This window comes from Agrobacterium sp. A3-95, from assembly GCF_053521785.1.
Genome location: NZ_JBNWDR010000003.1, coordinates 452904 through 508569 on the forward strand (window position 1 = coordinate 452904; position 55666 = coordinate 508569).

The window sequence follows — 55666 nt, forward strand, 5'->3', positions numbered from 1 at the left end:
GGCCACAGGCGGTGTGGCAAGGGCGGAGCCGGTGGAGAGAAGCGACAGAGCGGCGGCAAAAATGATGCTGCGCGACCGAAAAGTGGGCATGGGAATTTCCTCGATAGGTTGTTAGCCCGCTTTACCCACATGTTTGCGACAAAAAAACGGGTCCAGCGATCTGCCGGTGCAGAAGAACGCCGATTTTTCGAATGTGTTGCTTCTTGGCCGTATTATTTGGCCGAAGCGATCCATTTCCGCCAGTTTTTCTCACTTCCGGCGAAGACATTGATGTCGGTTGGGCCGTTGACGCCGGGCACGACGCCGGTGGCCGTATATTGCCAGAAGGCCCACTGCCGGTCTTCGTAAATCTTGGCGGGATGCGCGGCGACGGAGCGCACCCAGAAATGGTAATTCTTGAACTGGCCAACGAGGTTGTCGCGGTGGAAGTCGACCGAGGTGTAGATGATCGGGCGCTTGCCGTAATGGGCCTCGAGGCGGTCGAGGAAACGCTGCATCTCGGCGCGGACGATGCCAGGGGCCGGGCGCGTCTTGCAGGTGGGGGAGGAGGGGTTCCATTCCACATCGAGAACCGGTGGCAGGGTGACGGCTTCCTTTGGCACGTTGCTGATGAACCAGTCGGCCTGAGCGTCCGCCGTCGAGCAGAAATAATAGAAATGGTATGGCGCGTGCAGGATATCTGCCGCCGCCGCACTGCGCCAATGGTCGCCGAATTTCGGATCGATGCGGTCTGAGCCTTCGGTGGCCTTGATGAAGACGAAGGAAACGCCGGATTTGCGAACGGTCCGCCAGTCGACGTCGCCATTCCATTTGGACACGTCGATGCCATGCACCTCGTGGCGATGCGGGTTGTTCGTGCCAAAATCCTGCGGGTCGGTATCGGAGAATTTCGGCTTGGAAACAGACGCGGTTTCAAGCAGGTCATAGCTCGTGGACGTACAGCCGCCGATCAACAACATAGCCGACAAAAGTGCCGATAGACGCAGCCGCATTGGAACCCTGATGAATTATTGTTGCCCATCCGCAGCCGCAAAATGGCGCACCGCGTCTCCCGATTTACCCATAACATGGTAAACAAGCCGTTATGGCAAGGGGCAGTGGCCTTTTTTCGGCTGGCAAGTCGCTGGATTCCAAGAGATTTGCGGTCTTTCAGTCCCAGTGGCGTATACTTGTAGGACCGTAGGCTGGCAGCGTCTTGCCCGCATTTGCAGAGGCGAGGCGCCTTAACCCTTGAAGATCAGGCGTCTGCCAGAATACGGCTGACTTTTGGCTGCACTTCGGCGACCGGAAGCGTGATGATGGCCCGCCAGGCGTAACCCCGGGCAATCTCCTCGAATTCGAGATTACCGTCAAAACGGCCTGCCATGTTGGCCAAAACGTAACGGAGATTGGCGCGGGGCGTGACGTGGAAGCGGGTGAGCCATGCCTGCAAAAGTGCGCGGAACCACTTGGGCAATTGTTCCTGCTGGCCGAAATCGACGATGTGCAGCGAGCCGCCGGGCTTGAGAGCTGTCAGTGCCTGTTCAATCGCCTTTTCCCAGTCCGGTATCATCGAAAGCGCATAGGGGATCATGACTCGGTTGAAACCGTCCGGCTGACCGAATTCTGCGGCGCGGAAAGCGGTGGCGTCGGCCACGCGCAGAACGGGGCGTTCCGTCTTTCCGGTAAAATTCTCGGATGCGGTCAGCAGCATTTCGGCGGAGATATCGAGACCGAACAGTCTTGCTTCCGGAAACTTGCGGCTGGCCAGCAGCAGGTTGCGGCCGGTACCGCAGCCGACTTCAAGCAGCGTGCCACCCTTGGGCACGTCGAGGCCGGAAATGGTCCTGTCGCGGCCCAGAAGGTAATATTTGCGGGTAATATCGTAGATATGCCGCTGGTGGCGATACATGCGGTCCATCAGGCTCGCATGCGCCTCATCCGCAAGGCCGACATTCTCGCCGATGGTTTTCATGCCAGAGCCCTCTGATAGATATGGAAGCCGCCATAGATGGCCGAACGGTCCATGGCGTTGAGCTCATTGGAGCGTTTCTCGAGATAGATCCACTGGTTGCGGATATCGGCCGAGAGACGGCCTTCGATCACGCTCTTTTCGGCAGCGGTGCGGAAGATGACGCGGGCGCCGGGAGCGGCGGTGCGGCTGATCTGCGACCACAATTCGTTGAGCTGCACGTCCGTCATCCAGTCCTGCGCATCGAGCAGAATGTAGCGATCGACGCCGTTTGCCGGCTTTTTGGAAAGCAGCTCGGTATAGGTGGCGTGGTGCACGGCAACGCGGGCGGTGTTGTCGCGGATCGTCTCGTAATATTCCCGCTTGAGATAAGCGGGCAGGGCACCCTCATGCGGCTCGGGATAACGGCGCGCGAAGGCCTGCCAGGCGAAATAATTGTCGCTGAGCGGAAAGTTGCAGGCAAGCTTTTCAAGCCGCTCCTTGAGGACGGAGGCGACGGTGCCGTCGCTGGAAAGGCTTGCCAGCTCGTCATATTGGCGGGGTGGAATGCCAAGGCCGAACAGCGAACTTTTTCGCTTCGTCAGCCAGCGCACCACCGGCTTGTCGAACAGCGGTGCGACCTTGCTGTCGAAGAACCGACGCTGTTCGTCCAGCGTGCGGCTATTGGCCATTTCGGTCAGCTTGACGCCGTGCAGGCGCGCCATAAGGTGGCCGGCGCCGATGAAACGGCCGAGCAGACCGGTGCGGTATATGTTCCTGTCGAATACCGAGATGCGGCGACGGCCGGATAGGGTGCGTTTCGACCAGTAGGCCTTGGTCGTGTCGTCGAGATGGTCGGCGATGAATCGGTCGTAGCCGTGACTATTGCTGCGCGTATTGGCGCGGCCGAACTGGCGAACCACATCCTGATGGGCCGGGAGATGGCGGAAGGCGGCAAGCTTCAGTTTGTTGAGGGCGATGTGATGCGGGTTGAGATCCACCACATCGATGCTGGCAGGGTTGCGGGAGAGGTAGGCCAGCATGTTGCAGCCGCCCGAGCCGATGGTGACGATGCGGTGGCCTTCAGCAAGCTCCATCGCTTCCATATCGATTTCCGGGTCTTCCCAGATTTGCGGATAAACCAGACCGGAAAAGAGAACCCCGAAGAACCGTTCGGAAAAACCGCTTTTCGAGAGCGCCTTGTGCTGGAGCAATGCGGACTTCAGTTTCGTATTCTTGCTGAAGCCGGTCTTGGGTGCCGCACTCGTCATATGTTCACCTCTCAATAGATTGAGAGGCGTCTACAGTCACGACGCTACAGTTTGATGACAGGGGTTGTGGGCCGACGTAACGAATCGAAAAGGCGGTGTGAAACCACTCGGGTCTCAAGCTTTGATTTGGATGCGACGTCATCCTCGGGCTTGTACCGAGGATCCAGCCACATATCGTAAAATCAAAAGCTTGCAGATCCCAGGGACAAGCCCGAGGATGACAAAAGTGACGTGCTCGACGTTTTTAAGAAAAGCCGCTTTGCCGCATTGCATTCCCGGTGCTGCTCAAAGGCTTACTTGCGCAGAACGTGCAGCATGCCCTTGCGCTTGGCATCGTAATAATAACCGCGTGCATAAAGCCTGACAGCATTGTCCCGGTTGTTGTCGGCAACAAGCCAGGCGCCGCTCAGATATTTGACGGCATATTTGAGGTTGGTTTCGGCATCGAACAGGCCAGAGGCGGGGCCATCAAAGCCCATGGAGCGGGCCGTGGCGTGCTTGATCTGCATCAGGCCGAAGTGGCCGCCATTATAGGCGCCGGGATTGTATCTGCTTTCACGCTGCACCACGCGATGCACCAAATCTTCAGGCACATTATACATGACAGCGTATTTCGAAATAAGCCCGCTCAGCTTTTCACGTCCGGCTGGCGCGGATTTGTACGGCGCCGTCATCGTTTCGTTCTGCCGGATAGCGGCAAGGGCGGCGTTGGTCGGACCGGCCGCATAGGCCAGAACCGTGCTGTCCGGCTTGGGCAGGGGAATGACTTTCCGTTCCGCGGTCAGTTCGGTACCGATCGACGGCGTTCCGGGCGGCGGCGGTGCGGGCGGGAAGCTGCCCTTGACGGCAACCACCTGCGGCAGGTCGGCGGCAGAGTTGTGGGCCGCCGGTTTCGCGGCGGCACTTGCGGTTTCGATCGCTGCGGCTGCCGGCGTTGCGGCGTGCGGTGCAAGAGCCGCAGCCGTCGTCGGCGCGGCTGTCGTTACCGTTGCCTGCGCGACCTCTGTCTGTTGTTGCTGCGGCTGCATCTGGGTTGGGCTCGCCACTGCCGCTGCAATTTCGGCTGCCGGCGGCAGCGCCACGCGGCCACCCTTGACGGCGGCGACGGTTGGAAGCGATTCGGGCTGGGAAGAGGCTGTCACGTCAGTGGCATGTGCTGCCGGTGCGGCGGTATCAGCCGGGGTACCAGCCGTTTCCGACTGTGCGGAGGCTTGTGCCGGTGCGGTCTGGTTGACTGCGGCTATTTTCGGGCCGTTCGGCCCTTCCTTTGCGGCATATTCTACGCTGGTGCATCCGGCCAAAGCCAGTGCAAGGCCCACCGTGGAAGACAGAAGAAGTGCGCTTCTTCCGCGGAATTTTGCCGAATTTCGCATGTTGCCGCCTTCGTTATGCCTGTCTGTCGATACCCCCGCGTCGAGCGAAGCAGGCAGTGTCCCATCGAGCCTTCATTAACCTATTGTAAGGATAGCGGCAAGCCGGGACGTGGCGTCGCGGTTTTTCAGGCGGCGATGCGGCGGTATCCGGCGCTGACGGCACGGCCAGAAATGAAGTGAGTGCGGTATTTCGGCCGGATTTTTTTGTTGCCGGACATGCGGCGCACCAGTGCCAGCGTGGAGCCGGCGAAGAGTGCCTGCGCTGCCAGAATGCCAAGTGCCAGCAACAGGATTGCGGCCTGCGCTACGGCCAGCGTTTCGACCGCATTGCCGGAGGTGGAAACGAATTGCGGCAACAGTGCCAGGAAGAACATGAAATAGCGCGGACGCAACGCTGCAATGGCGTAGCAATCACGGAAAATGCCGCTGGATGATTTGCCGGGCAGATTGTCATTGTCTGCATTGGCTGCCTGGGCGGCGGGGGTGGCAAAGTTCCATAACAGGAAAAGAATCAGCCAGCCGATACCAGTCCACTGAACGATTTCCACAAAGGCATGCGGCAGATAGGCAAGGCCAGCCGCTGGAATCGCAGATATCGTCATGGCTGTGACGATGCCAAGCGCGCCGCCAGTGACAGAGGCAAACACCGTTTTTCTGCCGCGGATAGCGGCATAGGAGGCGACAGAGAATACAAGGGGAGAGGGAAGTGCGAACACAACGGCACATGCTGCACAAAAAACCAGCCACGCCTGTCCAGACATTCTCTTCCTCCTTGCCCTCCCTGTCGCCGCTTTCTCCAGCCTATCGTAAAATTAGGCCGCTGTGAACGGTTGACCGACGTGTTCCATCACTTCGGTAAACCATTTTGCAGACAGGTCGAAATGCTTTCCGCCCTTGATACGCGGAAACTCGATGGTCCGCAATTTACCCTTTTGGTCTTCGTCGTGGCCGGTGACGCCCGAGACCTTGTTCAGCGCGCTTTCGACGGCAAGATCGACCATGCCCTGGATGAGGCGCAGATCATCGCCATTGGCGGGAGCGGAGCGGGCGAAGTAACCGGATTTCTGGACCATGGAGCGTTCGGCGCCGATGAGGCCGGCGAATTGCTTCTGGAACCAGCCGCCGACATTGATGGTGTCGATCTTCACATGGCCGAAGGCATCGCGCTTGACGGCCTCACCGGCGGCTTCGCGTTCGGCAACGATGGAATCGAGCCCCGCACCTTCGGAAACGAACAACGTGACGTAGCCGTGTTTGTCCATGATCGCCTTCAGCCGTTCGGCTTCCGCTTCGATGTCGAACGCCATTTCCGGCAGGTAGATGCCGTCTATGTTCTTCATCTGCGTGTTCATCATCAGTCCTTCGACATATTCATTGCCGTTGGTCTTCTGGATGTAGGCGCGGGCGGTCGCAGCCGTCAGCCAGCCGCAATGGCGGCCCATGACTTCGTGGATGACAAAGGTCTTCGGCGCAGCACTCTGCTCGTTGCTGACATTGTCGAAGAAGGAAGCGCCCACTTCGGCCGCGGTCCATGCGCCGAGCGACTGCCTGATCGGAACCACGTCGTTATCCACGGTCTTCGGCAGCCCGACGACGGTCAGATCGTACCCATTGGCGCCGAGATAGGCGGCAAGGTCGGCGGCCGTCGTGTTGGTGTCGTCGCCGCCGATGGTGTGGAGAATGGTGATGCCGTCGGCAGCCAGCCGTTCGGCGGCAACGCGCAGCGGATTTTCACCCTCTTTCACCAGCCCGCGCTTGGCGCAATCGGCAGCGTTGGTGAGCTTTACGCGGCTGTTGCCGATCGGCGATCCGCCATAACGGTGCAGCAGATGCGCCTTTTCGCGCATGTCCTTGTTGATCTCGATCCGGTCGCCCAGAAGCACGCCCTGATAGCCGGAACGATAGGCCACAATGTCAATATCAGGCGCGACGTCGCTATAACGCTCGATCAGGCCGCCAACGGCTGAAGAGAGACAGGGAGCAAGGCCACCCGCGGTCAGCATTGCGACTTTCTGTTTGGCCATTGTGGCTCTCCTTTGCTTGGATAGAAAGATATGTCTGGCAAATGGATGCGACAGCCACGTGTAGGTGTAAAGTGAATTTATCACGAAAAATGCCGATTTCTCGCGGTTTTTCAGCAGCTTGGGCAACGAAGCCGAATATAATCGTTTCAATCGCCTCCAACCTTGCACCAGGCTTCGCCGTCTGTGGAAAACCGTTGCTCTCCCGTTTGCCGCCCCCTTGCTCCTGAAGAAAAACTGTCGCAAAAATGAATAAAAGTTAATGCCGCAGCGGCGCCGCGCATATTGCATTCACGGCGATATGCCGTCATGCTTGGCGTCATGATGTTCGATTTCGCCTGTTTGCATATTTCATCCCTGTGGGAACGGCTGCTCGGCGCGATCGGTGACGCGGCAGGCAGCACGCTCGGTCGCGTGGTGGAGGCGATCCGCACCCTTTTCGAGGGAGATCCGGAGACCCGCCGCAAGGTTTCTTTTTCCGTGGCCATTATCGCGCTGTCGGCAAAGATGGCAAAGGCCGATGGTGTCGTGAACGATGCCGAAGTGCGCGCCTTCCGGCAGATTTTCGATTTTCCTGAAGAAGAGGCCAGAAACGTTGCCCGCCTTTATAATCTCGCACGCCAGGACGTTGCGGGATACGAGGCCTATGCCGAGCGTCTTGCCGGTCTTTGCGGCTCCGGCCATGACAATTGCGAGATGCTGGAAAGCGTCATCGATGGCCTGTTCCACATCGCCAAGGCAGACGGCTTGATCCACGAGCGGGAACTGGCGTTCCTCGGCCGTATCGCGGAAATCTTCCATATTACCGAAGATCATTTCGAAACGATCATGGCACGGCACGTCCATATGGATGGGCGCGATCCCTATCGTGTGCTTGGCGTTTCGCCCTCGGACGACTTTCTGGATATCCGCAAGCGTTACCGTTCACTGGTTGCCGAGCACCACCCGGACAAGCTCATCGCGCGCGGTGTGCCGATGGAATTGCACGCTGCCGCGAATGAGCGTATGGCGGCTCTCAATGCCGCCTATGAGGCCATCGAGAAAGAACGCCGCGTCGCATGAGTGAATTTCTGCCGGATTTCAACCCGGATTTCGGGGGCGCAACCATTGTGCCTTCTCCCAACCATGGCGAAAGACAGGGCGTGGCAGGCCCGGATATCATTCTCCTGCACTATACCGGCATGACGACAGCCGATGGCGCCCTTTCGTGGCTCTGCAATCCCGAAAGCCAGGTATCCAGCCACTATTTCGTTTTTGAAGACGGGCGTGTCATGCAGCTTGTTGCGGAAACTCGCCGCGCCTGGCATGCGGGCAAAAGCAGCTGGGCGGGGGAGGCGGACATCAATTCCCGCTCCATCGGGATTGAAATCGCCAATCAGGGCCATCCGGGCGGCCTGCCGGAATTTCCGGAAAAACAGGTGGCTGCCGTCATCGAATTGTGTCGCGATTGCGGCCAGCGGTGGTCTATCGCCCCTGAAAGGGTGCTTGCGCATTCCGATGTGGCGCCGATCCGCAAGGTTGATCCGGGTGAAAAATTCCCATGGGACATCCTGTCGCGGCACGGTGTCGGTCATTGGGTGGAGCCTGCGCCGATCCGCGGCGGACGTTTTTTTCAGCGCGGCGATCACGGCCAGCCGGTGGAAGCGCTCCAGTCCATGCTATCCATTTACGGATATGGCGTTGAAATAACAGGCGCATATTGCGAAAAAACAGAAGGTGCCGTGGCCGCCTTTCAGCGGCATTTCCGCCCGGCGCTGGTGGATGGTATCGCGGATTTTTCCACGATCGACACGCTGCATCGGCTGATTGCCAGCCTTCCGAAATTTTCGGCCGTTTGAACGCCGTTTCTGGAAAAGCCTTCCCCGTTTCCCGGTCGCGCAAGTCGATTTTTTTGTTGTGCCACAGTTAATCCGCATTGAGGAAGTCTAAGAGCCGCAGTGGACGCGGTGCTGTTCTTCAGGGGAGCTTGCCGTCAATATCAATCAAGGAGACTGGACGGTAGAAGGTCGTAATCGACTTTCCGCGCGCTGGACGTTTTTATCGTTTCATTGTTCCGGTTATCCGATCTGGAGACTATTTCAACAGATGAACAGAGTTTTTGTTGCTGTCGCAGCGGGCGTTGCTATGCTCGTTTCGCAGGCGGGGATTGCTTTTGCCAAAGACGAGGACGTCAAGACCAAAACCGTGACGCTGGGGACCTTCTTCCGTACGCCCGGTTATCCCGTTCCCGAAAAGAGCCTGCCTTCGTCGCTCAAGAACGACTATTCCGATCTGATCGTCAAATATGCCAAGCGTTACGGCGTCCCCACCAATCTGGCCCATGCCGTCGTTTCTGTAGAAAGCAAGTTCAACCCTAGGGCTCGCGGCAGCGCAGGCGAGGTCGGGCTGATGCAGATCAAGCCGGCAACGGCGCGCATGATGGGCTTTCGCGGCACGACCAAAGCCCTCTTCGACCCCGAGACCAATATTCGCTGGGGCATGCAATATCTGGCAACCGCACACCAGCTTGGCGGCGGTGAGGTTTGCAGCACGATCCTGCGTTACAATGCCGGCCACGGCGCCACCCGCATGAACCCGGTGTCCAAGCGTTATTGCGGCAAGGTCCAGGCGCTTCTGGCCAGCTGAGGTCTTTTGCTCAAGCGTGTCGTGATGTTTCAGATTGGCCATAAGCTTTAGGTCCTTGTTTTAACGCATCTCGTTATTGCAAAACCGCTGCACGCTCTTGCGCGGCATGTTTCGGACGTCACGAAAATCGATTCCGGTTTATGCGTTCATGCTGTAGTCAGGAGCAAACCTGATGCGGAGCATGACATGCCGGATTTCAAATATATCGTGGTCGGTGCCGGAATGATGGGTGCGGCGGCAGCGAGACACCTTTCGGCGCAAACGGATGGCGTGGCGCTGATCGGGCCGGATGAACCCGCCGATCGCAAGACCCATAACGGTGTGTTTTCAAGTCACTATGACGAGGCGCGCATCACCCGTGGTTTCGATGGCGATCCCGTATGGGCGGAGCTGGCGCAACGCTCCATCCGGCGCTATGCCGAGATCGAAGCAAAAAGCGGCATCCGTTTCTTCACCGAAGCGGGCTGCCTGTTTACGGGAAACGGTAAGGGGCTTGCCGGAGACTACGTTTCGCGAGCCTTGGTCTCGACCGACCGTCTCGGTCTAGGCGTGGAAACGATTGGCAGCGATGCGCTGGCTGGCCGGTTCCCGATGTTTTCCCTGCCGTCGGATCACGACGGTTACTTCGAGGCGCACAATGCCGGCCACGTCAATCCGCGTGCGCTTGTGAGGGCGCAATGCAAGATTGCTGCTGCGCAGGGCGCGCGACTGATCCGCGAGACGGCGGCGCATGTTCGCGATACCTCCCAAGGTGTGGAAGTTTCCACCAGGGAAGGGGCCGTACACACGGCCGAAAAGGTCATAGTGGCGGCTGGCGGTTTCACCAACATGGCTGATCTTCTGCCTTCCCCGGTCGATATGGCGGCAACGGGCCGCACCATCGTGTTTTTCGAACTGGACGAAGCAAGGCAAGCCCTCTTCGGCTCCATGCCCTCGACCATCGTGCTGGCGGAGACCGAGGACGATATCGTCTATATTCTGCCCCCTGTGCGTTACCCCGACGGCAAGGTCTATCTGAAGATCGGCGGTGAGAGCGAAAAGGGCAGGCTGGAAACGCTGGCCGAAGCAGTCGGCTGGTTTCATTCCGACGGCACGCCGGGCGAAGTGGAATTCCTGACGAAACGGGCGCTATCGCTCATGCCGGAACTTGCGGGCTGCCCCGTGACCTCTGGTTCCTGCGTCGCATCCATTACTCGTAGCGGTTATCCATATATAGGCTATACGCAATCTTCCAATATCGCGGTTCTGACCGGTGGCAATTTCGTTTCCGCCAAGTCTTCCGACGAAATCGGGCGGCTAAGCGCGGTGCTGCTTCTGCATGGCCAGCTGACCGAGAGTGATTTTGCCGCCGAAATGTCGCCGGTTTTTATCTGACATTCAGCAGCGAAGTGGCTACAAAATCGCAGCTGTACTAGAGCGGGTTGAGGCGAAGAGGGCGGCATGTCGGGACATTTCAAATATATCGTTGTCGGTCGTGGCATGATGGGTGCTGCCGCCGCCCGCCATCTGGCGGAAACCACCGAAGGTGTGGCCCTGATCGGCCCCGGTGAACCTGCCGACATCAAGTCACATCCGGGTGTTTTCGCCAGCCATTATGATGAGGCGCGCATTACCCGCACCATTGATGGCGATGCGGACTGGGCGCTACTCGCCAACCGCTCGATCGCGCGCTACACCGACATCGCGGCAAGGAGCGGCGTGGAATTTTACGCTCCCGTCGGCTGTCTGATGGTTGGGCCTGAACGCGGTGGCGACAATCCCTTTGTCGACAACGTCTGTGAGGCAGCGGCGCGTCTGCGGGTTTCCACGGAAATGCTTGACGACGCAGGTCTGAAAAGCGCCTTTCCCTATTTCTCCTTCGAGCCGGGCTGCGAGGGCGTGTTCGAAAAGGACAATGCCGGTTACGTCAATCCGCGCGCGCTGGTGAAGGCGCAGAGCGTTCTGGCAGACAAAGCCGGCGTTACGCTCATCGACGATATAGTCGTCTCGACGCGGGAAGAGGCTGGCCGTGCACGCGTCGAGACGGCCTCGGGCGCGGTTTATACGGCAGACCGGGTGCTGGTCGCTGCGGGTGGCTTCTCGATCACGAAGGATTTGTTGCCGCAGCCCGTCGCTCTCAATGTCTATGCGCGCACCGTCGCCTTCTTCGAGGTAGACGAGGCGGAGCTGGGACAATATGCGGGCATGCCGTCGCTGATTTACGAGCCGCGCGACACGACGAAACATATCTATCTCCTGCCGCCCGTCCGTTATCCCGATGGCAGGTTCTATCTGAAAATCGGCGGCGATCCCGATGATAAGAAGCTCGATAGCGATCCCGAAATACGCGCATGGTTCCGTTCCGGCGGGCGCGAAAGCGTTCGCGACCATCTCTCCGCCATCGTCGGGACCTTGGTGCCATCCATCGACCGGTCGCGCATTTCCATGGCCGCCTGCGTGGTGTCCAAAACGCCGGGCGGTTATCCGGCCATCGGCTTTACGACGTCACCGCGCATTGCGGTTCTGACTGGCGGCAACGGTACGGCGGCCAAGAGTTCCGACGAGATCGGGCGGTTAGGCGCCCTGTTGCTGCGGGATGGAAAAATTGGCAACGACGCCTATGCAACGGATTTCAAGCCTGCATTTCTTTGATCTTCCGTTACGCTTTTCGGTGGCTTTCGCCAAAGAACATGGGTATTGACGCCATGCCAGTTGGCTGGGCAGCCGCGCTTTACCAATGTCGAAAGACGGTAAGGTGAGGAAAGTCCGGGCTCCACGGAAATACGGTGCCGGATAACGTCCGGCGGGGGCGACCCCAGGGAAAGTGCCACAGAGAGCAAACCGCCATGCCTGGCATGGTAAGGGTGAAAGGGTGGGGTAAGAGCCCACCGCGCCGCTGGTGACAGTGGTGGCAAGGTAAACCCCACCGGGAGCAAGACCGAATAGGGATGACACGGGGCGCGGGCGAAAGCCTTCGTCTACAGCCGGTTTCCGGGCCCGTCATCCGGGTGGGTTGCGAGAGGCGGCATGCAAATGCCGTCCCAGATGAATGGCTGCCACGTTCCGGGTCAAACCGGGGCCATACAGAACCCGGCTTACAGGCCAACTGGCGAATTTCTTTTCCATTCCGCAGGCGAGCGCCGCGGCAGGAAATATCCATTTCATTGTTTTAAAATAGAAAAACGGTGGTTTTACCGTGCCTTCGTGTGCCGTGAAAAAGCATCATGGGGTGCGAAGTAAACCATTCGTTAAACTTAACGGCTTATGAATTTCCGATGCGGAGTCGGTATCGTGCCGGCTTCTCCCATTGACGCCCATAGTGTCCCATGGTATCCCAAATGCACACCACACTGGGTCGTGTTTTTGACCCGCAATCGCTGAAACGAGTGAGGAGCCTGCAACGGGCTGCTGCAGGGCATGTCGCCCTGACGCTTGGCGATGTGTCGTGCGTACCGGTGTTGTCTGTGGGGCGGATGATTCGCTTTGCGGAATGCGGTTTTGGCGAGTTGAGTAATGGACCGCTTTTTATCGAACGTAACGAACAGGATCGACGCCAAGGGGCGCGTTTCGGTTCCGTCTCCGTTTCGTTCGGTGCTGGCACAGCGTGGGATTCAGGAGCTTTATTGTCTTCAGGATTTCGCGTTTCCGGCAATCAGTGTCGGCGGTCCGGATTTGCTGGAGCGCTACGAGCGGCAGATCGCGTCCATGGATGCCTTCTCGCCGGAGGCAAACGCAATGTCGCTGCTGGTACACGGCGGCGGCGTTTTCATGAAGCTCGATCAGGAAGGTCGGTTGATGGTGACGGATTTCGTCCGGGAATTTACCGGCATATCCACGGATGTCACCTTCGTTGGACGAGCGGATCATTTTCAGCTTTGGCAACCGCAGGCGTTTTTGGCGGCGCAGGCGGCAGCAAGAGCGGGGCGCGGTTTTTCGGCTGCACGCCCCGCATAGGACGGGGACACGGAATGGCGGCGAATTCTGGCGGGCGATCTTCTGATGCCGGTGAGGGACCTCAGCGTCACATCCCGGTCCTGCTTCGCGAAGTGATCGCTGCGCTCGAACCCGCATCTGGCAAGGTCATCCTCGACGGCACTTTCGGCGCCGGTGGCTACACCCAGGCAATTCTCGATCAAGGTGCCAATGTCATCGCGCTTGACCGCGATCCGAACGCGATCGCCGGCGGCCAGGCCATGGTTGCTGCAAATGGCGGCAGGCTTACCCTCATTCAATCGCAATTTTCCGATCTGGCAAGGCACGCGCCGGAAGGCGGTCTTGACGGCGTGGTTCTCGATATCGGCGTTTCCTCCATGCAGATAGACGAGGCCGAGCGCGGTTTTTCCTTCCAGAAGAACGGTCCTCTCGACATGCGCATGTCCAGCTCCGGCGTTTCGGCGGCGGATGTCGTCAATCGCGCCAAGGTCGGCGATCTCATCCGCATCTTCGGTTTTCTCGGCGAGGAAAAGCAGCCGGGCCGCATCGCCCGCGCCATCGAGAAGAGAAGGGCGGAAGAGCCATTCCGCACCACGCGTGATCTGGCGGGCCTCATTGAAATCGTTACGCCGCGCAAGGCTAAAGACAAGATCCATCCCGCAACACGGGTGTTTCAGGCGCTGCGCGTTTTCGTCAATGACGAACTCGGCGAATTGGCGCAGGCCCTGTTTGCTGCCGAGCGGGCCTTGAAGCCCGGCGGCCGGCTGGTTGTCGTCACGTTCCATTCGCTCGAAGACCGCATCGTCAAGAAATTCTTCTCCGAACGTTCCGGAAAGGCGGCGGGTTCCCGCCATCTGCCGATGGTGGAGGACAAGCCCGCCATTTTCGAAAATATCGGCAAGCCGATGGTCGCTGCAAGCGACGAGGAGGCGGAGATCAATCCGCGGGCCCGTTCGGCCAAGCTGCGCGCCGGCCTGCGCACGGCGGCACCTGCCCGGGCGGCAGATTTTTCGATTTTCGAACTTCCCGATCTCGCCAGCCTTGAAAAGATGGGAGGCTGATATGCTGCGCACATTCGATGTCGTGTTGATGGGGGTCATGGTCGCTGCGGCGGTGGTGACCTATTCGATCAAGCACAAGACCGATCTCAAGCTGGAACAGGTCCGCAAGCTCGAGACCGAAATCAAGCTCGAAAAAGACACGATTGATCTTTTGCGGGCAGACTGGGCACTGCTGACGCAGCCGAACCGCCTTCATCGTCTCGTGAATGCCTATCAGGACGAGCTTGGCCTTTCGCCGACGCTGCCGACACAATTGGCGCAGCCGCGCGAATTGCCGATGCTGCGCTCGCAATTGCCGCAGCCGCCCGAGCCGGAAGGCATGAGCGTTGCGGATGTCATCGCCGCTGCCGTCAACGGCTCCAAGCCGGGCGCTACGCTTGGCGGAACTGCCAAGAAGAAATCACCGCCCGCCGGCCAGATTGCCGCCAATGGCGCTCCTGTTCCAACACCGCGGGCGCGTGTTTCCCGTCCCACGGCGGCTCCGGCTCCTGCCGTCGCCGCTGTCGCAGGCGATGAAGATGGCGAAATGGATGAAACCATAACTGGATCGGTGGACCGCTGATGTCTTTTCTCTCCCGCGTCATGGTTCTGAAGAGCAAGGCTCACTTTTCCGCCAGCACCACCGGCATTCATACTGACCATGCAGCTTTCGAGGGCGCTCGCAAGAAGAGGGCGGCCCAGGCGAAAAGCCGCGTCGGTCTCATCATTTTCGGCTTCATCGCCTTTTACGGCGTCGTGGGCGGCCGTCTGGTGCAATATGGCCTTGCCGAGCAGGAGACGGTTTCGAGCATTGCCCCTGCCGACCGGCTGATGGCGTCGCGTCCCGATCTTCTTGATCGTAACGGCGAGGTTCTGGCGACTGATATCCGCACTGTCTCGCTGTTTGCAGAGCCGCATCGCATCGTCGATATCGACGAAGCCATCGAGAAGCTGCGCACTGTATTGCCAGATCTCGACCAGCGCGGCACCTATCAGAAGCTTTCCTCCAATTCGCGCTTTCAGTGGCTGCGCCGTCAGTTGACGCCGAAGCAGCAGAGCCAGATCCTGGCGCTCGGCATTCCCGGTGTCGGTTTCCGCCCGGAAAAGCGCCGCTTCTACCCTGGCGGGCCAACAGCTGCCCATGTTGTCGGTCACGTCAATATCGACAATCGCGGTGTTGCCGGAATGGAACGTTACGTCGACAGCCAGGGACTGGCCGATCTGACGGCGCTCGGCATGACCAGCGATCAGCCGCTGGAGCCGGTGAAGCTATCCATCGATCTACGCGTCCAGTCCATCGTGCGTGAAGTCGTGACCTCGGCCATTACCAAGTTCCAGGCGATCGGCGCGGGGGCTGTGGTTCTGGATGTGCATACCGGCGAAGTGCTCGCTATGGCCTCCGTGCCGGATTATGATCCGAACAACCCGGCAGAAGGTGCCAAGGAAGGATGGCTCAACCGCATGTCGAACGGCACGTTCGAAATGGGCTCCACCTTTAAATCCTTTACCATTGCCATGGGTCTCGATTCGGGTCGCGTCCGCCTTGGCGATATGTTCGACGCGCGTTATCCGATCCGCATCGGTGGCTTCACTATCAAGGACTTCCACGGCAAGGGCCGCATGCTCTCGGTGCCGGAAATTTTCCAGTATTCGTCGAACATCGGTACGGCAAAAATCGCCGACACCGTGGGGACCGAAGGACACAAGGAATTCCTGACGCGGCTTGGCCTTCTGACGCGCATGCAGACCGAACTGCCTGAAGTGGCGCTGCCTTCGCAGCCCCGCGAATGGAAGAAGATCAACTCGATCACCATTTCATTCGGCCACGGCGTTTCAACAACGCCGTTGCAGACAGCAGTTGCCGGTGCCGCGCTCGTCAATGGTGGGAAGTTGATCGAGCCGACATTCCTGCCGCGCACGCGCGAACAGGCGGATCAGGTCGCAAAACAGGTGCTGAAGCCCGGCGCCAGCAAGGATATGCGCTTCCTGTTCGAATGGAACGGTGTCAACGGTTCTGGCCGTAATGCGCGCGTCGACGGTTTCAATGTCGGCGGCAAGACCGGTACGGCTGACAAGGTCGTCAATGGCCGTTATGTGCATGACAAGAACTTCAATGCCTTCCTTTCGGCATTCCCGATGGACGACCCGCAATATGTGGTGCTCTCTTTCATCGACGAACCGAAGACGGACAAGGGCAATGGCGCGGCACTTGCAGGCACCTCGGCTGCGCCGATGGTGCACGATATCATCAGCCGCACGGCGGCAGTGCTGGGCGTGAAGCCGAAGTTCGGCAAGGATGGCTCGGCCTTGCTCGTGTCTTATTGATTGTTAGAGCTTATGGTGTTCCGGCGAATCGCGCCGGGGGGACAAGACGGACACAGTCGATGAATTTGCGAGATATATCCGGGACGGCGTTTCCGGAATTGAATGAATTGCTCCTGTCTGAGATAGGGGCAATCGAAATCGGGGGAATTACCGCAGACAGCCGCAAGGCTGCGCCCGGCAGCCTGTTCGTGGCGGTTGCGGGAACCAAGGCGGATGGCGCGGCCTATGTGAAGGACGCGGTCGCCAAGGGTGCGGTTGCCGTCGTTTCCGGGCATGCGGTGGATGCCGATGTGCCGGTCCTTGCTGTCACTGACCCGCGCCTCTACCTTTCGCTCGCCGCTTCCCGTTTTTATGGAAAACAGCCGGAAACCATGGTCGCCGTTACCGGCACCGCGGGAAAGACCTCCGTTGCCTCCTTCGTGCGGCAAATCTGGGCTTTCGCTGGCCATGCCGCCGCCCAGATCGGCACGACGGGTGTCATCGCTCCCGGCCGCGAAGATTATGGCGCGCTTACCACACCGGATCCGGTGACGCTGCATGCGCTTCTCGCCGAGCTTGCTGCCGAAGGCGTGACCCATGCAGCCATGGAAGCTTCGAGCCACGGCCTCGACCAGCGTCGCCTTGACGGCGTGAAGCTCGCTGCGGCCGGTTTCACCAATCTCGGCCGTGATCACATGGATTATCACCCGACCATCGAGGACTACATGGCCGCGAAGATGCGGCTGTTTGACACGCTGATGGAAAGAGGCGCGTCGGCCGTCATTTTTGCCGACGATCCTTGGTCGGATAAGGCCATTCGCGCCGCCGCGGATGCAGGCCTCAATGTGCGCACCGTTGGCCGGAAGGGCGATTATCTGACGCTGAAGCGTGTAGAGCATTTCCGTCACAAGCAGCTGATCGAAGTGCACCATGACGGCGTGATCCACGAAGTCGACATTCCGCTGGCCGGCGATTTTCAGGTAGCCAATGCTCTCGTCGCCGCCGGTCTTGCCATGTCCACCGGCGTTTCCGCCGCAACGGCCATGAAGGCGCTTGAAAAGCTGATCGGTGCTGCCGGTCGCCTGGAACTTGTGGGCCAGACGAAGAACGGCGCGCTTGCCTATGTGGATTATGCCCACAAGCCGGATGCGCTTGAAAATGTTCTGACCTCGGTCAGGCCCTTCACCTCCGGCCGCATCATCACCGTCTTCGGCTGCGGCGGCGACCGTGACAAGGGCAAGCGCCCGATCATGGGCGAAGTGGCGACACGACTTTCCGACATCGTCATCGTTACCGACGACAATCCGCGCTCGGAAGACGCTGCAACGATCCGTTCCGAAGTCATGGCGGCTGCGCCGGGTGCGTTGGAAATTGGCGATAGGGCAGAGGCGATCCGTCACGCGGTGTCGCTGCTTTCGAACGGCGATACGCTGATCGTCGCGGGCAAGGGGCATGAAGAGGGGCAGATCGTCGGTTCCGTGACGCTGCCGTTTTCCGATCATGAACAGGTGCGTACCGCGCTGGAAGGATTGAAGATTTGAATTGGTTATGGACAGTCGCCGACATGATCGCCATCACGGCAGGGCGTCCCGTCGGGAACCTGCCGACCGGTATCACCGGCATTTCCATCGACAGCCGGACTGTGAAGGCTGGTGAAGCATTTTTCGCCATCAAGGGCGATAGGGTCGACGGCCATGACTATACGAGTTTTGCTGTCGCCAATGGTGCGGGCCTGCTGGTCGTCGCCGAAGGCAAGCTGCCGGCCCTCGGCCGCCTGACCGTGCCCATGATCGTCGTGGAGGATGTCCTCGCGGCGCTTGGCAAGCTCGCCATTGCGGCGCGTGAAAGGACCACGGCGCGGATCATCGCGGTGACCGGTTCTGTCGGCAAGACGACGACGAAGGAAATGTTGCGGCAGGCTCTGGCGCCTTCGGGCCGGGTTCATGCGGCGGTGGCGTCCTTCAACAATCACTGGGGTGTGCCGCTGACGTTGGCGCGCATGCCCGCCGATACCGAATTCGGCGTTTTCGAAATCGGTATGAACCACTCCGGCGAAATCCGTCCGCTGGTCAAGATGGTACGTCCGCATGTCGCGATCATTACCACCATCGCGCCAGCTCATTTGGGCAATTTCAAGAACATAGAAGAGATCGCGAGCGCCAAGGCGGAGATATTCGAAGGGTTGGAGGAGGGCGGCTTCGTCATCCTCAACCGTGACAACTCCCAGTTCGAGCAACTTGAAGAAGCGGCGCAGGACCAGGGTATCGAGCATATCCTGACCTTCGGGCAGCATGCCAAGGCCGATTTCCGGCTGGCCGATTTCGAAAGCACGTCCACGGGCTCGACCATCTGGGCGATCCTGAACGGCGAAACGAGCGAATTGCACCTGAACATTCCCGGCAGGCATATTGCCGACAACGCCATGGCGGTGCTTGGCGCTGTTGCCGTCACCGGCGCCAATCTCGACCGCGCCTTCGAGGTGCTCGGAACGCTCGAGGCAGTCAAGGGGCGCGGACAGCGCCATCGCCTGACGATTGAAAGCGGCTCCTTCCTGCTGATCGATGAGAGCTACAACGCCAACCCCGCCTCCATGCGGGCGGCGATTGCCGTGCTTGCGGAAACAGAAACGCAGGGTTATGGCCGTCGCGTTGCCGTTCTCGGCGACATGCTGGAGATGGGCGAATTCTCAGCCCAGCTACACGAGGAACTGGCGGGACCGCTGCTGGCCGGTGGTATCGAACATGTCTGGCTGGCTGGGGAGGCGATGGCCGCCCTTCGCGATGCGCTTCCGGACAGTGTAACTGTCATCTGGTTCCCGACGACAGCTGAACTTGCCGATTTTGCCCTGCAATGGGTGCAACCGGGCGATGCGCTGATGGTAAAATCGTCACTTGGGCTGGGTTTCGGCAAGATTGTCGCGGCACTGCTTGACAAGTATCCGGCATTCCCCGAGACGGAACGCCAAGTCTGAAATAGCCTTTTGAAAGGGCAATTATGCTGATCTGGCTCGTCGAACTGTCGGATAAAATTCAAGTCTTCAACCTCTTCCGGTACATCACCTTCCGGGCGGGTGCGGCGATGTTCACCTCTGCGTTGATCGTCTTCCTTTTCGGACCGGCGATCATCAATTCGCTGCGCGTGCGCCAGGGCAAGGGCCAGCCAATCCGCGCCGACGGGCCGCAGACGCATTTCAAGAAGGCTGGCACGCCGACCATGGGCGGGCTGATGATCCTTGCCGGTATTCTCGGCGGTTCGCTCCTCTGGGGTGACCTGTCGAACGTCTACGTCGTCGCCGTTCTGATGGTGACGCTCGGCTTCGGGGCTATCGGCTTTTATGACGACTATCTCAAGGTGACGAAGCAGAGCGACAAGGGCTTTTCCGGCAAAGCCCGTCTCGGCATCGAATTCCTGATTGCGGCGATTGCCGTGTTCTTCATGATGAAGGTGGCGCTTGCTTCCGCACCGCATGGCGGCACGCTCGGAAGCTCCATCGCCTTTCCGTTCTTCAAGGAACTCGTGATCAATCTCGGCTATTTCTTCGTGCTGTTCGGTGCTTTCGTGATTGTCGGCGCCGGCAATGCGGTTAACCTGACCGACGGTCTCGATGGTCTCGCCATCGTGCCTGTCATGATTGCAGCCGCCACCTTCGGCGTGATTGCTTATCTCGCCGGTAACGCGGTTTTCGCCAATTACCTGCAGATCAACTTCGTGCCCGGAACGGGTGAGCTCGCTGTCATCGTCGGCGCGGTGGTCGGGGCTGGTCTCGGCTTCCTGTGGTTCAACGCGCCGCCCGCCGCCATCTTCATGGGTGATACGGGTTCGCTGGCGCTCGGCGGCCTCATCGGCTCCATCGCTGTCGCCACCAAGCACGAGATCGTCATGGTCATCGTCGGCGGCCTGTTCGTGATGGAAACGCTCTCGGTCATCATCCAGGTTTTCTGGTTTAAGCGCACCGGCAGGCGCGTTTTCCTGATGGCGCCCATCCACCATCATTTCGAGAAAAAAGGCTGGACGGAAAGCCAGGTGGTCATCCGTTTCTGGATCATTTCCGTCGGTCTGGCGCTGCTCGGCCTCGCTACGCTGAAGCTGAGGTGAGCGATGATCCCGGTCTCGTCGTTCAGAGGTAAGAAGGTCGCGCTTTTCGGGCTTGGCGGTTCGGGCCTCGTCACGGCCCGGGCACTGGTTGCCGGCGGCGCGGATGTCGTTGCTTTCGACGATAATCCCGACAGCGTCGCCAAGGCTGAGGCCGAAGGGATAACGACGGCTGATCTTCGAACGATAGACTGGCATTCCTTTTCGTCTTTCGTGCTCGCACCCGGCGTGCCGCTGACGCATCCGAAGCCGCACTGGTCGGTCGATCTTGCCCGGGCGGCGGGCGTCGAGATTATCGGCGATATCGAGCTTTTCATTCGCGAGCGCCGGGCACATGCGCCGGATTGCCCCTTCATCGCCATCACCGGCACGAACGGCAAATCCACGACGACCGCACTGATTGCCCATATCCTCAAGGCTTCGGGCCGCGATACACAACTCGGCGGCAATATCGGCACTGCCGTGCTGAGCCTCGATCCGCCGAAAGCGCAACGTTTCTATGTCGTTGAATGCTCGTCCTACCAGATCGATCTGGCGCCGACGATCAATCCGACGGCCGGCATTCTGCTCAATCTGACGCCCGACCATCTCGACCGGCACGGCACCATGCAGCATTATGCCGATGTCAAGGAACGGCTTGTGGCCGGCAGTGGCACGGCAATTGTCGGCGTTGATGACAGCTATTCCACGCTGATCGCCGACCGCATCGAGCGTGCGGGCGTGAAGGTGGAGCGCATTTCCAAGCGCAATGTCGTTTCCGAAGGTCTTTATGCCGAAGGCAGCCGCATCCTGCGGGCGCATGGGGGCAAGTCCTCGCTGCTGGTCGATCTCGACGGCATCCAGACGCTTCGCGGCAGCCACAATGCCCAGAATGCAGCGGCTGCAATTGCCGCATGCCTTGCCGTCGGCGTTTCCGAAGAGGACGTTCGCGCAGGTCTCAAGTCCTTCCCCGGCCTAAAACATCGCATGCAGCCGGTCGGTCGGCGCGGCAATGTCACTTTCGTCAATGACAGCAAGGCCACCAATGCCGATGCCGCAGCACCGGCCTTGTCGAGCTATGAGCGCATCTATTGGATCGCGGGCGGTCTGCCAAAGGCCGGCGGCATTGCCAGCCTTGCGCCCCTGTTTCCGCGCATCGCCAAGGCTTATCTGATCGGCGAGGCGGCGGCGGAATTTGCAGCGACGCTCGGCGAAGCCGTGCCTTATGAAATATCCGGCACGCTGGACAAGGCGGTGCAGCATGCGGCGGCGGATGCGGAAAAAGATGCGACGGCCGGCAGTATCGTGATGTTATCCCCGGCTTGCGCAAGCTTCGACCAATATAAGAACTTTGAAATCAGAGGTGATTCGTTCGTCGCGCAGGTTGCGGCGCTCGATGGCGTGACGATGCTCGTTCACTCTGGAAAAGGGGGCTGAGGCCATGGTAAGCCGAGTTGATCGCGGTCCGGTCGCGGAATGGTTCTGGACCATCGACCGTTTCTTTCTGGCGGCGTTCATCGCGCTGATGGGCATCGGCCTGATGCTGTCATTTGCGGCATCGCCGGCGGTTGCCGAACGCATCGGTCTCAACAGCTTCTTCTTCGTGGAACGTCAGGCGATGTTCATGGTGCCTTCGCTGGCGATCATGATCGGTCTTTCCTTCCTGTCGCCGCGTCAGGTCCGACGCGTGGCGGTGATGATGCTGATCGCGTCGCTGCTGATGATGATTTTCGCGCTGTTCTTCGGTATCGAGGTCAAGGGCGCACGGCGCTGGATTTCCATCGGCAGCTTCTCGATCCAGCCATCGGAATTCATGAAACCCGCCTTCGTCATTGTCTGCGCCTGGCTGTTTGCCGAACGCGCGCGCCACCCCGAAATTCCCGGTAACCTCTTTGCTATCATCACCTTCGGTATCGTGGCGGCACTTCTGATTGCCCAGCCCGACTTTGGCCAGACCATCCTGACATCGGTGGTGTGGGGCGGCATGTTCTTCATGGCCGGTGTTCCCTGGTTCTGGATCATCGTGCTCGGCGGCCTCGGCGTTCTCGGCATCGTCTCCGCCTATCTGCTCCTGCCGCACGTCGCCGGCCGTATCGACCGTTTCTGGACCGGTGAGGGTGATACCTTCCAGGTGGATACGGCGCGCGAGGCGATCATTCGTGGCGACTGGTTCGGTCGCGGCCCGGGTGAGGGCATCGTCAAGCGTATCATTCCCGACAGCCATACCGACTTCATCTTCTCGGTGGCGGCGGAAGAATTCGGGATTGTTTTCTGCATGTTCCTTGTGGCGATCTTCGCCTTCATCGTGTTGCGCGGCCTCTCGCACGCCTTCAGGGAAAAAGACGATTTCTGCCGCTTTGCCGTGGCCGGTCTGGTCCTGCAGATCGGCATGCAGTCGATGATCAATATCGGCGTTAATCTGGAGCTTATGCCCGCCAAGGGCATGACGCTGCCGCTGATTTCCTATGGTGGTTCGTCGATGATGGCGATCTGCGTCACGGCAGGCTTCCTTCTGGCGCTGACACGCCACAGGCCGGAAAAGAGGGCGCAGGAGCGCAGCTTCTTCCGCGTCGGTTCCGGCGTTCCTGCGGAGTAAATGATCATGAGCAAGGGTATTGTTCTGCTCGCCGCCGGGGGTACCGGCGGCCATGTCTTTCCAGCCGAGGCCTTGGCGCACACGCTGAAAGCGCGCGGTTATCAGGTGCATCTGGTCACCGACAGCCGTGCCGAGCGTTATGCGGGAAAGTTTCCGGCGGAAGAAATTCACGTCGTTCCATCCGCCACCATTGGTTCGAAAAACCCGATTTCCGTGGCGCGTTCGCTGTGGAAGCTGTGGACAGGGCTGCGTTCAGCGCGCCGGCTGATCACGAAGCTGAAGCCGGTTGCGGTCGTCGGCTTTGGCGGTTATCCCACCGTGCCGCCGCTGCTTGCCTCGACCGGGCTTGGCGTGCCATCGATCATTCACGAGCAGAATGCGGTGATGGGTCGTGCCAACAAGGCGCTGGCGGCCCGTGTGAAGGCGATTGCCGGCGGTTTTCTGCCGCCCGCCAACGGCCAATATTCCGACAAGACGGTTGCGACCGGCAATCCCGTGCGCCCGGCGGTGCTGGCGGCGTCAGAGATACCCTATACGCCTTCGCAGACCGGCGAGACGTTCCAGCTCGTGGTTTTTGGCGGCAGCCAGGGAGCGCAGTTCTTTTCCAGCGCCGTTCCGGCGGCGATCTGCCTGTTGAAGGACGAACAGCGCAAGCGCATCGTCGTGACCCAGCAGGCGCGCCCCGAAGACAAGGACAGTGTGATCTCCTCGTATCAGAAGCTGGGCGTGAAGGCGGATGTCTCGCCTTTCTTCGGCGACATGGCCTCGCGCATCGGTGAGGCCGATCTGGTCATCAGCCGTTCGGGTGCATCGACGGTATCGGAGCTTTCGGTCATCGGCCGACCCTCGATCCTCGTGCCTTATCCGCATGCGCTGGATCACGATCAGGCGGCCAATGCGGCAGCGCTTTCGGCAGCCGGCGGTGCAAGCGTTATCAAGCAGTCGGAACTGTCGCCGCAGAAGCTCTCCGGCCTTCTGTCCTCGGCGCTGTCCGAGCCGGATCGGTTGTCCGCAACGGCGGCGGCGGCCAAGGCGACAGGAAAACCGCACGCGGCAGATGTACTGGCCGATCTGGTCGAGGCGATTGCGAGCGGAAAGTCCGTACAGGAATTCAAGAAGAACATTGAAGGAGTTGAGGCATGAAGATGCCGAAAGCCATAGGCCTTGTCCATTTCATCGGCATAGGCGGGATCGGCATGAGCGGCATTGCCGAAGTGCTTCACAATCTCGGTCATCGCGTACAGGGCTCCGACCAGGCCGACAGCGCCAATGTGCAGCGCCTGCGCGACAAGGGCATCGAGGTCTTCGTCGGCCACACGGCGGATAATCTCGGTGATGCCGAGGTCGTGGTCGTTTCCACCGCGATCAAGAAGAACAATCCGGAGCTGATCGCCGCGCGGGAAAAACACCTGCCGATCGTTCGCCGTGCCGAAATGCTGGCTGAACTCATGCGTTTCCGCAACGCCATTGCCATCGGTGGCACGCACGGCAAGACCACGACGACCTCGATGGTCGCGACCCTGCTGGAAGCCGGCAATCTCGACCCGACCGTGATCAACGGCGGCATCATCAACGCCTATGGCACCAACGCCCGCATGGGCGAGGGCGAGTGGATGGTGGTGGAGGCCGATGAATCCGATGGCACATTCCTGAAGCTTCCGGCCGATGTGGCCGTGATCACCAATATCGACCCGGAACATCTTGACCACTACGGCAATTTCGATGCCGTGCGCGCTGCTTTCCGGCAATTCGTGGAGAATGTTCCGTTCTACGGCTTTGGCGTCATGTGTCTCGACCATCCCGAGGTGCAGGCTCTGGTTGGGCGTATCGAAGACCGTAAGGTCATCACCTATGGTGAGAACCCACAGGCCGACGTGCGGTTTTCGAATGTGCGCATCGATGGCACACGGTCTATCTTCGATGTGGAAATTCGCCGGCGCCGCACCGGCAAGATATTCTCCTTCACGGACCTCGTCCTGCCGATGCCCGGTCGCCACAATGTTTCGAACGCAACGGCCGCGATTGCCGTCGCCAATCGTCTCGGTATTTCGGAAGCGGACATCAAGAAGGGCCTTGCCTCCTTTGCCGGCGTCAAGCGTCGTTTCACGCTGACGGGCGAAGCCAATGGCGTGCAGGTCTTCGACGATTACGGCCACCATCCGGTTGAGATCAAGGCTGTGCTCGCGGCTGCGCGCGAAGCCTGCAAGGGCCGCATCATCGCCGTGCACCAGCCGCACCGCTACAGCCGCCTTTCCAGCCTGTTCGATGATTTCGCGCATTGTTTTAACGATGCCGATACGATTATTCTTGCTCCGGTCTATGCAGCGGGCGAAGATCCGATCGAGGGCGCAAGCTCGGAAGCGCTGGTCTCCGCAATCAAGGCTGCCGGCCATCGCGATGCCCGTTTTCTCGAAAAACGGGAAGATCTCGCGTCAGTGGTTGCAGGCATTGCGAATCCGGGCGATTTCGTGGTTCTCTTGGGGGCCGGAAATATCACGCAATGGGCGGCAGCGCTGCCTTCGGAATTGAAGAGCATATCAGGAAAGTCTGAATGAGACAGGTCGATGGGGTTAAATTGCTGGGGAGGCTCGGCGACGGGGTAAAGGAATTGCGGGGACGTCTGACACCGGATGCGCCCATGGACCGCGTGACGTGGTTCAGAGCCGGCGGTCTTGCGGAAGTCATGTTCCAGCCGCACGATACCGACGATCTGGTTACATTCCTGAAAATCCTGCCGGAGGACGTGCCGTTGACCGTGGTCGGTGTCGGCTCGAACCTTCTGGTGCGCGATGGCGGCATTCCAGGTGTCGTCGTCCGTCTTTCCGCCAAAGGTTTCGGCTCGGTGGAGCTTTCGGGTGAAAACCGCATCAAGGCAGGCGCCATCTGCCCGGACAAGCATATTGCCGCGATGGCCATGGATAATGGCATTGGCGGTTTCCATTTCTATTACGGTATTCCCGGCTCCATCGGCGGCGCTCTGCGCATGAATGCGGGCGCCAACGGCGGTGAAACGCGTGAGCGTGTCGTGGAGGTTTATGCGGTGGACCGTCAGGGCAACCAGCATGTGCTCTCCAATGCCGATATGGATTACAGCTATCGCCACTCCGGCGCCGATGCTGGTCTGATCTTCACCGGTGCCCTGTTTGAGGGTTATCCGGAAGACCGCGCGAAGATCCGCGCCGATATGGACGCCGTGCGTCACCACCGCGAAACCGTGCAGCCGATCCGTGAACAGACCGGTGGATCGACCTTCAAGAACCCCGAAGGTCATTCCGCCTGGGAGCTGATCGACGAAGCGGGCGGTCGCGGTCTGGTTATCGGCGGTGCGCAGATGTCATCGCTGCATTGCAATTTCATGATCAATACCGGCCATGCGACCGGTTACGATCTGGAATATCTGGGCGAGACCATTCGCAAGCGCGTGTTCGAGAAGTCGGGCATTCGGCTGGAGTGGGAAATCAAACGGCTTGGGCTATTCATGCCGGGTCGTGAAGTGGAGCCCTTCCTCGGCGCCTGAAAATTGCGATGCCTCGCGATTGCCATGAGCAACTGCGTTAGCCGTTTCATATCTCTCCTGGCAGCACCAAGCGGCCAGGAGTTTTTGTTTCATATCATCCTTGGCGAAGGGTAACGGTCGATCAATAGTTTTTATCTATAAGCAGTATTTAGATTACGGGAGAGGCAGCGTTGCGCCACTCTACTGCTTGGGTGATATTTATGAGCATTTTCATTGCCGATCGCGTAAGCGGACACTTCTCACGTTTTTTAAGCGAACTCGTCGCGATAACGACATTCACCGTGGCGACACCGGATGGATGGCGTCGGCTTGACCCGGTACAGTCATCATTTCGATTGGCTTGCCTGATCGCTTCCATAGCCGCCGTTATCTGTGTCGTTGCGATCCTGACGATGGCGCAGTTGGACCTGGTCTCGGACTTGAGCAATGGGCTCACAATCGGCCTGGTCCTTAGTACGACAATCTCTTTCACCGTCGGTTTTTTAATTTGCTGGCTCAATGCGAGGCAGATGCAGTTACTGATCCAGTCACACGAGCGTTTTGCGCAGCTCAGCCAGACTGATGCTCTGACAGGTCTTCACAACCGGCTAGGTCTTTATTCGAATTGCGTTCACCTGAGCACGCTGTATTGCGTCGCATTTATCGACATTGATCATTTTAAGTCCGTGAATGACAGGTACGGCCATTTGGCTGGTGACATGGTTATCTCCAGTGTCGCCAAGACAATTCGGGAAGGTTTCGATGAAGCCGCTCATGTGGCGCGGATGGGCGGTGAAGAGTTTGTCGTCGTCCACACCCTTGCCCCGGACCGGTTCCTGGAACAGTGCGAAGGCGTCCGTGAGAACATCGCCACGACAACGGTTCATTTTCAGGATTTGCAGATCAGTACCACCATCTCGATAGGTGTGGCCTTGCGCGGGAACAGGGAGATTTTCGAGAAGGTCATGCACAATGCGGATATGGCGCTCTACGAGGCGAAACGTAGCGGGCGTAATCGCATCTGTTCATCGGGCGCGAAAGGTGGCCGTCAAATTATCGCCTGAGGATCATCACAGACAAAAAAAGGCCGCGAAAGGTGATTTCGCGGCCTCGATCTTTTAGTGGCCTGTCGCTCAGACTTCATCCTTGCGGGACAGAAGAATGCAGGCGAGCGTGATGAGGGCGGATACGCAGAGGTAATATCCGACATATCCCATGCCGTAATTCACCTGCAGCCATGTGGCGATGTAGGGCGCCAGCGATGCGCCGAAGATGCCAGCCATGTTGAAGGTGATGGACGAGCCGGTGTAGCGCACCCTTGTCGGGAAGGGGGCGGCAAGCGCCGTTCCAATCAGGCCGTAGGTCATGCCCATCAGCGTCATCGCAAGAGCCGCGAAGATGAAGATCGAACCTTCACCGCCTGTCATCAGGGTAGGCAGCAGGAACGAGAACAGGCCGATCAGCACCGTCGTCAGGATCAGGATTTCGCGACGGCCGAAGCGCTCAGCGAGCTTGCCGGCGATCGGGATGAAGATGCCGAAAACGATGGAGCCCATGATCTGCACTTCGAGTGCGTCGAGGAACGGGATTTTCAGAACCTTGACGTTGTAGGACAGCAGATAGGCGGTACCGATATAGAACAGCACGAAGGTAGCCAACGCTACGAAAGTGCCAAGCGCGAGGCTGCGCTTGTGGTTGCGGAACAGTTCCACGACCGGCACGGCAACACGTTCTTCCTTTTCGATTGCCTTCTGGAAGGCAGGCGTTTCGGTGATCGACAGACGAACCCACATGCCAACCGCGATCAGGATGATCGAAGCGACGAAGGGAATGCGCCAGCCCCAGCTCAGAAGCGCTTCCTGCGACATGAAGTGCAGCAAGATCCAGAAGACGCCGGAGGAGAGGAACAGACCGACGGGCGCGCCGAGCTGCGGAAACATCCCGTACCAGCTGCGCTTGCCGGGAGGAGCGTTTTCCGTGGCCAGCAGGACCGCACCACCCCATTCTCCGCCAAGACCGAAGCCCTGACCGAAGCGGCAAAGCGCCAGCAACAGAGGTGCCAGAACACCGGCTGTCTCATAGGACGGCAGGAGGCCGATCACGACCGTCGATACGCCCATGGTCAGCAGAGCGGCGACAAGCGTAGCTTTACGGCCGACGCGGTCACCATAATGGCCGAAAACGACGGCGCCGAGCGGGCGGGCGAAAAAGGCGATGGAGAAGGTGGCGAAGGATGCCAGAAGTGCCGTCATCGGATCATTGTTCGGGAAGAACAATGTCGGAAACACGAGCACTGCGGCCGTGGCGTAAACGTAAAAATCGAAAAACTCGATGGTCGTGCCGACCAGGCTGGCAGTGAGAACTCGTGCAGGCGAATTTGTCTTTACAACGTTCGAATTGCCAGCTGTCGGCGATACCGGAGATATCGCGTCAGTCATGGTTTTGGTCCCATTTTTGGATGATTGCATGTCATGCCTTGGGAGGCATTGACTGCGTTAACGCAATTTTTGTTCTTTTGGAATGCTAAAAAAGAAATAAAGCGGACAATGTGATCGGCTGGTGCGACAGGGACCGCAGCGTGTGCGAGGACGCAGTCTCAAGATTGAGAGACTGATTCAGGCGACGGATTTAAAACGCTGAAACGTCAGATAATTTTCGCTGGGGAAAAGCGTCGTCCGTTAACGTTTTCGCCTTGTCTTTATCAGGGATAGAAGTGTGCGGCACCCTCGTTCTATTTCCGATCATTGAAAACCTGCATGTTGCAATCCGTCCAACTCTCTGATTCCAAGGAGGTAATTCGGATCGATGCTGATTCTTTAATGGAACTGGCATGTTGGGCGCGGCGGTTAACGAAAGTAAACGATTCATTAACCTTAATGGCGTTTAACTGATCTCAAGGATCATGTGCCAGAATCACCGTTCGTCAAATTCGGTTGGTTCCGGTGCGGATCGTAGCGGAGATTTGGTGTCAGAGGTATCGATGGGCGGCAAGCACGTAGCTGTTCTTTTGGGTGGGTTTTCGTCGGAGCGGCCGGTCAGCCTCTCGTCCGGGAACGCTTGCGCGCTCGCCCTTGAGGGCGAGGGGTACAAGGTCACCCGGGTCGATGTGGGGCGCGATATCGCCGCCGTACTCGGCGAGCTGCGCCCGGATGTCGCCTTCAATGCGCTGCATGGCCCCTTCGGCGAAGACGGCACCATTCAGGGCATTCTCGAATATCTCGCCATTCCCTATACCCATTCCGGCGTGCTCGCTTCTGCACTTGCCATGGACAAGGCGCAGGCCAAGAAAGTGGCTGCGGCTGCTGGCATTCCGGTGGCTGACGAACGCGTCATGAACCGGTTCGAATTCACCAGCGAACATCCGCTTGCGCCGCCCTACGTCGTGAAGCCGGTGCGCGAAGGCTCGAGCTTCGGTGTGGTGATCGTCAAGGAAGACCAGTCGCATCCGCCGCAAATCCTTACCTCGTCCGAATGGCGTTACGGCGACCAAGTCATGGTCGAGCGTTACATCCATGGTCGCGAACTGACCTGCGGCGTGCTCGACGGCGAGGCGCTAGGTGTGACGGAAGTGGTGCCGCTGGGTCACAATTTCTATGATTATGACGCTAAATACGCAGCCGGTGGCTCAAAGCATGTCATTCCGGCAGAAATTTCACCAAAAATTTACCAAAAAATTCAAACACTGGCGGTTATGGCGCATCGGGCGATCGGGTGCCGTGGCGTAAGCCGTTCAGACTTTCGTTACGACGACCGCTTCTCAGAAGATGGCGAAGTTATCTGGCTTGAAGTGAATACGCAGCCGGGCATGACGCCGACCTCCCTGGTGCCGGAAATGGCGGCCCATGCTGGCCGCTCCTTTGGTAACCTTGTCAGCTGGATGGTGGAGGACGCTTCGTGTTTGCGGTGACCGGCAAAAAGTCGACGGCAAAAAAGCGCGAGCAATTCGTGGCGACGGCAAATGCCGACGATCGCAGGGTGCTGCCGCGTCCGCTGCGTCGTTTCGTGCGTTTCGGTGTCAGCCTTGCGACCGGACGCATCCACATTCCCGCCCATACCGGCACGATTTCGGCTGTTGCCTTTTACGCGGTGATCGGGCTTTACGGCATGTCGCTTGGCGGACATACGAATATCGTCACCCAGACCACGACCTCGGCCGCCGGTTTTGCGGTTGAGGACGTCAAGGTATCCGGCAATTTGCAGACATCGGAAATCGAAGTCTTCCAGCTTCTCGGCCTTGACGGCAGCACCTCCTTGATTGCGCTTGATATCGATGCGGCACGCCGCAAGCTCGTCCAGCTTCCCTGGGTCGAAGATGTCGATATCCGCAAGGTCTACCCGAAGACGGTTGAGGTTCGCCTGAAGGAGCGTGAAGCTTTCGGCATCTGGCAGCATGGCACGGAACTGTCGCTGATCGAAAAAAGCGGCAGCGTGATCGCGCCGCTGCGTGACAATAAATTTGCCGCCCTGCCGCTTTTCGTCGGACGTGACGCGGAAACGGGTGCTGCCGGTTTCGTCGCGCAACTGGCCGATTGGCCGGAAATTCGCAACCGCGTTCGCGCCTATGTTCGGATTGCCGGCCGCCGCTGGGATCTGCATCTCGACAACGGCATCGTCGTCAAGCTGCCGGAAGAGAACCTGCCGCAGGCACTGCAATTGCTGGCACGGCTCGATCTCGAGGAAAAGGTTCTGTCGCGTGATGTCGCTGCCGTCGATCTGCGTCTGACGGACCGCACCACGATCCAGTTGACCGAAGGCGCAGCAGAGCGCCGCCAGACGGCGGTAGATGCACGCACGAAGGCACTCAAGAAAGCGGAGAAGAACACATGAGCTTTTTTGGTTCTTCCCATTTCGGTCTGCCTCGCCTGAAGCCGCTGTCTTCCAAGCGCAGCCACATCGTCTCGGTGCTCGACATCGGCTCGACCAAGGTCGTTTGCATGATCGGACGGCTGACGCCGCGCCAGGAAAGCGAAATCCTGCCGGGTCGCACCCACAAGGTGGAAATCATCGGCATTGGTCACCAGCGCTCGCGCGGTGTGAAATCCGGCGTGATCGCCGATCTTGACGCGCTCGAAGGCGTGATCCGTCTTTCGGTGGATGCGGCCGAGCGCATGGCAGGCCTGACCGTCGACAGCCTGATCGTCAATGTTTCCGCCGGCCGGCTGGCAAGCGACATCTATACCGCGAGCATCGATCTCGGCGGACAGGAAGTCGAAGCAAGCGACCTGCGCAAGGTTCTGGTGGCGGCGAGCCAGCAGTCCATGCGTCAGGACCGGGCGATCCTGCATTCGCTGCCAACAGGCTATTCGCTGGATGGCGAGCGCGGCATTCGTGATCCGCTGTCGATGTATGGCGATCTCCTCGGTGTCGACATGCATGTGGTGACTGTCGAACGCACGGCGCTGAAGAACCTCGAGCTTTGCGTCAATCGCGCGCATCTCTCGGTTGAGGGCATGGTGGCAACGCCCTATGCCAGCGGTCTTGCGGCATTGGTCGATGACGAGGTCGAGCTTGGCTGTGCAGCCATCGACATGGGCGGCGGCACCACGACGATCTCGGTTTTCGCCGAAGGCCGTCTCATTCATACCGACGCGATCGGCCTTGGCGGTCATCACGTTACGACAGATCTTGCACGAGGCCTCTCGACACGAATCGAAGATGCGGAGAGACTGAAGGTGGTGCATGGTTCGGCTTTGCTGAATGGCGCGGATGAGCGCGACATGATTTCGATCCCGCCGATTGGCGAAGATGATCGCGATCAACCATCGCAAGTTTCAAGGGCACTTGTTACCCGCATCGTGCGGGCGCGTATCGAAGAGACGCTGGAATTGATCCGTGATCGTATCCAGAAGTCCGGCTTCAGCCCCATCGTCGGCAAACGTGTTGTCCTGACGGGCGGCGCGAGCCAGCTGACGGGGCTGCCGGAAACGGCACGGCGCATTCTTGCCCGCAACGTTCGTATCGGCCGCCCCATGGGGGTTGCGGGTCTTCCGGTTGCGGCAAAGGGACCGGCATTTTCAACCGCATGCGGACTGATGATCTATCCGCAGGTGGCGGACATCGAAATTCATGCGGCGCAAGGCGGAATGTTCTCGCCGTTTGGTACGGGTAGCGGCCGGATAGCCCGGGTAGGGCAATGGCTGAAAGAGAGTTTCTGAGTGGCCTCGTGGCGTGAGCCTGAGGTTTCCAAGTTGAGTTTTCAAGAATCGGCCAGCGGGGCGATGCGGCCAGAGAAAGAAGGAATGGTAAAATGACGATACAGCTGCAAAAGCCTGATATCACCGAGCTGAAGCCACGCATCACTGTTTTCGGTGTGGGCGGCGGTGGCGGTAACGCTGTCAACAACATGATCACGGCTGGTCTCCAGGGTGTCGATTTCGTCGTCGCCAACACGGATGCACAGGCTCTGACCATGACGAAGGCAGACCGGGTCATCCAGCTCGGCGTCAACGTCACCGAGGGTCTCGGTGCCGGTTCCCAGCCGGAAGTCGGACGCGCCGCCGCTGAAGAATGCATCGATGAGATCATCGATCACCTGAACGGCACCCACATGTGCTTCGTCACTGCCGGCATGGGTGGTGGTACCGGCACGGGTGCTGCACCTGTCGTCGCACAGGCTGCCCGCAACAAGGGTATCCTGACGGTCGGCGTCGTTACCAAGCCTTTCCATTTCGAAGGCGGTCGCCGCATGCGTCTTGCCGAACAGGGCATCGAGGAACTGCAGAAGTCCGTCGATACGCTGATCGTCATTCCGAACCAGAACCTCTTCCGCATTGCCAACGACAAGACGACCTTTGCCGATGCCTTCGCCATGGCTGACCAGGTTCTCTATTCCGGCGTTGCCTGCATTACCGATCTGATGGTGAAGGAAGGTCTCATCAACCTCGACTTCGCTGACGTTCGCTCGGTCATGCGTGAAATGGGCCGCGCAATGATGGGTACTGGCGAAGCTTCCGGTCCGGGCCGTGCGATGCAGGCTGCGGAAGCGGCAATCGCCAACCCGCTGCTCGACGAAACCTCGATGAAGGGCGCACAGGGCCTCCTGATCTCCATCACCGGCGGTCGCGATCTTACCCTGTTCGAAGTCGACGAAGCGGCTACCCGTATTCGCGAAGAAGTCGATCCGGATGCCAACATCATCCTCGGCGCAACCTTCGACGAGGCACTTGAAGGTCTCATCCGCGTCTCAGTCGTCGCGACCGGCATCGACCGCGTTGCGGGCGTTGGCGAACAGAACATTGCCGATATGCGCGCCGCAGCCGCCAAGCCGCTTATCCGTCCTTCCGCGGCCGTTGCTCCCGCTCCGGCCGCAGTTCAGCCTGCACAAGCAGTATCGCAGGCACCAAAGACCGTAGACCAGATCGCCCAGACCATCCGTTCGGCGGAAGCCGAAATGGAACGTGAACTTGGTTTCGCAGCACACCAGCAGCCCTCTCAGGATTTCCGTCCGCAGAGCAAGCTTTTTGCATCCGCTCCGGCTGAAGCACCGGCGGCTCTCCGTCCGGCCCAGCCGGTTCAGCAGGCTGCTCCGGCACCGGTTGCCCCGGCACCGGTCTATCACGCGCCGGAACAGGTTGCCGCTCCGCGTCTGCAGCAGCCGCAGGCTCCGGTCTATCAGGAGCAGGCTCCTGTTGCCCGCCAGCCCGAGCCTGTCCGCATGCCGAAGGTCGAGGACTTTCCGCCGGTCGTGAAGGCCGAGATGGATCACCGTGCCCACGCAGCTCCTGCAGCCCAGGAAGAGCGTGGCCCGATGGGTCTTCTGAAGCGCATCACCAACTCGCTTGGCCGACGCGAAGAGGAAGAAGTTCCTTCCGAAATGATGGATGCGCCGAGCATGGCGCCGCAGCAGCGCCGCGCACTTTCGCCGGAAGCCAGCCTCTACGCTCCGCGTCGTGGCCAGCTTGACGATCACGGTCGTGCGACGCCTTCTTCGGCAAGCCACCATGACGACGACCAGCTGGAAATTCCGGCGTTCCTGCGTCGCCAGTCCAACTAACAGCGATTCCGTTCGCCTCTCCAAACGCCCGGGTCACACGACCCGGGCGTTTTGTTTTATTGTGCGTTATTAACAGTAAATTAATTCATCTTTTCAATGGCTTGTGCGTGTAACAATCCGAAACGAACAGTGATTTGTCCTGGCACTTTCATGTGCGTATGTATGAGACTGGGTAAGGGAAAACATAGACCTCGCCGGTTGTTGAAACCGGCTTGAAAAACTTGAACGGCGCTGAATATACGGCGCGGTTTTCAAAACAAGGCATATACGCATGACTATCGGACTGCTCGGATTTCAGACGACTATCGCAAATGCTGTTCAGCTCAAGGGCATTGGCGTGCATTCCGGCAATCCGGCTTCGATGACGTTCCAGCCCGCAGAAGCAGGAACGGGCATCGTGTTTCAGCGCCTTCATGAAAATGGCAGCGTAACCGAGTTGAAGGCGGTGTCTTCCAATGTCGGCAATACCGATCTGTGCACCGTGCTCGGCCGCTCGCTATCCCAGTCAGTGGCAACGGTCGAGCACGTCATGGCTGCCATCTACGCCATGGGCCTCGATAACCTCGTCGTTGAGGTCGACGGTCCGGAAGTGCCGATCATGGACGGCAGCTCTGCGCCATTTATCGATGCGATCGAATCGGCTGGCATCAAGAACCTTGGTGTGAAGCGCCGCTATATCCGCGTCATCAAGCCGGTGCGCATCGATTCGGGTGCGTCCTGGGCGGAGTTCCGCCCTTACGACGGCACACGGTTCGAGGTCGATATCGATTTCGACACGCCACTGATCGGCAAGCAGTCCTGGAAGGGCGACCTGACGGCGGATACGTTCAAGAACGAGCTTTCGCGCGCCCGCACCTTCGGCTTCATGCGTGACGTGGAGCGCCTGTGGGCTGCCGGTTACGCACTCGGCTCCTCGCTTGAAAACTCTGTTGTCATCTCCGACGACAATAGCGTCATCAACATGGAAGGCCTGCGTTATGCCAAGGACGAATTCGTTCGCCATAAGACGCTGGACGCCGTGGGCGACCTGGCACTTGCCGGTGCGCAGTTCATCGGTTGCTATCGCTCCTATCGCGGCGGCCACAAGGTCAATGCCAACGCGCTGAAGGCTTTGCTGAGCGACCGCTCGGCCTATGAGATCGTGGAGGCTCCGGCCGCCCGCAACCAGGTACGTGCCCGCGAATTCGTTCCGGTCAACATGCCGGAATTTGCACCCTGGTCCGCTTGAGTTTGTTGCAGGCTATTGATTGACAGGAAAAGCCGCTCCGTTTCGGGGCGGCTTTTTCACGATGAGGGGCGGGATGTTTTGTCATACCGCCTGATATTCATGCGATTGCATGGGCCGATGCCATAAAAATGCGTTAATGCATCATCATTGCGTTGCCCTGCAGATGCTTTTATGGCTAGAAACGCCAGTGCAAAGCCGATGCTTATGTATTTGCGCGGGAAGTGGGAACTGTCGAATGAAGCATGTAGGGTCTGGTGCAATGAAGGGTACGATGCGGGGGATCGCCGTTTCGTTGATGTTGGTCGGTGCGAGTGTTGCCGTCACGGCCTGCCAGTCCGATCCGGATATCGACATTACCAAGCTCGGCGTCGAGACCGATCCGCCAGACGTTCTGTACAAGCAGGGGCTTGCCAACATGAACGCCGGCAACATGACGGAAGCCTCGCGCAAGTTCGAGGCGATCGACAAGCAATATCCCTTCACCGAATGGGGCCAGAAGGCGCTTGTGATGCAGACCTTCATCGCCACGCGCACCAACAAGAACGACGTGGCCATCGCGTCGGGCAGCCGCTTCCTGCGCCAATATCCTCGCTCCAAGGATGCCGCGTACGTTCAGTACATGATCGGTCTTGCCTATTCTAAGCAGATTTCCGACGTGACGCAGGACCAGCGCGCCGCGCAGCGCACGGTCGAGGCGATGAGCAAGGTGGTCAACGACTACCCTGATTCGGAATATGTCGCCGACGCGCAGGCCAAGATCCGTTTCGCCCGCGACCAGCTCGCTGGCCGCGAAATGCAGGTCGGCCGTTATTACCTTGAGCGCAAGGAATATCTCGCCGCCGTTTCGCGTTTCCGTATCGTCGTCGAGCAATACCAGAACACCAACCAGATCGAGGAAGCGCTGGCCCGTCTGACGGAATCCTATTATGCGATGGGTCTTTCCGACGAGGCGCAGACTGCTGCCGCCGTTCTCGGCAACAACTATCCCGACAGCCAATGGTATGCGGATTCCTACAAGCTGCTGAAGGGCGGTGGGTTGGAGCCGCGTGAAAACAAGGGGTCCTGGATTTCGCGCGCCGGCAAGAAGCTTATCGGCGCCTGAGACAGGGCATAGGCCATGCTGGTCCAGCTCTCGATTCGTGACATCGTTCTGATTGAAAGGCTCGACCTCGGCTTTGAGGCGGGCCTTTCCGTGTTGACGGGTGAGACGGGCGCGGGCAAATCCATTCTGCTTGACAGCCTGTCGCTGGCCCTCGGCGGCCGCGGCGATGGCGGTCTGGTGCGCCACGGGGAAGAGAAGGGGCAGGTCACTGCCACTTTCGAAGTTCCGAACAGCCACCCCACACGGCATCTCCTGCGCGAAAACGGTCTGGATGACGATGGCGACCTGATTTTCCGCCGCGTGCAATCCGCAGACGGACGCACCAAGGCCTATATCAACGATCAGGCCATCAGCGTGCAGATGATGCGTCAGCTGGGGCAGCTACTGGTCGAAATTCACGGCCAGCACGACGACCGCGCTCTTGTCGATACCGATGCCCACCGCACGCTGCTGGATGCTTTTGCCGGGCTGAGCGACGATGCCCGTGCCGTTCAGGGTTTCTACCGCACATGGAAGGACGCCGAGCGGGCGTTGAAGACCCATCGTGCCAAGGTTGAGGCTGCTGCCCGAGAGGCGGACTATCTGCGTTCCTCCGTCGAGGAGCTTGAGGTGCTCTCGCCGCGCGACGGCGAGGAGGAGGAGCTTGCCGAACGTCGGGCGGTGATGCAGAAATCCGAACGTATTGCCGGTGATATCGCCGAAGCGAGCGAGTTCCTGAACGGCAACGCCTCGCCAGTGCCCATGATCGCATCCATGATGCGGCGCCTGGAACGCAAGAGCCACGAGGCGCCGGGATTGCTGGAAGACACCGTGCAATTGCTGGATGCCGCGCTCGACAGCCTTTCCAACGCGCAGATGGAAGTGGAGGCCGCACTTCGCCGCACCGAGTTCGATCCACGCGAGCTGGAGCGGGTGGAGGAACGGCTGTTTGCGCTACGCGCCGCCGGACGCAAATATAATGTCGCGGTGCCTGATCTACCGGCGCTTGCGGAAAAAATGGTCGCGGATCTCGCCGACCTCGATGCGGGCGAAGAAAAGCTCGGCAAACTTGAAGCCAATCTCGGCGTTGTGAAAGCCGATTTCGACCACGCGGCCAAATCGCTTTCCGAAAAACGCCGCAATGCGGCGAATGCGCTTTCCGAAGCTGTCATGGCGGAGCTTCCGGCGCTCAAGCTGGAGCGGGCACGTTTTACCGTCGAAGTCAGCTCCGACCCGGAGCAAGCGACGGCTGACGGTATCGACATCGTGGAATTCCACGTTCAGACCAATCCTGGAACGCGGCCCGGCCCGATCATGAAAGTCGCTTCTGGCGGCGAATTGTCCCGTTTCCTGCTGGCGCTTAAAGTCGCGCTGGCTGATCGTGGTTCGGCACCGACACTGGTGTTCGACGAAATCGACACGGGCGTTGGCGGCGCTGTGGCAGATTCCATTGGCCAGAGGCTGCGTCGTCTGTCGAAAACCGTGCAGGTTCTGTCCGTCACCCACGCGCCCCAGGTGGCCGCGCGGGCGGCCACACATCTTCTCATTTCCAAAGGCCCCTCCGGTGACGGCACCGAGCGCATCGCCACGCGTGTCGCTACCATGGAGCCGAAACATCGCACCGAAGAAATCGCCCGCATGCTTGCCGGTGCCTCGGTGACCGATGAGGCGAGGGCTGCCGCCGCCCGCCTGCTTGCCGCCAAGGATTAACGGCTGACGGCAACCGCCACGCCGGAGCCGATCATGACCCCGCCCGCCGCCCGGTTCACCCTGCGGACGATTCTTGGCTCACGCAGCAGCTTTCTTGCCCGCACAGCCAGAACCACATGAGCGCCGATCACAACCGCCTCCACCACGACGATGACGGATGCCAGCGCCAGAAGGTGATCGACCGTCAGCGAGGCGCCGACAACGTTCGGTAACAATGCCACGTAAAAGAGCGGCATTTTCGGATTTCCGAGATTGAGCGCGGTTCCCGTGGCGAATATCGAAAGAAGGCTATGGCGGCCATTCATGGGTTGCAGATCGGGAACCACAGGTTCCGCTGTCCAGAGTTTGAATCCCATCCAGACGAGATAGGCCGCGCCGCCATAGCGCAGCACCGCCATCACCGTTCCCATTTCGGCGGCGAGGATCGACAGGCCGAAGGCTGCAAGCGTGAGGAATATCAATATTCCTGCCACGGTTCCGGCCCCATAGGCGAGGCCGGAGGCGGCACCATGGGTGATTGTGCGGGCGACGATCGTCATATTGTCCGGGCCGGGGCTGGCCGCGAACACGAAGAAGGCTGCTGCAAAGGCAATGAGGGTGGTGAGTTCCATGGGGGCTCCGGCTTCCGTTTCATCCGGATGCTCAGAATAGCGGATTCCCCCCTGTTGAAAAGCGAGGATGGTTTTGCGTTTGCCAATAATTCGCTAAAAGCATTGCAGATTCATCCGTGAGGCTTCTTCCATGTCGAAAGACCAGATTCCCGTCGAAAACCTGACCGAGCTTGAGGCCTCTTCCGAGCTGGCATTTCTGGAAGCCGAGCTTTCCCGCCACGATGCGCTTTATCATGGCAAGGACGCGCCGGAAATTTCGGACGCGGACTACGATGCGCTGAAGCGGCGCAACGATGCCATAGAGGCGGCTTTCCCGGCGCTGGTGCGGGCCGACAGCCCGTCGAAGAAAGTCGGCTTCACGCCGCTTCCCACCTTTGCGCCCATCGTGCATGCGCGGCCGATGCTGTCACTCGACAATACGTTTTCTGAAGGTGATCTGCGCGATTTCGTCAGTTCGGTCTACCGCTTCCTCGGGCACCTGCCGGATGATTCGATTGCCTTTACCGCCGAGCCGAAGATCGACGGACTTTCCATGTCCATCCGCTACGAGAACGGCAGGCTGAAGACGGCGGCGACACGTGGCGACGGCACGACGGGCGAGAACGTCACCGCCAATATCAAGACCATCAAGGAAATTCCGAACGAGCTGCCTGCCGATGTACCCGATGTGGTGGATGTGCGCGGCGAGGTCTATATGGCCAAGAGCGACTTCATGGCGCTCAATGCCCAGATGGAGGCCGATGGCAAGCAGACCTATGTGAACCCGCGCAACACGGCCTCCGGTTCGCTGCGCCAGCTTGACGCCAATGTGACGGCGAAACGCAAGCTGCGGTTCTTTGCCTATGCGCTTGGCGAGGTTTCCAATGGCGGGCAGCCGACGCGGATTGCCGACACGCAATATGGTATCGTCGAGAAATTCCGGGAATGGGGTTTCCCGGTCAATCCGCTGATGAAGCGATTCACCTCTGCCGAACAATTGCTTGAACATTATAATGAAATCGGCGTCGCGCGACCCGATCTCGATTATGATATCGACGGCGTGGTCTACAAAGTCGACCGGCTTGACCTTCAGGAACGGCTGGGTTTCCGTTCGCGCAGCCCGCGCTGGGCCACCGCACACAAGTTTCCGGCAGAACAGGCCTTCACCACGGTCGAGAACATTGAAATCCAGGTAGGGCGCACCGGCGCGCTGACACCGGTTGCGCGTCTCACCCCCATTACCGTCGGCGGCGTCGTCGTCACCAATGCGACGCTACACAATGCCGATTACATCGAGGGTATCGGCAATAGCGGCGAGCGCATTCGGCCCGAGGATCATGATATCCGCATTGGCGATACTGTCATCGTGCAGCGTGCAGGCGATGTCATTCCGCAGGTGCTGGATGTGCTTCTGGAGAAGCGCCCGGCTGAGGCGGTGAAATATGCGTTTCCGGAGAAATGTCCTGTGTGCGGCAGCCATGCGGTGCGGGAGCGCAACGAAAAAACCGGTAAGCTCGATTCGGTCACGCGCTGCACCGGCGGTTTCGTCTGCCGGGCGCAGGCGGTCGAGCATCTGAAACATTTCGTTTCGCGCAATGCCTTCGATATCGAGGGCTTGGGTACCAAGCAGATCGATTTCTTCTTCGAAAGCGAGGATCCGGCCCTCTCCATCAAGACCGCGCCTGATATTTTCACGCTGAAGGCGCGGCAGGAGGCATCGCATCTTACCAAGCTCGAAAACATAGATGGTTTCGGCAAGGTAAGTGTCAAGAAACTGTTCGATGCCATCGATGCCCGCCGCGAGATCGATCTGCATCGGCTTATCTTCGCTCTCGGCATTCGTCATGTCGGTGAAACCACGGCGAAGCTTCTGGCGCGTTCCTATGGCACCTATGAGCATTTCGAGGAAGCCATGAAGGCGGCAGCCGACCCGGCGAGCGATGCCTGGGCCGAACTCAACAGTATCGATGGCATCGGCGAGGTCGTGGCGCGCGCCATCATCGAATTCTACAAGGAACCGCGCAATCTCGATGTCATCGACCGGCTGATACGGGAGCTGCGGCCGAAGGAGGCCGAGAAGCCCTCGACCGAAGGCAGCCCGGTGGCGGGCAAGACGGTGGTCTTTACCGGGTCTCTGGAAAAATTCACGCGCGACGAGGCCAAGGCCCGTGCGGAAAGTCTGGGCGCCAAGGTGGCCGGCTCCGTATCGAAGAAGACGGATATTCTGGTGGCCGGGCCGGGGGCAGGTTCCAAGCTTGCCAAGGCGGCGGAGCTGGGCGTTCAGACCATGGACGAGGACGAGTGGCTGGCGCTGATCGGTGGCTGAAGCACCGTCATCGCCACGTTGTTTTGCGCCGCTATGGGTCTCATCCTTAAACGGGGAACGGGACATGGATGACCGCATCGTCATCTCTACGCAGCAGGTTCGAACGCTGATCGCAAGCCAGTTTCCGCAATGGGCGGGGCTTGATGTCAGGCCGGTGGAACTGAGCGGCTGGGATAATCGCAGCTTCCGCCTTGGTGATGATATGCTCGTTCGCCTGCCGAGCGCTGGCCGCTATGTGGCACAGGTGGAGAAGGAGCATCGCTGGCTGCCGAAGCTTGCGCCTCTTTTGCCTCTTCCGATCCCAAAGCCATTGGCGATTGGTGCGCCGGGACAAGATTATCCGTTTCCATGGTCCGTTTATGGCTGGCTTGATGGCGAGCCTCTCGCCCGGCATCTTGGGCATATAAATCTCGCAACAATAGCCGTCGACGTAGCAGCGTTTTTAAAATCCCTGCAGGGCATCGATGCGACGGATGGTCCGCTTGCGGGCGAGCACAATTTCCACCGCGGTGGGTCGCTTGCGGTCTATGACGGCGAGGCGAGGGCGGCGACGTTGCGCCTCGCCGATGAGGTCGATCAGAGGCTGGCCATGGAAATATGGCAGCTTGCTCTTTCGAGCAGCTGGCAGGGCCAGGGCGTTTGGGTGCATGGCGATATTGCCGAAGGCAATCTGCTTGTAAGAGATGGCCGCCTCTCAGCCGTCATAGACTTCGGCAGTTCCGGCGTCGGAGACCCATCTTCCGATCTCATTCTGGCATGGAACGTGCTCGACGCCGAAAGCCGGAACGTCTTTCGCCTGGCGATGGATCTCGACAATGCCACATGGCAGCGCGGGCGCGGCTGGGCGCTGTGGAAGGCGTTGATCACGCTTGAGGCTCAACGTGGACGTGATGAGAAACTGGCCGAATGGTCACGTCGGACCATTCGGGAAGTGATTGCCGATCATTTGTCCGCCTGAAACATCAGCGCAGACGTGCCATGACGTAGGCGTCGACATATTTGCCGTCGCGATAGGCATCGTTGCGCAAGGTGCCCTCGCGTTCGAAACCGAGTTTCTCATAGAGCCGGAGGGCGGCGAGATTGTCGGTGAAGACATTCAGTTCGATGCGGCGGATATCATGCCAGTTGTCGGCCGCGTCGATGAGTGCCGTCAGAAGCCTTGAACCGACGCCCTTTCCGGCGAAATCGTCGTGAACGGACATCGCAAGATCGGCGACATGGTACTGTCTGCCCGCTCTGCGGTATAATCCGGCGTTACCAACGAGTTTTCCGTGCCACTCCGCGACGATGACGATGTCGGTAGGGGCTCGGTTTTCTATCGATTTTCTCGTCTTTTCAATCGTCTGGAAAGGTTGCCGAAGGGTGCCGTGCCGGACGCCGGGAAGGTTGAGCATTTCCGTCAAAGCTTCGACGTCTTCAAGCCGGGTGGCGCGCAGGACAACGTCCTTCAGATCAAATGGCTTGTTTGTAATATCCGCTGGTTTCATGTTCATGCCTGTCTCCTTGTGGCGCGTTCGGAGCAGGCGTGACACCCCTGCTCTTATCGGCAGGGGTGGATGTTGATCGCTCAGTGCGCGGACATGCCTTTCCCTGCCGGTTGACCGGTCATCGTCATATGGCGGGTGGTCGTCGTTTTGATAGCGATCATGATGGCGAGAATGCTTTTACGAACTGTCACTGTCAAGCGGGTGCCTTGCGTAGGAAATCTCTTAGTTTTGCCGGCAGCCTGCCGTCAATCGCGGCAAGGCCGGCGGCAATCATCGCCATTCCAGCGAAGTGCTTAATTTCCAGCTGTTCTCCGAGAATGAGCGAACCGAGAAGGATGGCGCTGACGGGAATGAGGAAGGTGACGAGCGCGAGATTGGTGGCGCCGGCAGTTGCAAGGATGCGAAAGAAGATGAGGTAGGCCAGGGCCGTGGACAAGAGCGCGATACCGATGAGTGCGCCCCAGGTGCCGAGGCTCGGCATGGCAAGCGTCCAAGGCTTGTCAATGAGGAGCGCGGCGGGGATCAGCATCAGTGTCGAGGACGATATCTGGCCGGTGGCGGTCATCAGTGGCGGCACGCCCATGGCCTTGAAGCGGCGGCCGAATATGCCCGCGAAAGAATAGGAGATAGCTGCGCCGAGAATGGCAATCTGACCCCAGAGGCCGGAGATCGCACCGCCAAAGGCTGCCGGGCCGATCATCGTCGCCACGCCGGCAAAACCGATGAGAACACCCGCCAGCTTGTTGCCCGTCATCTTCTCGTCGGCTGTGAGGAAATGGGCGACGATGACGGTAAAGAGCGGCGTCGTCGCATTGAGGATCGAGGCTAACCCGCTGGCAATATGGGTCTGGCCCCAGACGATCAGGCAGAAGGGAATGATGTTGTTGAGCAGGCCCATGCCGAAAAAGGCGCGCCATACGGCCCATTGCCGTGGCAGATGAAGGCCCATGATGCGGCAGACGATCAGCAGTGCCGTGGCAGCGAGGCTGACACGCAGCGTGACGATGGTGACCGGCGGCAGTTCCTTGACGGCAATGCCGATGAAAAAGAACGATCCGCCCCACAGCAGCGAGAGCGCCACAAGCATCCCCCATTCGCTGGCATCCATCTGTTTTTGTATTGCCACTTTGTATCTCCCACCGCTGGAAAATTGAAATAGTCACAGAGAACGCCACGTTCAGCCACCCGATATCGGTTGAGTTTATCTCAATCAGTCGTCTGGCAATCTTGGTTCCGTCTGCGCCCGTTGCATCTATTTACTCCTCATATTATGCTGTTTTCAAACGATAGTTTCTCGTCGGATAATTGAGCTCAGCTAAACCATGGTTGCAGAACTCCCTTCCTTGAAAGGATTGCAGGCCTTTGAGGCTGCGGCGCGCTATCGCAGTGTCACGCTTGCCTCCAACGAGTTGAACGTCACCCCCGGCGCGGTCAGCCTGCAAATCCGGGAGCTGGAAGCCCGCCTTGGCGTGCAGCTGTTTGTCCGCAAGCCGCGCAGCATCCAGCTGACGAGGGAAGGGGAGCGGTATTACGGTTCCCTTCGCACCGCATTCCGGATGATGCGCGAGGCGACGGCGGAACTGACGGCGCGATCAGAGATTACGGTCTTGACGTTAAGCTGCACGCCAACTTTTGCGGTGCAATGGCTGATGCCGAGATTGCCCGGCTTTCAGCAACAACATCCGCAAGTGGATGTTCGTATCAGCGTGACGAACCGGCTGGTGGATTTCTCAAGGGACGATGTCGATCTGGCCGTGCGTCACGGTTTTGGTCGCTATGAAGGGTTGGAAAGCATCCGATTCATAGACGACAGCACCTTGCCGGTCTGCTCACCACAACTTTTTGAAAAATATGGCCCGCTTCGGGTGGCCGGTGATCTGAAATGCGTGCCGCTTCTGCACGATGAAAACCGCAACGAGTGGCGGCGCTGGCTGGAAACGGCGGGGGCTACAGAGGTCGATGCTTCCGGGGGCATCGTGTTCATCGACAGCAACGGCGCGCTGGATGCGGCCAAGGCCGGGCATGGTGTTGCGCTGACGCGGCGATCGCTTGTTTCCCGCGAACTTGCCGAGGGAGCGCTGATAGCTCCCTTCGGCACGGACATTGCCAGCACGCTTGCCTATTTCCTGGTTTATCCACGGCGCATGCTTGATAATCCCGATCTTGTGAGGCTGCTTGACTGGATGCTTGCGGAAGCGGGGTATACCGAAGCCGGTTCTCTTTGACGCCAATCCGGTCTATGCCGGAATGAAACAACGGGAATCACTCTTGAAAACCATCGCCATTGATTTCGAGACCGCCAATGAGGAACGGGGTAGCGCCTGCTCCATCGGGCTTGCGTGGATAGAAGACGGTGAGATCGTTCGCGTCGAGGAACGGCTCATCCGGCCGAAGGACATGCGGTTCTCGCCCTTCAATATTGCCGTGCACGGTATTCGCCCTGCCGATGTAGAGGATGCGCCGGAATTCCCTGATGTGATGGAAGAATTCATCGACGATTTCCACGGCGCCACGATGATTGCCCACAATGCCGCCTTCGATTTCAGCGTCATGCGGGCTTCCTTCGATAAATACCGGCAGTCCTATCCTGATCTTTCCTATCTGTGCAGCGTCAAGATTGCCCGCCATGTCTGGCCGCAGCTGGCGTCGCACAAGCTGAATGTGATTGCCAATCACCTTCAGTTGCGTTTCGTGCACCACAACGCCGCCGAAGATGCTGTCGTCTGCGCTGCGGCATCGATTGCGGCGGCCAGGGCGTTGCGCGTTGACCATATCCGCGACCTGCCGGAAAAGATCGGCATGGTTGCCGGCCGTCTCACTTCCACGGGCTATCAGCCGTGCAGCATGAAAAAACGTGTTGTCTCGCGGGTTGCGTAACCGTTCCCGGCACTTATGTTTGAAGTAGCATAACGGAGAACATGCGATGACGATGAAAACGCTCTCGGGTTTGTTTGCAGGCTTTCTGGTGTTGTTTCCGGTGACGGTTGCGCATTCGGAGGTCGTCGGTAAGGTCGGTGTCGATTGGATCGGCAACGATATCGTCATCGAGGCTATTGCCGATCCCAAGATCAAGGGCGTGACCTGCCATGTCACTTATTTCGATCGTGGCGTCATCGACCGGCTGAAGAATGGCAATTGGTTTGAGGACCCTTCCAACAACGCCATTTCGTGCAGCCAGACGGGTCCGGTCGAAATCGGTGATATCGATCTGTCGAAGGGCGGCGAAGAGGTGTTCCGGCAGGGCATGTCGCTGGTGTGGAAGAAGCTGGTCGTCAGTCGCGTTTACGACATGGCGAATGACACGCTGATCTATCTGGTCCATGCGCGCGAGCTGAAGGATGGCTCGGCCAAGATGGCGATTTCGACGGTGCCGCTCTATAACCAGCAGGTGACGTGGGAAAAGGGCAAGCCTTGAGGCTTTGCCCTTGGCACTGCTGACACCATAATTCACCCGCGACGTCATCCTTGGGCCTGTCCCGAGGATCCAGTCACGTATCGTAAAATCGATAGGTTGTAGATGCTCGGGACAGGCCCGAGCATGACGGAGGAGAGGTTTCCGACCCTGCCGTGCCCCTCAGGGCAAGCTGTGGAACCTGCGCGTTATATTATCAAAACCTCACCGGCTCTATTAAGCCGCTTCGCGCGCCAGCTCGTCGGCAATCACGGTGTCGAGGTTGAGGAAGCACACCATGCTCTTTTCCAGCGCCACGATGCCGCGGCAGAAGTTGCGCTGTTCTTCGGGAATGATGTCGGGCGCCGGCTGCAGGTCTTCGGAGCGGATGGTCATCATGTCGGAGACTTGTTCTACCAGAAGTCCGACCAGCTTGCCGCCGATATCGGTGACGATGATGGCGGAGCGCTCGGAAGGTTCGGTCATTTTCATGCCGAGGCGGCCTGCCATGTCGATGACGGGGATGACGGCGCCGCGCAGGTTGATGAGGCCGAGAACATAAGGCGGCGTGTGCGGCATCGGGGTAACCGGCGCCCAGCCTCGGATTTCGCGGATCGCCATGATGTCGATGCAGAATTCCTGACCGCCGAGATGGAAGGAAACGATTTCGAGATATGCGCCGGATTGCTTGATGGCGTTGGACATGACGGCAGGTTTCCTCTGGCGGCTCTTAGGCAGGCCCATGCATGATTGAGCTTTATGCGGTGGCCGGAATGGACCGGGAGACATCATGTCGGAACTTAAAAACCGCTATGGCCATATTGCACAGCAAGATTTTAAACTTTCCCTAACAATTGGCGGTGCCGCGCTCGCAAAACCCAGTATTTTGGCGGTTTTCGTGCCGGTGCAAACAGGTTATAACAGACGCATGAACGCACTCGTTGCCAATCCGCTGAAGTTTATTCTTGCAAGCCTTGCGGTAGCGGCCTCGCTTGCCGTCGTGCTTCTTGCCTTTGATGGCTGGGTGCGACACGGCACGGATATTTTCCTCTCCGCCGTGCAAAGCGGCATCGCCTGGTGTCTGTAATCTGCCGTCCCGTCCCGGCTTTGTGACAAATCAGCGCGGTTTACGCAAATACGCCCAGTTGATTTGCCGTCGCCACCGCTGTTCGTTATCAGACGATGGAGGCCCACGTCATGCGGCCGGCCTTCGGGGGTAGGATTAGGACAATGAGAAATATTCGCATCGTATTGTGGGCCGTGGTGGTCGTTCTTGTCGGCGTCGTCAGCTGGTTGACGCTCGAAATGACGAAGACCCGTGAGGAAATGGTGGAAACGGCCTATGGCGTGCCGTTCGAACTCACGGCGCAGAACGGTCAGCCGATCACCGAAAAGGCGTTTCAGGGCAAGCCCACAGCGCTCTTTTTCGGTTTCACCCATTGCCCGGAAGTCTGCCCAACGACGTTGTTCGAGCTGAACGGCTGGATGGAGAAGGTAGACCCAGCCGGCGACAAGCTGCAGGCCTATTTCGTATCCGTAGACCCCGAGCGCGATACGCCTGAGCTCATGCAGCAATATGTCTCCAACGTCTCGAAACGGATCACCGGCATCACCGGTCCGGCCGACAAGATTGCCGAAACGCTGAAAGGCTATCGCATCTATGCCAAGAAGGTGCCGGTCGATGACAAGGATCCGAATGGTGACTACACCATGGATCACACGGCTTCCGTCATCCTGCTTGACGCCAATGGTCGTTTTTCCGGCACCATCGCCTATGGCGAGAACCCCGATGTTGCCGAGCAGAAGCTCCAGAATCTGCTGAAGGGGTGAACGAGACGGCATAATTGTGCCTGGCTTATTGGACTGGCGGAGGTTTTGTGGCAAATGCAAGCCTTAAGAACCTTAGCTAGAGAAAGCAGCCTGCCGTGAGCGAAATCCGACTTTACGTCACCACGACCGAAATCAAGGCCGGTGAAATCCTCGATCTCATGTCGGACTATTTCGGCGAGGAGGATGTCGCGATCGCCACCACCGAGGTGGATGAGAAACGCGACATCTGGGAAGCTTCGGTTTACCTGATGGCCGAGCATGAAGACGAATTCCGCGAGCGCATCGACACCTTGCTGGCTCCCGCCTTTCCCGGCCTCGCCATCGAAAAGGAGATCGTTCCCGACATCGACTGGATCGCCAAGTCGCTCGAGGGGCTGAAACCGGTACGGGCAGGGCGCTTCATCGTTCACGGCGCGCATGATCGCGATAAGATCAAGCCCAACGATCTGGCCATCGAGATCGAGGCCGGTCAGGCTTTCGGCACCGGCCATCATGGCACGACAGCGGGCTGCCTTGAGATGATCGAGGATGTTCTGCGGGCGCGGACCGTGCGCAATGCGCTCGATCTCGGCACCGGCAGCGGTGTATTGGCAATTGCCGTGCGCAAGATGCGCCATATTCCGGTACTCGCAACGGACATTGACCCCATCGCGGTGCGCGTGGCCAGAGAGAATGTGCGGCTGAACGGCATCGTCTCCGGGCTGGCACTTGAAACCGCTCCGGGTTTCCACTCCGACGCTTTCCGCAAATACGGCCCGTTCGATCTCATCATCGCCAATATTCTGGCGCGGCCGCTCATCAAGATGGCGCCGCAGCTTGTCACGCATCTGGCGCCCGGCGGCACCGTCATCCTGTCGGGAATTCTCGCATCGCAGCGCTGGAAGGTGCTTGCGGCCTATAATGGCGCGCGGCTCTCCCACGTCCGCACCATCTGGCGCAGTGGCTGGGTCACGCTGCATCTGCGCAAGGACTGACGCTTTAGCAGCATCCGTTTCCGGACAAAGAAAAGGCGGCGCTTTCGCGCCGCCTGAAAACCCGCGAGCATATTGGAGGAGAATCGCTCAAGCGGGTCGACGTATTCCTGTTCCTGCGCGGTGGAGGGAGGATCGCCGCGCCCGAAGTGATCAGAATACGTAGCTGGACTTTGCGGTGCGGCGAAGTTCGGCGCGGTTCATGCCGAGCGCTTCGAGCGACTTGTCGTCGAGGTTGAGCAGGGCTGCGTTGACATGACGGCTGACCTGACGCTCGCGTGCTTCAATGACGCGATCGAAAGCGGTGCGGAGGAAAGATTTTGCCATTGCTTCAAATCCTTGTTTGCCAGGAGAGTGTGTCTCTCGCTGTGTTGGCTTGAAGATAAGCGATGTGTTTTTGTTTGGTTAGGGGTCTTGCTTCAAGGTAGATATGCGTTTTTCGCATGTCTGCGGCTTTTCAATATTACTTATTTTGGGAAAATTGCTCAATTTAGCGGCGTCTTGTCTCAGCCTTTGGGGTAAATGGCAGCGCGCGTGCCTGTCGTAATGGTTGATGGCACATATGGCTTGAAACCGGGTTTGCCGGCATGGCATTGTCGTTGCGCGCCAATGATTTGACGGCGTTACCGACCGCTTTCCTCATGACAGTTCCCGAAAGATGCCCATGTTCCAGACCTTCGAAAACAAATCCGCGCCGCAATTCGGCAAGGCCCGCGTCGAGGCGCTGCGTGCCAGTTTCGACGCCCTTGGTATCGATGGTTTCCTGGTGCCGCGTGCCGATGAATATCAGGGCGAATATGTACCTGAATCATCTGAGCGTCTGTCATGGCTGACCGGATTTACCGGCTCTGCCGGCATTGCGCTGGTAACGCGCGCAGAGGCGGTGGTGTTTGTCGATGGTCGCTATACCACGCAGTTGAAGTCGCAGGTCGATCAATCGGTGTTCAGCGGTGGTGATCTGGTCGGTGCCCCGCCTTCCGTCTGGTTGTCGGAGCACGGGGCTGCGGGCTTTCGGCTCGGGATCGATCCATGGCTGCATACCGGCGCTGAATTGAAGCGGCTGGAAAAGGCGCTTGCGGGGAAGGGCGGTTCCGTCGTCCTGCTCGAAAACAACCCGCTCGATGCGCTGTGGCGCGACCGCCCGTCAGAACCGTTGGAGCCCGTCGTCATTCAGCCGGAAGCCTTCACCGGCAAGCTGGCGAAGGAAAAGATCGCCTCGCTGGCAGAGACGGTGTCTGCCAAGGGAGCCGATGCCCTGCTGGTGACAGATCCGTCTTCCATTGCCTGGATTTTCAATATTCGCGGCAACGATGTGCCGCACACGCCGCATCCGCTTGCCCGCGCCATTATCTATGCGGATGGCAAGGCCGATATTTTTCTCGACAAACGCAAGACTGGTATCGAGGCCGAGGCCTATCTGGCACAGCTGGCGACGCAATTGCCGCCATCGAATATCGCCGATCGTCTGCACGCCATTGCCAGCGCCAAGGGCCGCGTCATAGTGGACGCCGATCTGACGCCTGTGGCGCTGACAGGGGCGATTACGGCGGCGGGTGGCACCTTGATCGAGGAGGCCGATCCCGTCCGCTTGCCGCGCGCGTGCAAGAACGCGGCGGAGCTTGCCGGCTCGGCAGCGGCACATGTGCAGGACGGCGCGGCTATGGTTGAATATCTGTGCTGGCTGGATCGTCAGCAACCGGGCAGCGTTACCGAAATCGCGGCCGTGAAGGCGCTGGAGGCTGCGCGCGCCAAAGTGGGGCAGTCTCTCCAGAATCCTCTGAAGGACGTGTCTTTCGATACGATTTCGGGCGCTGGCGAACATGCCGCCATCATCCACTATCGCGTCACCACCGATACGGACCGGACACTTGGCGATGGTGAGATGTTCCTCGTCGATTCCGGCGCGCAATATGTCAACGGCACCACTGACATCACCCGCACCGTGGCAATCGGCAATGTCCCGGAAGATCAGCGGCGTTTCTTCACGCTGGTGCTGAAGGGCGTGATCGCCATCAGCGACGCACGGTTTCCCAAGGGAACGCGTGGTTGCGATCTCGATCCCCTGGCGCGTATCGCGCTGTGGAAGGCCGGTGCGGATTATGCTCATGGCACCGGCCACGGCGTCGGCTCCTATCTTTCGGTGCATGAGGGGCCGCAGCGTATTTCTCGGCTTTCGACGCAGGAACTTCTGCCGGGCATGATTCTGTCGAATGAGCCCGGTTATTACCGCCCCGGCGCTTTTGGCATCCGCATCGAAAACCTGATCTATGTGCGCGAGGCGGCGGAAGTCGCGGGCGGCGATCAGCCGATGTTGTCCTTCGAGACCCTGACCTGGTGCCCTATCGATCGCAGGCTGGTCGTCACGGCACTTTTGACCGACGACGAACTGGACTGGCTGAATGCCTATCACGCCGGCGTTCTGGAAAAGCTCTCGCCTTTGATCGCGGATGAAGAGGTGAAGGTGTGGCTTGTTGCGGCCACGCAGCCTCTGGAGCGGAGCGCTTAAAGGATAGAAAAGTGCCTGATGGCGACGACGATGGCCCAGCCAATGGCCAGCATCGTCAGGCCGGGGAAACGCAGGCAGACCAGAAGAGCGGCCACCATGGCGATCTTCACCTCGTATCCGCCTTCAAAAAAGGCGGGTGCGACAAGGGTTGTCAAAACCGCCACGGGAACGGCGTTCAATCCCGCCTCCATGCGCGGCGGGATGGATTTCATCCGCGTCATCAGAACATAACCGCCGATGCGGGTAAGATAGGTGGCGACGGTGGCGAGCGCGATCAGGATCATCGTGTCGGCGTGCAGCAGATCGCTCATCGCGTTTCCACCTTGCTTTCAGAATTGGCCTCGCCGGTTGGTTTCGGCGGATAGACGACTGCAACGAGAATGCCGGCAAGCGCGCCGAGGCTGACATGCCAGGGCGAGCCGACGATGTGATAGGCAACAGTTGCGCCAAGAGCGCTTGCCAGCATCACCGGGTAAAAATTCTCCCGCTGGCGGAAGCTCAAAACCATGCCCATGAAATAGATCGGCAACAGCACATCAAGGCCGATGGCTTTCGGGTCGCCGACGAGATTGCCTAGCGATGCGCCGACAATGGTCATCACCAGCCACAGAATATAGATCGGCGAGGCGAAGCCCATGTACCAGGCGAAACCGACCACGCCGGTGTTTTCGTATTTCCTGACCGACTCGGCGAATTGTGGATCCACCAGCACGAAGAACCCGATGGCCTTTTGCAGGAAAGTCCAGTTGGTTATCATCCTAGCAATGGCGGCCGAATAGAGAATATGGCGAAAATTGACGGCAAACACCGATAGAACGATCAGCCAGGGGGCTACTTTCTGGCCGAATAATTCGATGCCGACCAGCTGGCTGGCACCGGCATAGACGGTGCCGCTCATGATCGTCGCTTCGGCGACGCTCAGCCCGTTATCGACCGCGACCGCGCCGAACAGCGCGCCAAAGGGAGCGGCGGAAAGGGCGATCGGAAAGCCGCTTTTGAGGCCTTCGCGGAAATCTGCATTGGACATTGTTCAGGAACTCCTTGCCCGCCGCTCTATCGCCGTCCCGGCCGGCTGGCAAACAAATTGCATGAATGGATCGATTGATTCCCTTGAAGCTTCCGTTACGGTAACGCCGATACGCGACGTCGGACGGAAGGCCTCACCCGGTTTTGCTCCCCGCCCAAACGATTGAATAATGGAGGATCAATGCTGGAGAAGCAGGACAGGGCCGTGCTGGCCGCGCGTGTTCGGGAGTATCTGGCCCGGGAGACCGAAACCGAGATCGGCTTGCTGCAGGCGGAAATCTTCGTCGACTTTCTGGCCGAAGAAGTCGGATATGTCTTCTACAATCAGGGGCTCAAGGATGCGCATGCCGCGATCCTGCGGCGTCTGGAGGATGCGGCAGGCGATATCGACGTGCTGGAGAAGCCGAGGCTGCGATGACCGGCCCTCAGTCGCGCAAAATGTCGCGGCTTTTGAGGATGGTGGCGCCTTTTTCCCGCATGGCCGCAATCGACGCCTGTATACCTTGGGGATCGATGCCGCGGCTGGCATCCTCGATGAAACGGACCTTGACGCCAGGCAGCATGTCGAGGGCATCGAGCACCGAGAAACTGACGCAATAATCGGTGGCGAGCCCGCATATGTCGAGCTGGGTTACGCCTTGGCGCGTCAGATAATCGGCAAGACCTGTCGTTGCCCCCTGATCATTGTCGCGAAAGGCGGAATAGCTGTCGACGGCGGGATTTTCACCTTTCTGCTGGATATAGTCGAAAGCCTCCGTCTTGAGGTCGGGATGGAATTCCGCATCCGGCGTGCCCTGCACGCAATGGTCCGGCCACATCATCTGCGGTTTGCCGGAGAGTTCACCCATATCGAACGGCTTCTTGCCGACATGCTGCGAGGCAAAGCTGCCGTGATTTTCCGGGTGCCAATCCTGCGAGGCGACGATCAGATCGTAACCGCCATTGTCGATCAGGGCATTGGCGACGGGCACGATCCGGTCGCCATCGGCGACAGCCAGATTGCCGCCCGGACAAAAGCCGTTCTGGATATCGATGAGCAGCAGCGCCTTCATGATTTGCCTCCCTTATTTCCGGCAGGATGCCAAGCCGGCAGCAACGGATCAAGTGCCCTTACCAGCTTTGTATGTGCTTGACGGCTGATGGCATAGATTGGCTCCGTCGCAGTCCTGCCGCATTTACAGCAAATTTCCGGCAAAGTCGGAATTTACCTGACGATGCGGCGACGTAAACTTTAAAGGCCGATGACGCCCTGCGGGGCATTTTCCGGGAAAAGGCGATGCAGATGCATGCCCAGCCCGCGCAAGTCATTGTTTTGCCTTCGCCCGATAATGCGCAGACCTTAACGAATTATTTTTGCAGGGACTCGTAAACACTTTGGTTACCATAATTCGTCATGCTTCGAACCAGTCAGTTCCGAAATCGGCCGGGTGTCCACCCGCTGTTCGGATGCCCCAAAATCCCTCCGGCTTTGCCCGGGTGTGCGTGAACGGTTCGAGTAACGAGTATCATGGCGTATTCTGCTGCGGCTTATAATGGCGCCGGTCTTGCCGGTTCGTCTTGCCTCAAGAGAGGCAAATCCTTTTCTCTTGGCCGAATGTCCGCTCTGCTTGGCGGTGGTGCCTTCGCCGGTCTGTTCGCCTTCACTGCCTTCGCCTCGCTTCACACGATGGCGGCCGCATCGCATGGTGTCGGGCAATTTGAGAAGACGCTGGTGGCGAGGCTGGAGTCTGGCGAGGCTGCGATTTCCGGCGCAGCCGCACGCGATATCCACGTCCGCAAATTTTCCCGTCTGAGCGACCACAGCCATGGCCCGCAGAAGGCGGTTCGCCTTGCCGGCATCATGCCCGAAATTGGCGAGAAGGAGTTCCGCGAGCGTTTTGGCGCGGCTGCGAACGCGAAGGGGCAGGCGACAGTCAAGGAACTTGCAACGCTGCGGCCCTCCGCCATCGTCGATTCGGCGCTTGGACGCACCACAGAGGTCGCCTATCAGAGCGCCGCATCGCAACATCCGGCATTTGAAGTGGCATTAGGGCGCCCGCAGATCGAGGAAGAGGCGAGCAGCCTCCTTCCGGACGACGTCCCTTTGCCAAGCTTCCGGCCCGAGGTTGCGGCTGCCGAAACGGTGGAGCCATCACCCCGCCCCGCCGTTCTAGCGAAGACCGATGAACACCCGGCAGCCGTTGCTTCCGCACCTGCTTTCGATGCGCCGGTGCCTGCGCGTGCACCCCAGCAGCCGCGGCAGGGCACGGCCGGCATGCTCGCCTTTGCAAAACCTGATAATCCGGTGCGCGAGCCGAGCAAGATGGATGCGGTTCCGTGGCCGGATCGCGGCAACGGCACGGCGATCTACGATATTTCCTCCGGCCTGGTTCATATGCCGAACGGCGAGAAGCTCGAGGCACATTCTGGCATCGGCAAGATGCGCGACAACCCCGACTATGTTCATGTGAGAATGCGCGGCTCGACGCCGCCCTCCAGCTATCGTCTGACGATGCGCGAGGCGCGGTTCCATGGCGTCGAAGCAATCCGTCTGACGCCGGAAAATGGCGTCAATCCGCATGGCCGCGACGGTCTTCTCGCCCACACCTACATGCTGGCGAAACGTGGTGAATCGAATGGCTGCGTTGTGTTCCGCGATTACTCCCGGTTCCTTGCGGCCTTCAAACGTGGCGAAGTCAAACGCATGGTCGTGGTGCCGAAGCTGAATGGTGGTCGCCCGACGCTCGCAAGCAGCGGTGGCAAGAGTGGCGGCAAGACCCTGCTCAGCATGTTCTCACGCGACAGCGATACCTGATTTACGCTTTCCCGGACGTAAAACCGCTGCACATTTTTACCGAAGAAATGCCCTAGCGGCCGCGTCGCTGGGTCAGCACCATGCCGGCGAGAAT

53 protein-coding genes and 1 other RNA gene (2 of these 54 only partly in view) are annotated in these 55666 nt (G+C 59.2%); 37 read left to right on the plus strand and 17 right to left on the minus strand.

The annotated features are described in order from the left end of the window. The 7 genes from ACQZ5Y_RS11565 to ACQZ5Y_RS11595 all read right to left on the minus strand — a co-directional run. On the minus strand, positions 1–90 hold the start of the coding sequence (locus ACQZ5Y_RS11565; protein WP_003513276.1) for a lytic murein transglycosylase. The gene continues 1137 nt to the left of window position 1, outside the view; only the first 90 of its 1227 coding nucleotides appear in the window; it begins with the start codon at positions 88–90; its stop codon lies off the left edge, out of view. 122 nt (positions 91–212) lie between these two features. Then, a complete protein-coding gene (locus tag ACQZ5Y_RS11570; protein ID WP_013636525.1) occupies positions 213–992 on the minus strand; it encodes a glycoside hydrolase family 25 protein in 780 nt (259 codons plus the stop codon). 245 nt (positions 993–1237) lie between these two features. Continuing rightward, positions 1238–1954 (minus strand): class I SAM-dependent methyltransferase, encoded by a 717-nt coding sequence (locus tag ACQZ5Y_RS11575; protein ID WP_174049767.1) that lies wholly within the window; start codon positions 1952–1954, stop codon positions 1238–1240. Continuing rightward, a complete protein-coding gene (locus ACQZ5Y_RS11580) occupies positions 1951–3201 on the minus strand; it encodes a BtaA family protein (RefSeq protein ID WP_174049765.1) in 1251 nt (416 codons plus the stop codon). Before ACQZ5Y_RS11580 ends, ACQZ5Y_RS11575 begins: the two co-directional genes overlap by 4 nt. A 293-nt stretch (positions 3202–3494) precedes the next feature. Then, on the minus strand, positions 3495–4574 hold the full coding sequence (locus ACQZ5Y_RS11585; RefSeq protein WP_113157320.1) for a transglycosylase SLT domain-containing protein: 1080 nt from the start codon (positions 4572–4574) through the stop codon (positions 3495–3497). Positions 4575–4699: 125 nt separating this feature from the next. Beyond that, positions 4700–5335, minus strand: coding sequence for a LysE family translocator (locus ACQZ5Y_RS11590; RefSeq protein ID WP_111783565.1), 636 nt, complete (start codon positions 5333–5335; stop codon positions 4700–4702). Between the two features lie 51 nt (positions 5336–5386). After that, complete coding sequence (locus ACQZ5Y_RS11595) at positions 5387–6598, minus strand: pyrophosphate--fructose-6-phosphate 1-phosphotransferase (protein ID WP_003513264.1); 1212 nt, start codon at positions 6596–6598, stop codon at positions 5387–5389. 318 nt (positions 6599–6916) lie between these two features. Between ACQZ5Y_RS11595 and ACQZ5Y_RS11600 the strand changes: the two genes are divergently transcribed. From ACQZ5Y_RS11600 to ACQZ5Y_RS11690, 19 genes are all read left to right on the plus strand, one after another. Then, entirely contained in the window at positions 6917–7657 is a 741-nt protein-coding gene (locus tag ACQZ5Y_RS11600) for a J domain-containing protein (protein ID WP_013636520.1), read from the plus strand. Further along, positions 7654–8433 carry an N-acetylmuramoyl-L-alanine amidase gene (locus ACQZ5Y_RS11605; RefSeq protein WP_111783564.1) on the plus strand — a complete coding sequence of 260 codons (780 nt, stop codon included), beginning with the start codon at positions 7654–7656 and terminating at the stop codon, positions 8431–8433. The genes ACQZ5Y_RS11600 and ACQZ5Y_RS11605 overlap by 4 nt, the downstream gene beginning before the upstream one ends. 247 nt (positions 8434–8680) lie before the next feature. Then, entirely contained in the window at positions 8681–9220 is a 540-nt protein-coding gene (locus tag ACQZ5Y_RS11610; RefSeq protein ID WP_003513258.1) for a lytic transglycosylase domain-containing protein, read from the plus strand. Between the two features lie 186 nt (positions 9221–9406). Beyond that, the gene (locus ACQZ5Y_RS11615) at positions 9407–10594 is read left to right on the plus strand and encodes an NAD(P)/FAD-dependent oxidoreductase (RefSeq protein ID WP_174049763.1); all 1188 of its coding nucleotides are present in this window, start codon (positions 9407–9409) and stop codon (positions 10592–10594) included. Between the two features lie 66 nt (positions 10595–10660). Then, positions 10661–11851: an FAD-dependent oxidoreductase gene (locus tag ACQZ5Y_RS11620; RefSeq protein ID WP_111783562.1), complete on the plus strand. Its 1191-nt coding sequence runs from the start codon at positions 10661–10663 to the stop codon at positions 11849–11851. Positions 11852–11907: 56 nt separating this feature from the next. Further along, an RNA gene (rnpB, locus tag ACQZ5Y_RS11625) (RNase P RNA component class A) lies at positions 11908–12313 on the plus strand. Between the two features lie 399 nt (positions 12314–12712). Beyond that, positions 12713–13153 (plus strand): division/cell wall cluster transcriptional repressor MraZ, encoded by a 441-nt coding sequence (gene mraZ, locus ACQZ5Y_RS11630; RefSeq protein WP_003513235.1) that lies wholly within the window; start codon positions 12713–12715, stop codon positions 13151–13153. A 14-nt stretch (positions 13154–13167) separates the two neighbouring features. Next, entirely contained in the window at positions 13168–14193 is a 1026-nt protein-coding gene (gene rsmH, locus ACQZ5Y_RS11635; protein WP_013636514.1) for a 16S rRNA (cytosine(1402)-N(4))-methyltransferase RsmH, read from the plus strand. A 1-nt stretch (position 14194) separates the two neighbouring features. Continuing rightward, a complete protein-coding gene (ftsL, locus tag ACQZ5Y_RS11640; protein WP_019565277.1) occupies positions 14195–14755 on the plus strand; it encodes a cell division protein FtsL in 561 nt (186 codons plus the stop codon). Next, complete coding sequence (locus ACQZ5Y_RS11645; protein WP_003513230.1) at positions 14755–16497, plus strand: peptidoglycan D,D-transpeptidase FtsI family protein; 1743 nt, start codon at positions 14755–14757, stop codon at positions 16495–16497. Before ftsL ends, ACQZ5Y_RS11645 begins: the two co-directional genes overlap by 1 nt. A 59-nt stretch (positions 16498–16556) precedes the next feature. Further along, positions 16557–18017: a UDP-N-acetylmuramoyl-L-alanyl-D-glutamate--2,6-diaminopimelate ligase gene (locus ACQZ5Y_RS11650; protein ID WP_174049761.1), complete on the plus strand. Its 1461-nt coding sequence runs from the start codon at positions 16557–16559 to the stop codon at positions 18015–18017. Further along, positions 18014–19447, plus strand: a complete 1434-nt coding sequence (locus ACQZ5Y_RS11655) for a UDP-N-acetylmuramoylalanyl-D-glutamyl-2,6-diaminopimelate--D-alanyl-D-alanine ligase (RefSeq protein WP_174049759.1) — start codon at positions 18014–18016, stop codon at positions 19445–19447. Before ACQZ5Y_RS11650 ends, ACQZ5Y_RS11655 begins: the two co-directional genes overlap by 4 nt. A gap of 23 nt (positions 19448–19470) precedes the next feature. Further along, on the plus strand, positions 19471–20571 hold the full coding sequence (gene mraY, locus ACQZ5Y_RS11660; protein ID WP_003513226.1) for a phospho-N-acetylmuramoyl-pentapeptide-transferase: 1101 nt from the start codon (positions 19471–19473) through the stop codon (positions 20569–20571). A 3-nt stretch (positions 20572–20574) separates the two neighbouring features. Then, complete coding sequence (gene murD / locus ACQZ5Y_RS11665) at positions 20575–21984, plus strand: UDP-N-acetylmuramoyl-L-alanine--D-glutamate ligase (RefSeq protein ID WP_145166700.1); 1410 nt, start codon at positions 20575–20577, stop codon at positions 21982–21984. Positions 21985–21988: 4 nt separating this feature from the next. Next, positions 21989–23143: a putative lipid II flippase FtsW gene (ftsW, locus tag ACQZ5Y_RS11670; protein WP_003513223.1), complete on the plus strand. Its 1155-nt coding sequence runs from the start codon at positions 21989–21991 to the stop codon at positions 23141–23143. Positions 23144–23149: 6 nt separating this feature from the next. Continuing rightward, positions 23150–24286, plus strand: a complete 1137-nt coding sequence (gene murG / locus ACQZ5Y_RS11675) for an undecaprenyldiphospho-muramoylpentapeptide beta-N-acetylglucosaminyltransferase (RefSeq protein ID WP_013636510.1) — start codon at positions 23150–23152, stop codon at positions 24284–24286. Next, positions 24283–25698: a UDP-N-acetylmuramate--L-alanine ligase gene (gene murC, locus ACQZ5Y_RS11680; protein WP_038491615.1), complete on the plus strand. Its 1416-nt coding sequence runs from the start codon at positions 24283–24285 to the stop codon at positions 25696–25698. The genes murG and murC overlap by 4 nt, the downstream gene beginning before the upstream one ends. After that, positions 25695–26660, plus strand: coding sequence for a UDP-N-acetylmuramate dehydrogenase (gene murB / locus ACQZ5Y_RS11685; RefSeq protein ID WP_003513214.1), 966 nt, complete (start codon positions 25695–25697; stop codon positions 26658–26660). The genes murC and murB overlap by 4 nt, the downstream gene beginning before the upstream one ends. Before the next feature lie 200 nt (positions 26661–26860). Beyond that, entirely contained in the window at positions 26861–27703 is an 843-nt protein-coding gene (locus ACQZ5Y_RS11690; protein ID WP_236762894.1) for a GGDEF domain-containing protein, read from the plus strand. Positions 27704–27772: 69 nt separating this feature from the next. Here ACQZ5Y_RS11690 and ACQZ5Y_RS11695 read toward each other — a convergent pair whose 3' ends face one another. Further along, positions 27773–29077: an MFS transporter gene (locus tag ACQZ5Y_RS11695; protein ID WP_003513212.1), complete on the minus strand. Its 1305-nt coding sequence runs from the start codon at positions 29075–29077 to the stop codon at positions 27773–27775. Between the two features lie 542 nt (positions 29078–29619). Here ACQZ5Y_RS11695 and ACQZ5Y_RS11700 point away from each other — a divergent pair. From ACQZ5Y_RS11700 to recN, 7 genes are all read left to right on the plus strand, one after another. Further along, positions 29620–30546 (plus strand): D-alanine--D-alanine ligase, encoded by a 927-nt coding sequence (locus tag ACQZ5Y_RS11700; RefSeq protein WP_115062179.1) that lies wholly within the window; start codon positions 29620–29622, stop codon positions 30544–30546. Continuing rightward, on the plus strand, positions 30534–31466 hold the full coding sequence (locus ACQZ5Y_RS11705; RefSeq protein ID WP_003513210.1) for a cell division protein FtsQ/DivIB: 933 nt from the start codon (positions 30534–30536) through the stop codon (positions 31464–31466). Before ACQZ5Y_RS11700 ends, ACQZ5Y_RS11705 begins: the two co-directional genes overlap by 13 nt. Beyond that, positions 31463–32794: a cell division protein FtsA gene (gene ftsA, locus ACQZ5Y_RS11710; protein WP_003513208.1), complete on the plus strand. Its 1332-nt coding sequence runs from the start codon at positions 31463–31465 to the stop codon at positions 32792–32794. Before ACQZ5Y_RS11705 ends, ftsA begins: the two co-directional genes overlap by 4 nt. Before the next feature lie 92 nt (positions 32795–32886). Next, the gene (gene ftsZ / locus ACQZ5Y_RS11715) at positions 32887–34632 is read left to right on the plus strand and encodes a cell division protein FtsZ (RefSeq protein ID WP_065659193.1); all 1746 of its coding nucleotides are present in this window, start codon (positions 32887–32889) and stop codon (positions 34630–34632) included. Positions 34633–34903: 271 nt separating this feature from the next. Further along, positions 34904–35860 (plus strand): UDP-3-O-acyl-N-acetylglucosamine deacetylase, encoded by a 957-nt coding sequence (gene lpxC / locus ACQZ5Y_RS11720; RefSeq protein ID WP_003513204.1) that lies wholly within the window; start codon positions 34904–34906, stop codon positions 35858–35860. A gap of 235 nt (positions 35861–36095) precedes the next feature. Continuing rightward, positions 36096–36962: an outer membrane protein assembly factor BamD gene (locus ACQZ5Y_RS11725; protein WP_003513201.1), complete on the plus strand. Its 867-nt coding sequence runs from the start codon at positions 36096–36098 to the stop codon at positions 36960–36962. A gap of 15 nt (positions 36963–36977) precedes the next feature. Continuing rightward, entirely contained in the window at positions 36978–38651 is a 1674-nt protein-coding gene (gene recN, locus ACQZ5Y_RS11730; RefSeq protein ID WP_174059884.1) for a DNA repair protein RecN, read from the plus strand. Here recN and ACQZ5Y_RS11735 read toward each other — a convergent pair. Then, entirely contained in the window at positions 38648–39262 is a 615-nt protein-coding gene (locus tag ACQZ5Y_RS11735; protein ID WP_115062177.1) for a LysE family translocator, read from the minus strand. The two genes, recN and ACQZ5Y_RS11735, sit on opposite strands and share 4 nt — an antisense overlap. 130 nt (positions 39263–39392) lie before the next feature. Between ACQZ5Y_RS11735 and ligA the strand changes: the two genes are divergently transcribed. After that, the gene (gene ligA, locus ACQZ5Y_RS11740; RefSeq protein ID WP_174049755.1) at positions 39393–41567 is read left to right on the plus strand and encodes an NAD-dependent DNA ligase LigA; all 2175 of its coding nucleotides are present in this window, start codon (positions 39393–39395) and stop codon (positions 41565–41567) included. Positions 41568–41631: 64 nt separating this feature from the next. Further along, positions 41632–42525 (plus strand): aminoglycoside phosphotransferase family protein, encoded by an 894-nt coding sequence (locus tag ACQZ5Y_RS11745; RefSeq protein ID WP_174049753.1) that lies wholly within the window; start codon positions 41632–41634, stop codon positions 42523–42525. 4 nt (positions 42526–42529) lie between these two features. Here ACQZ5Y_RS11745 and ACQZ5Y_RS11750 read toward each other — a convergent pair whose 3' ends face one another. Both ACQZ5Y_RS11750 and ACQZ5Y_RS11755 read right to left on the minus strand, forming a co-directional pair. Continuing rightward, positions 42530–43060: a GNAT family N-acetyltransferase gene (locus ACQZ5Y_RS11750; RefSeq protein WP_013636501.1), complete on the minus strand. Its 531-nt coding sequence runs from the start codon at positions 43058–43060 to the stop codon at positions 42530–42532. 187 nt (positions 43061–43247) lie between these two features. After that, entirely contained in the window at positions 43248–44180 is a 933-nt protein-coding gene (locus ACQZ5Y_RS11755) for a DMT family transporter (protein ID WP_025594031.1), read from the minus strand. Between the two features lie 196 nt (positions 44181–44376). Between ACQZ5Y_RS11755 and gcvA the strand changes: the two genes are divergently transcribed. Genes gcvA through ACQZ5Y_RS11770 form a run of 3 tightly spaced genes read left to right on the plus strand, consistent with a single transcriptional unit; the run spans position 44377 to position 46469 of the window. After that, entirely contained in the window at positions 44377–45279 is a 903-nt protein-coding gene (gcvA, locus tag ACQZ5Y_RS11760; protein WP_065659198.1) for a transcriptional regulator GcvA, read from the plus strand. 43 nt (positions 45280–45322) lie between these two features. Then, entirely contained in the window at positions 45323–45931 is a 609-nt protein-coding gene (locus ACQZ5Y_RS11765) for a 3'-5' exonuclease (RefSeq protein ID WP_019565293.1), read from the plus strand. 46 nt (positions 45932–45977) lie between these two features. Beyond that, on the plus strand, positions 45978–46469 hold the full coding sequence (locus tag ACQZ5Y_RS11770) for a CreA family protein (RefSeq protein WP_174049751.1): 492 nt from the start codon (positions 45978–45980) through the stop codon (positions 46467–46469). Positions 46470–46682: 213 nt separating this feature from the next. Here the strand turns inward: ACQZ5Y_RS11770 and ACQZ5Y_RS11775 are convergent, their stop codons facing one another. Further along, entirely contained in the window at positions 46683–47150 is a 468-nt protein-coding gene (locus tag ACQZ5Y_RS11775; protein WP_003513183.1) for a chemotaxis protein CheW, read from the minus strand. Positions 47151–47235: 85 nt separating this feature from the next. Between ACQZ5Y_RS11775 and ACQZ5Y_RS11780 the strand changes: the two genes are divergently transcribed. The 3 genes from ACQZ5Y_RS11780 (at position 47236) to ACQZ5Y_RS11790 (ending at position 49249) form a co-directional block, all read left to right on the plus strand. Then, positions 47236–47532 carry a hypothetical protein gene (locus tag ACQZ5Y_RS11780; RefSeq protein ID WP_236762109.1) on the plus strand — a complete coding sequence of 99 codons (297 nt, stop codon included), beginning with the start codon at positions 47236–47238 and terminating at the stop codon, positions 47530–47532. Positions 47533–47675: 143 nt separating this feature from the next. Then, positions 47676–48275 carry a cytochrome oxidase assembly protein Sco gene (gene sco, locus ACQZ5Y_RS11785; protein WP_003513179.1) on the plus strand — a complete coding sequence of 200 codons (600 nt, stop codon included), beginning with the start codon at positions 47676–47678 and terminating at the stop codon, positions 48273–48275. 95 nt (positions 48276–48370) lie between these two features. Then, positions 48371–49249: a 50S ribosomal protein L11 methyltransferase gene (locus ACQZ5Y_RS11790; RefSeq protein WP_174049749.1), complete on the plus strand. Its 879-nt coding sequence runs from the start codon at positions 48371–48373 to the stop codon at positions 49247–49249. A 150-nt stretch (positions 49250–49399) separates the two neighbouring features. On the opposite strand, the gene ACQZ5Y_RS11795 is transcribed toward ACQZ5Y_RS11790, so the two are convergent. Next, entirely contained in the window at positions 49400–49573 is a 174-nt protein-coding gene (locus ACQZ5Y_RS11795; protein ID WP_003513176.1) for a hypothetical protein, read from the minus strand. 337 nt (positions 49574–49910) lie between these two features. Here ACQZ5Y_RS11795 and ACQZ5Y_RS11800 point away from each other — a divergent pair, with 337 nt between their 5' ends. Next, entirely contained in the window at positions 49911–51752 is a 1842-nt protein-coding gene (locus tag ACQZ5Y_RS11800; RefSeq protein ID WP_174049747.1) for an aminopeptidase P family protein, read from the plus strand. On the opposite strand, the gene ACQZ5Y_RS11805 is transcribed toward ACQZ5Y_RS11800, so the two are convergent. Beyond that, positions 51749–52063: an AzlD family protein gene (locus tag ACQZ5Y_RS11805; protein ID WP_065659200.1), complete on the minus strand. Its 315-nt coding sequence runs from the start codon at positions 52061–52063 to the stop codon at positions 51749–51751. The two genes, ACQZ5Y_RS11800 and ACQZ5Y_RS11805, sit on opposite strands and share 4 nt — an antisense overlap. Beyond that, positions 52060–52779, minus strand: coding sequence for an AzlC family ABC transporter permease (locus ACQZ5Y_RS11810; protein WP_065659201.1), 720 nt, complete (start codon positions 52777–52779; stop codon positions 52060–52062). The genes ACQZ5Y_RS11805 and ACQZ5Y_RS11810 overlap by 4 nt, the downstream gene beginning before the upstream one ends. Before the next feature lie 180 nt (positions 52780–52959). Here ACQZ5Y_RS11810 and ACQZ5Y_RS11815 point away from each other — a divergent pair, with 180 nt between their 5' ends. After that, complete coding sequence (locus ACQZ5Y_RS11815; protein ID WP_003513169.1) at positions 52960–53196, plus strand: DUF2164 domain-containing protein; 237 nt, start codon at positions 52960–52962, stop codon at positions 53194–53196. 7 nt (positions 53197–53203) lie between these two features. On the opposite strand, the gene pncA is transcribed toward ACQZ5Y_RS11815, so the two are convergent. After that, a complete protein-coding gene (pncA, locus tag ACQZ5Y_RS11820) occupies positions 53204–53830 on the minus strand; it encodes a bifunctional nicotinamidase/pyrazinamidase (RefSeq protein ID WP_013636493.1) in 627 nt (208 codons plus the stop codon). Positions 53831–54285: 455 nt separating this feature from the next. Between pncA and ACQZ5Y_RS11825 the strand changes: the two genes are divergently transcribed. Then, positions 54286–55572 (plus strand): DUF2778 domain-containing protein, encoded by a 1287-nt coding sequence (locus ACQZ5Y_RS11825; RefSeq protein ID WP_174049745.1) that lies wholly within the window; start codon positions 54286–54288, stop codon positions 55570–55572. A gap of 52 nt (positions 55573–55624) precedes the next feature. Here the strand turns inward: ACQZ5Y_RS11825 and ACQZ5Y_RS11830 are convergent, their stop codons facing one another. Then, positions 55625–55666 carry the end of a DMT family transporter gene (locus tag ACQZ5Y_RS11830; protein ID WP_003513163.1) on the minus strand. 384 nt of this gene lie beyond the right edge of the window, so the window shows 42 of its 426 coding nt (coding positions 385–426); its start codon lies beyond the right edge, outside the window — the gene reads right to left on this strand; the stop codon is at positions 55625–55627.

Excerpts from the sequence above, each read along its gene's own strand:
- ACQZ5Y_RS11610 (WP_003513258.1), top strand. The coding sequence starts at position 8,681 with ATGAACAGAGTTTTTGTTGCTGTCGCAGCGGGCGTTGCTATGCTCGTT.
- ACQZ5Y_RS11575 (WP_174049767.1), bottom strand. The coding sequence starts at position 1,954 with ATGAAAACCATCGGCGAGAATGTCGGCCTTGCGGATGAGGCGCATGCG.
- ACQZ5Y_RS11805 (WP_065659200.1), bottom strand. The coding sequence starts at position 52,063 with ATGAGCGATCTGCTGCACGCCGACACGATGATCCTGATCGCGCTCGCC.
- ACQZ5Y_RS11695 (WP_003513212.1), bottom strand. The coding sequence starts at position 29,077 with ATGACTGACGCGATATCTCCGGTATCGCCGACAGCTGGCAATTCGAAC.
- ftsW (WP_003513223.1), top strand. The coding sequence starts at position 21,989 with ATGGTAAGCCGAGTTGATCGCGGTCCGGTCGCGGAATGGTTCTGGACC.
- ftsZ (WP_065659193.1), top strand. The coding sequence starts at position 32,887 with ATGACGATACAGCTGCAAAAGCCTGATATCACCGAGCTGAAGCCACGC.
- ACQZ5Y_RS11605 (WP_111783564.1), top strand. The coding sequence starts at position 7,654 with ATGAGTGAATTTCTGCCGGATTTCAACCCGGATTTCGGGGGCGCAACC.
- ACQZ5Y_RS11645 (WP_003513230.1), top strand. The coding sequence starts at position 14,755 with ATGTCTTTTCTCTCCCGCGTCATGGTTCTGAAGAGCAAGGCTCACTTT.
- ACQZ5Y_RS11580 (WP_174049765.1), bottom strand. The coding sequence starts at position 3,201 with ATGACGAGTGCGGCACCCAAGACCGGCTTCAGCAAGAATACGAAACTG.
- ACQZ5Y_RS11600 (WP_013636520.1), top strand. The coding sequence starts at position 6,917 with ATGATGTTCGATTTCGCCTGTTTGCATATTTCATCCCTGTGGGAACGG.
- ACQZ5Y_RS11595 (WP_003513264.1), bottom strand. The coding sequence starts at position 6,598 with ATGGCCAAACAGAAAGTCGCAATGCTGACCGCGGGTGGCCTTGCTCCC.
- ftsL (WP_019565277.1), top strand. The coding sequence starts at position 14,195 with ATGCTGCGCACATTCGATGTCGTGTTGATGGGGGTCATGGTCGCTGCG.
- mraZ (WP_003513235.1), top strand. The coding sequence starts at position 12,713 with ATGGACCGCTTTTTATCGAACGTAACGAACAGGATCGACGCCAAGGGG.
- murC (WP_038491615.1), top strand. The coding sequence starts at position 24,283 with ATGAAGATGCCGAAAGCCATAGGCCTTGTCCATTTCATCGGCATAGGC.
- mraY (WP_003513226.1), top strand. The coding sequence starts at position 19,471 with ATGCTGATCTGGCTCGTCGAACTGTCGGATAAAATTCAAGTCTTCAAC.
- pncA (WP_013636493.1), bottom strand. The coding sequence starts at position 53,830 with ATGAAGGCGCTGCTGCTCATCGATATCCAGAACGGCTTTTGTCCGGGC.
- ACQZ5Y_RS11585 (WP_113157320.1), bottom strand. The coding sequence starts at position 4,574 with ATGCGAAATTCGGCAAAATTCCGCGGAAGAAGCGCACTTCTTCTGTCT.
- ligA (WP_174049755.1), top strand. The coding sequence starts at position 39,393 with ATGTCGAAAGACCAGATTCCCGTCGAAAACCTGACCGAGCTTGAGGCC.
- gcvA (WP_065659198.1), top strand. The coding sequence starts at position 44,377 with ATGGTTGCAGAACTCCCTTCCTTGAAAGGATTGCAGGCCTTTGAGGCT.
- ACQZ5Y_RS11615 (WP_174049763.1), top strand. The coding sequence starts at position 9,407 with ATGCCGGATTTCAAATATATCGTGGTCGGTGCCGGAATGATGGGTGCG.
- lpxC (WP_003513204.1), top strand. The coding sequence starts at position 34,904 with ATGACTATCGGACTGCTCGGATTTCAGACGACTATCGCAAATGCTGTT.
- rsmH (WP_013636514.1), top strand. The coding sequence starts at position 13,168 with ATGGCGGCGAATTCTGGCGGGCGATCTTCTGATGCCGGTGAGGGACCT.
- ACQZ5Y_RS11590 (WP_111783565.1), bottom strand. The coding sequence starts at position 5,335 with ATGTCTGGACAGGCGTGGCTGGTTTTTTGTGCAGCATGTGCCGTTGTG.
- murD (WP_145166700.1), top strand. The coding sequence starts at position 20,575 with ATGATCCCGGTCTCGTCGTTCAGAGGTAAGAAGGTCGCGCTTTTCGGG.
- ACQZ5Y_RS11775 (WP_003513183.1), bottom strand. The coding sequence starts at position 47,150 with ATGTCCAACGCCATCAAGCAATCCGGCGCATATCTCGAAATCGTTTCC.
- murG (WP_013636510.1), top strand. The coding sequence starts at position 23,150 with ATGAGCAAGGGTATTGTTCTGCTCGCCGCCGGGGGTACCGGCGGCCAT.
- ACQZ5Y_RS11570 (WP_013636525.1), bottom strand. The coding sequence starts at position 992 with ATGCGGCTGCGTCTATCGGCACTTTTGTCGGCTATGTTGTTGATCGGC.
- ACQZ5Y_RS11620 (WP_111783562.1), top strand. The coding sequence starts at position 10,661 with ATGTCGGGACATTTCAAATATATCGTTGTCGGTCGTGGCATGATGGGT.
- ACQZ5Y_RS11780 (WP_236762109.1), top strand. The coding sequence starts at position 47,236 with ATGTCGGAACTTAAAAACCGCTATGGCCATATTGCACAGCAAGATTTT.
- ACQZ5Y_RS11700 (WP_115062179.1), top strand. The coding sequence starts at position 29,620 with ATGGGCGGCAAGCACGTAGCTGTTCTTTTGGGTGGGTTTTCGTCGGAG.
- recN (WP_174059884.1), top strand. The coding sequence starts at position 36,978 with ATGCTGGTCCAGCTCTCGATTCGTGACATCGTTCTGATTGAAAGGCTC.
- ACQZ5Y_RS11750 (WP_013636501.1), bottom strand. The coding sequence starts at position 43,060 with ATGAACATGAAACCAGCGGATATTACAAACAAGCCATTTGATCTGAAG.
- ACQZ5Y_RS11825 (WP_174049745.1), top strand. The coding sequence starts at position 54,286 with ATGGCGTATTCTGCTGCGGCTTATAATGGCGCCGGTCTTGCCGGTTCG.
- murB (WP_003513214.1), top strand. The coding sequence starts at position 25,695 with ATGAGACAGGTCGATGGGGTTAAATTGCTGGGGAGGCTCGGCGACGGG.
- ACQZ5Y_RS11815 (WP_003513169.1), top strand. The coding sequence starts at position 52,960 with ATGCTGGAGAAGCAGGACAGGGCCGTGCTGGCCGCGCGTGTTCGGGAG.
- ACQZ5Y_RS11810 (WP_065659201.1), bottom strand. The coding sequence starts at position 52,779 with ATGTCCAATGCAGATTTCCGCGAAGGCCTCAAAAGCGGCTTTCCGATC.
- ACQZ5Y_RS11735 (WP_115062177.1), bottom strand. The coding sequence starts at position 39,262 with ATGGAACTCACCACCCTCATTGCCTTTGCAGCAGCCTTCTTCGTGTTC.
- ftsA (WP_003513208.1), top strand. The coding sequence starts at position 31,463 with ATGAGCTTTTTTGGTTCTTCCCATTTCGGTCTGCCTCGCCTGAAGCCG.
- ACQZ5Y_RS11770 (WP_174049751.1), top strand. The coding sequence starts at position 45,978 with ATGACGATGAAAACGCTCTCGGGTTTGTTTGCAGGCTTTCTGGTGTTG.
- sco (WP_003513179.1), top strand. The coding sequence starts at position 47,676 with ATGAGAAATATTCGCATCGTATTGTGGGCCGTGGTGGTCGTTCTTGTC.
- ACQZ5Y_RS11800 (WP_174049747.1), top strand. The coding sequence starts at position 49,911 with ATGTTCCAGACCTTCGAAAACAAATCCGCGCCGCAATTCGGCAAGGCC.
- ACQZ5Y_RS11650 (WP_174049761.1), top strand. The coding sequence starts at position 16,557 with ATGAATTTGCGAGATATATCCGGGACGGCGTTTCCGGAATTGAATGAA.
- ACQZ5Y_RS11725 (WP_003513201.1), top strand. The coding sequence starts at position 36,096 with ATGAAGCATGTAGGGTCTGGTGCAATGAAGGGTACGATGCGGGGGATC.
- ACQZ5Y_RS11745 (WP_174049753.1), top strand. The coding sequence starts at position 41,632 with ATGGATGACCGCATCGTCATCTCTACGCAGCAGGTTCGAACGCTGATC.
- ACQZ5Y_RS11795 (WP_003513176.1), bottom strand. The coding sequence starts at position 49,573 with ATGGCAAAATCTTTCCTCCGCACCGCTTTCGATCGCGTCATTGAAGCA.
- ACQZ5Y_RS11690 (WP_236762894.1), top strand. The coding sequence starts at position 26,861 with ATGAGCATTTTCATTGCCGATCGCGTAAGCGGACACTTCTCACGTTTT.